Source organism: Methanomassiliicoccales archaeon (assembly GCA_026394375.1).
Classification (GTDB): Archaea; Thermoplasmatota; Thermoplasmata; order Methanomassiliicoccales; family UBA472; genus JAJRAL01.
Window position 1 is genome coordinate 1 of sequence record JAPKYJ010000026.1, and the last position, 56,434, is coordinate 56,434.

A 56,434-nucleotide genomic window follows, 5' to 3' on the forward strand; every position below is an offset into this window, starting at 1 on the left:
GTCAGCTACCCACGATTAATATCGTGGGCTTGCACTTCCAGTTTTCGTTTGGCGGTTGGTTCCGCGAAGGACGCCCATTTCTGGGAACGGAGCGCATTCGGTCGGCTGACTCCTGCCTGCAAGGCAGGGTGGCATCTGCCACGGCGGCCTACTCCATCGGGAGCGTTCCAATGCCTTTCCAGCAGACCGTTGCCAGTCCCGTGCCCGATGGAGCGATGTGTACGCCACGGTCATTCGGGCATTTGAACTTTATCGCCATTCATCCCACGACTGAAGTTCGTGGGTTTTCTGGCGACATACTTATAAAATCGTTCCCTGACGTGGTCCAGGAAGTACGAAGTGGCCGTACCAATGGCAAGTAGATGCTTAGGTCAGGTGCTTGCGCAGCGTCTCCACCAGTTTCTCTAGCGTCGGCACGCCCCCGTAGAACTCGAGCTTATTGTTCACGAAGAGCGCGGGGGCGATGGCGGCGCCGTACTTCATGAACAGCGGTGTCACTTCCTTCATCCAGGCATAGCGGTCCGGGGTCATCATGGCCTCCGTGGCGTGCACGACATCCAGCTGAGCTTCCACGCCCAGCTGCGCCAGCGCCTCCTTGATCCGTTCCAGATACTGCTTGTCGAAGGTGGCGAAGCGGGGATTGCAGCAAGCGAACGACAGCAAGGTCAACTTCAGCTTCTCAGGCATAGAGGTGCCCTCCGATCTTCCTCAGGCTGTCCACACCGTAGACGTCGCTCTCGAAAAGCGGCACCTGGCGTTTGATCAAGCTGCCGAACCTCTCGTCGATCTCTACGAGGTACATTTCCTGCGTCGCCCTCCGCCGCTCCAGGAACCAGTTGCCCTGGAGCACCTCCGGGGGAATGACCTCGTTGATGATGAGCGCTGGCACGTGGATTCCGAACTTGCCCAGGTCCTCGACCGCCCGGGCCGTTTCCTCGATAGGCATCTTCTCCGGCAGGAGCACCAGGTTGAAGGCGGAGATGCTCTGGTCCGCCAGCCCCTTGATGGCGTTGTCGTAGCGTTCCTTCTCCTTGTTCAGGTCCTGAATCATCCCCTCGTCGTATACGAAGCCCAAGGCCTCGGAGAGCTCTCGGCGGTGGGTTATCTGATTGGCCAGATATCCAGACCAATCGAAGGGCATGCTCAGCTCGCGAAGGGTGTGGCCGGTGGGAGCGGTGTCGAAGACCAGCTTGTCGTGCTCCGTGTCCTGCATGAAGCTGACGAATTGGTCGAAGGCGGCGATCTCCTCCGTGCACGGCGTGCTGAGAAGTTCGCTGCCGAAGAGGGTCGAGAATCCCTCCATCATGCCGGTCATCCTTGACTGGAACATGCCCATCGCCTTCTTGGGGTTGATGTTCAGTCCGGAAAGATTGCAGCCGCATTTGATCGGGGTTATCTCCGTTTCGCTTATCTGCTGCTGGAAGGTGACCGACAGTGATACGGTTGGATCGGTGGCCACGATGAGCGTCTTGTAACCCTGGTCCGCCAGCCAGATGGCGGTGGCGGCGGCCATGGTGGTCTTGCCCACCCCTCCCTTGCCCCCGAAGAACAGGAAGCGCTTCTCCGTGGCGATGTCTCGCATCAAGTTGTCCGTCATTCACCTCGCTCCGGAGAGGCGTATCGAATCCCCCCGCTCATAATCGTTCCCATATGCGCTTCGCTTGCCCGATGGCGTAAGCCTTATCTCGCCCACAATGCGATGGCCACGGGAGCGGTATCATGCCAGAGGACGACATCGTTTCCCTTTCCCACGTCAGCAAATCCTATCGCAGCGTGGAGGCGCTGAAGGACGTATCCTTTTCAATCAAGCGGGGTGAGATATTCGGCTACATCGGCCCTAACGGAGCGGGGAAGACCACCACCATCCGCATCATGATCGGCCTCCTGGGGCGATATCAAGGAAGCGTTTCGATAAACGGGATACCGTTGGCCGGCAACAAGGACAAGGTCAATCTGATGCTCGGCTATCTGCCGCAGAGGGCCGCCTTCCAGGAATGGAGGACGGTGGACCAAGCGCTCAGCACTTTCGGAAGGCTATCCGGCATTCCGAAGACCGAGGTCAATTCCAGGATCGCTTCCACTTTGGATCGTCTAGGCATCGCAGAATACCGCTACCGGAAAGTTACCGCTTTGTCCGGAGGAACGCTACAGAAGGTGGGCATGGCGCAAGCCATCCTGCACGACCCGGAGCTTCTGGTCCTGGATGAGCCAGTGGCCGGCCTGGACCCGGAGAGCCGCTACGCCTTCAAACAGCTGTTCCGCGACCTGAGGAAGGAAGGGCGGACCATCATCTTCTCCTCGCATATCCTCAGCGACATAGAGGACCTGGCGGATCGGATCGGCGTACTGAGCGCCGGAAGGCTGGTGCATGTGGGCACGGTGGACGAACTCAAGCGCCAAGTGATTATGGGGAAACAGGTGTTCTTGGAACTGGCTGGTGGCCCGACCTGGGAGACGGTCGCAGAGTCGCTTCCAGGCGTCCGTTCATGGGAGCATCTGCAGGGCGATCGCTACCTTCTTCGATTAGAGGAGCAGGTGGACGTGGATGCGATCATTCACGAGCTCATGACCCAGCTGATAGCCAAAGGCTTCCGCATCCGAGGCATATATCCCGTGCAGCCGTCGCTGGAACAGCTCTATGTGAGCTACCTGCAGCAGGGGGTGAGCCTGTGAGCCTGGGCATCCTTTTCCGGGATGAACTGAACGGCTTCTACCGCTCTAAGGTCATGCTGTTCCTTTGGGTGGGGCTTCCTTTGTTGGGCCTGTTCTTATACTATGCCCAACCGTCGGCCGGACAGACGCCCCTGTCATCGTTCATCGCACTGGTCGTCTCAGCCATCGGAGGAACCCTCTCCTCGGTGATGCTGGCTGTGACAATCATCAACGAGAAGGAGCGCAAGGTGTACGACCTCTTCGTCATCCGGCCAATCAAGCGCTGGGATATCATCATCTCCAAGTTCCTGGCCGTGTTCTTGTGCGTGGTGGTGGCGGCCACCATTGCCATCCTGCTCGGCCTGGCCGTGGACACGGTGAGAATGGGTGCTCTGCCCTCGAACTTCGTTGGCGACCTGCTCTCATCCTTCGCCATCACTCTGGGGATGATTGGCATCTCCTCGAGCGCGAGCGCGCTCATCGGCATCGCCTCGCCCTCGGTGCTGGTGGGTGTGATAGCGGTGCTCTATGGATCGAACCAGCTTTCTGCGGCGGTCATCCTGCCCGTGCTTCTCATGAATGCCAGCACACTGCTGACCCTCGGAGCGAGCCTCCTGATAACCGGAGTGCTGCTGGTGCTCGCCTGCGTTTATTTCGAGAGGAAGCAGCTCTAGACCGGGGCGACCAGAGCATCTTCGAAGAACGAGAAGGTGGGCGGTAGATCGCCATTCGTCAAGCCTAGATGAAGGACTTGAACGCCTCTTTCGTTGCGCCGCAGAAGGGGCATTTGTCCGGGCCCTCGCCCTCTCCGGTGTAGCCGCATACCTCGCACACGTGCACCTTCACTTGCTTCCAGTCCTTGCCCGAGTCCACCAGCTGCTTCGCCTCTTTGAACAGCTTCTGGTGTATCTTCTCGGTGTTCCAGGCGTAGGTGAAGGAGAGCTGAGCCGTCTTTTCGCCCTGCATCTTGGCCACTTCCAGGTAGGCAGGATACATCTCTTCGATCTCGAACGTCTCTCCGTCCACACCGAACTGCAGGTTTTGAGAAGTGCTCCCAACGCCCATCGGGGCCTCTCCCACGGCGGCGGCGGGCCTAAGGGGCATGCGGGTCAGGTGATTGGTGGCGTGCACCTGCTCTGCGAAGGCGATGGCCCGGAACAGCCTGCCCACCTGTTTAAAACCTTCCTTGTCTGCCACTCCAGCATAGACGTTGTAGCGCATGTGCGCCATCGATTCGCCCGAGAACGCGTTGTGCAGGTTCGCTTCCGTCATCGGATGCATGCTTCTCACTCCTCATTTGGGCCTGAGAGAACATCCCCTCTAACTAGATATCGATAGGAGCCATCGATGGTCCTGCCCTTCACCCGCTACTTGGGGCGGGTGGCGAAGGCCACCACGGCTATCGCTCCAAGGAAGATGAGGAAGACCGCGATCAGCACCGGCACGTTGTTCGGCAGCAGGTCGTTGGTGATGAGCAACATCCCCAGCACCGCCATGATGCCTCCCCAGGTGAGGGTATATATCATCCCCGAGCGAACATCGCGGCCAGGCGTGCGGGGCAGCGTGCCCAGGAAAATGACGTACGCACCCAAGGCGATCATGAAAATGGGCAGGGCGTACCAGAACTTGTTGATGGAATAGCCTATCAGGATCGAGACCGCCAATGCGATGAGCACGTAGCCGGCGGTTAGACCGGTCAGATTCCTCCTTCTCGTGGAAACGGCCAAATTCGCCACCTACGCAGGTATTTCTCTTTCCCGCTCTTAATCCTAATCCCGTCTTGGACCCCTGCAGGGTTCAAGAGGGGCGGATGCGGATGGGCATGCGTAGGCCGTTCACGCTCACCGACTCCACGAACATGTAGGCGAGGGTGAACGCGAAGTAAGGGATGAGGTAGACCCAGCCGAAGACTCCCAACAGCACCATGATCACCAATGCGATGTCGCTGAACGGCCGATAGGTGAGGAACGATTCCATCGTTCCGCGCAACTCCCATCTGTGCGCCAGTTCGTCCATCACCTCGTCCACGAATCCAGCCAGCAAGAAACCCACGATAGGGAACAGCAGCAGGATCACATCATACTGGCTGAAGAACAGCAGGAACGAGCCTACCGCCACCAGCGCACCGATGACGAAGGCCAGGTTGTCCATCTTCTTGGCCATGAACAGGCTGATGAGCATGGCGATGAAGAAGGCGGTGGAGAACGGGCTGTCCGCGGCCATGAGGAAGCCCATGACCACTCCGGCCAGGATCGCGAGCAGATTGGCGCTGCGCCGGTCGAAGCTGTGCTCATCGTAGGCTTGGTCGATGAACTTGATCGAACCGCCTAGGAATGCATACGTCACCAGAAGGAATAGCAGCTCCACTGCCTCATCCTCCGCCATGGAGGTCCTGTCCGGACTTCACCTGGATCGTGATCATGGTCTTGCCCTTGAGCCTTGACCGCATTAGGCATTGGCAGCACGCCGCACAGCGATTGCCGTTGGTGCACTCCCTGCCCGATACACGGTGCCGGTTAAAAAGTCTCCTGCTAGTTCTGTTCGGTTGGAGGTCATTGATGCGCAAGACCGCTGGATGTTCCTGGCAAACGACGGTCACCAGGGGCAATTTCATGACCTACCCAATGATGGAGGGGGGATTGACGAAGAAGTCAACGGCGAGCGCACATAGGAATACACCCTGCTCCCATCGAGTCGGTCGATAACATGAGCCGGCGGTCCTTAGCCTGGTCATCAATGGTGGTCTGTGCCCTCCTCGTCATGGGTTCGGCGATGGTGCTGGTGAAGGCGCCCGCGTCATCCGACGGCGAAGAGACTCTTCCCACTTTCTCTAGTTACAGCCAGATGAGCGGCTACGTCTCCAATTCGAACTCGCGAGGAGGATACGACGCGGCGCTCACCATGGGGGGGAACGGTCAGGCCGTCGCCTCGGAGTCAATGAAGCACTCCAACACCAATGTCCAGGTGGAAGGCGTGGACGAGGCCGACCTGGTTAAGACCGACGGCCAGTACCTATTCATCGCCTCCCTCGATAGAGTGCACATCGTCCGTGCCTATCCTCCGGCGCAGATGTCCAACGTCTCGGAGATACTGGTGCGCGATCATCTGGGGACGGATGCGAACTACAGTGTCTGGATCCATGGGATATATCTCTTCGACGGGGAGCTGGCGATAATCGCATACGTGGCCGGTCCCTATCCGGTCTACGACCCGCAGGTCATGACCCCCTGGGTCTGGAGGATGCCCGAGGAACGGACCGTGGTGCTGGTGTTCGATCTATCCGACGTGGCGCAGCCTCAGATGCTAGGCCTGTTCGGCATCTCCGGCAATCCCAGCACCACCCGACTGGCCGGTGGCATCGTATATGCGGTGGCGCAGCATTTCATCTGGACGAATGACGATTCCGTGGTCCGCCCCAAGCTTTGGATCAACAGCTCAGTTACAGAGCTGGACCCGACCCGGGTGCACTACGATCCCGATTGTAAGGACTCCGCTGCCTTCCTCAACCTGCTGGCGGTGGACCTCAAGCAGCTGAAGAGCAACTATACCTCGCTGCTCGTGGGCTACGCCTCCATCGTCTACATGTCGCAAGGCGCCCTCTACCTCACATATCAGAAATGGACAGGGGAGGCGGTATGGTCTGGAACTGGCGCCGGAGGAACGGCCGTCAGCGTCGTCAGCGCCACTGATTCCTTCTCCACCACCATCTACAAGATCGGGCTGGAAGGTCTGGTCATGCAGCCCAATGCCCGAGGGTCCGTCCCCGGCTGGCCGCTCAACCAGTTCGCTTTGGACGAGCATGGATCCCAGCTGCGAATCGCGACCACCACCTCCTGGACGAACCAGAGCAACGCCGTCTACATCCTGGACGCCGACCTTAAGCGAGTTGGCCAGCTGGAGAACATCGCCCCGGGGGAGCGCATCTATTCCGCTCGTTTCGTCGGCGAGACGCTCTATCTGGTCACCTTCAGACAGGTGGACCCGCTGTTCGTCATCGATTTGAGCGTGGCCAGCAATCCCCGGATCGTCGGTTCCCTAGCGCTTCCAGGCTTTTCCTCCTACCTGCATCCAGTGAACTCCACCCACTTGGTGGGCATCGGCATGCTGAACGGCTCGATCAAGCTGTCCCTCTTCGATGTCTCCGATCCCCTCCAGCCACGAGAGGACGCCAACCTGACCGTGCCTGGAAGGTCGTATTCCCAGGCTCTATGGGACCACCACGCGGTGCTCTTCGATGTCGAGACTGGCGCCTTGATCATCCCCATCACCACCTATGATGCTTCCACTTACAACGTAACATCGGCCGTCTTTGTGTTCCATTTGGCCGGAGACACGCTGGCGCTGACCGGAAAGTTGGCGGTGGATTCGGGAGAGTACATCGTTCGCACGCACTACATCGGTGAGTATCTGTACACGATCACCGACGTGAAGGTGCTGGCGAACTCGTTGCTGGACCTGAGCCCCGCGGGAGAGCTGGTGTACGCCGAGAGGAGTCAGTATCTCATCCCCTATATGCTGGGCGAGGGAACGGTGTCGCCTGTGGCGGCCGTGAGGTGATCTCGCGGAGCCGCAAGAGAGGTTAAGCCTCCCGGCCCCCTTTTCCTTAGGCAAGGGGCAGCAGAAGATGAAGGTGGAGCTGGACAAGAAGGCCTTGTTCGCATTAGCCTCCGACACTCGCATAGAGATCTTGAAGGCGCTCCAGCCTTCCCGCCGGACCATTACTCAGCTCGCGGAGGAGCTGAGCATCGACAAGGCTGCCATCCACCGACATCTCAAGAAGCTGGAGGAGGGCGGCTTCGTCACTCGTCAAGAGGACCATGGTTTTGTCTACTACGAGCTGTCGTGGAAGGCCAGGGACATCATCTCCCCGGGTGAGAACACCAAGATCATCATCATCTTCTCATCCTCCTGGTTGCTGATACTGGCTTCGGTATCCCTTCTCGTATTGGCTTTGAACTCGGCCGCCAAACGCGCCTTCGAAGCGTACGGGGAGACGCAGATGGCGGGAGGCAACTGGCTCAGCGAAGCAACCGGTGGCCTGGGGCTGGAGGTATTGCTGCCAGCGGTCCTGCTGGTTGCGCTCGCAGTCGTGCTGACCTACATCGGATATAGCAAGCTGCGCCGACCCAGGCAACGACCGGCGGAGAAGGACCCACCCGATGAGGCGACCTTCTGAACGCCGCCTGGTCCGATCTCCTGGTCACCAGCCAGGTCGATAGCAGGCGTTCCGGCAACAATCAATAAATACCCTGGGTGGGTTGAGCTAATCCTTCTGGGTCAAGTGACGCTGCGCATGCAGGACGACGACAAGGACGAGAGAGGGGCTCATCGCTGCAATGGCCCCCGGACGGGGTGAGGGCGGCGATGGGCACGCTGGGCATTTTCGTGGACAGACAGACATTGAGCCATTCGCGCAAGCTAGGGGCGGTGATGCGCTTCCGCGACGCTGCCGAGGCTCTGGGCCACCGTTCCTACTTCATCTTCCCGGTGGAGATGCGCAAGATCGCCAAGACCAGCGCGCTTCTCATTCGCGGCCGCACCGACCCGCTGAACGCCACCTATGTGGCCGCCCGTTGGGCCAGCCTGCACGGCATCCCGGTCATCGACGATGCCACCTCCATCCGGATATGCTCGGACAAGGTGAACATGTATATGCACTTACAGAAGGCGGGAGTGCCGATACCTGAGACCTGGTATCTGGGTAGGAGGGACGTCGAGGCCGGTGAGGAAGGGATCATCGGCCAGCTGCATTTCCCCCTGGTCCTCAAGGAGCCCTCCACCAGCTTCAGCAATCGGGTGAAGGTGGCGCACGACCGGAGGGAGCTGACGCGCATCGCCACCTCCTACCTGAAGCTCAGTCACCTCATCGTGGTCCAGGAACACGTGGAAAGCGAGGAGGACTGGCGCATTGGGATACTGGACGGCGAGGTGCTGTTCGCCTCCCGCTACGTGGAGATCGAGCCGGAAGAGGTTCGCCCAATCGAGGAAGAGGAGGTGCCCTACTATGGTGTGGAGACGCTGCCCTTGGACCGGGTTCCGGAGCGGGCGTTGCGCTTGGCGGTGAGGGCGGCGTGCGCCATCGGCGAAGGGCTGTACAGCGTGGACATCAAGGAGCGCGGAGGCAAGCTCTTCGTCATCGAGGTCAACGACAACCCCTCCCTGGAGAATGGGGAGGAGGAACACTATCCAGACGTGTACGAGCGCATCGTGGCTCGCCTGATGAAGGCATGAAGAGATAGAAGCGGGGCGCTATCTAAGCGCGGGTGGTCGCTGGGAATGGAACAAATCGATCAGCATCTGACTGCAGAAGGAGGGGTTCGAATGACCATCGGAACGGAGCACGAATATTCGATCAACGACGAGTCTTTCAACCCCCTGCCCATCTCGGACCAGATAATCAAGGAGCTGGCCGGTGAGCTCAGGAACGAGATCCCCTTCGGCCCAGTGCACCTGTCCAAGGAACTGCAGAAGCATGTGCTGGAGATCACCCCCTCCGTGCCGGCGCACGACCTCGTTTCGTTGGAAGCCTCACTGTACTCAGGCCTGCAAGGGTTCTACGCCCGCACCGAAGGCAAGTACCGCCTGCTGGGCTTGGGGATGCATCCTGCGCTGCGGCTTGAGGAGGCGCAGGTGTGGGAGCACGAGGACAGCGAGATCTACGAGATCTACGATCGCCTCTTCGACATCCGGCAGCATGGCTGGCTGAACATCCAGGCCCTGCAGGTCAACCTCCCCTTCCGGGATGGCGAGGATATGGTCAGGATGTACAACCGCCTGAGGGCGCTCATCCCCTACCTGGTGGCGGTGTCCGCTTCCTCCCCATTGGTGGAAGGGAAGGAGACCAGGGCGATGGACAACCGTCTGATCTTCTACCGCGAGAACCAGAGGCGGCTTCCCTCGATCACCCATGGCATCATCCCGGAGAAGCTGCGGAGCCCCGAGCATCAGCGCCAGATCCAGGAGGAGATGTATGCCACTCTTCGGGAGCACGGCGGAGAGCGGCTCTGTCACGAGTGGGTGGATTCCCGGGGCGTGATAGTGCGGTTCTCCCGCTGCTGCCTGGAGCTAAAAGCCATCGATGAGCAGGAGTGTCTGCGGGCCGACGTGGCCCTCGTGGCATTCATATTGGCGCTGCTGCGTTGCGACGACCTTGGGCTAGAGGAGGACGAGGAGGCGCTGAAAGAGATGACGGAGAAGGCCATCCTGGGCGGGGTTTCGCAGTTCCGACCCGAACTCAGGAAGCTGCACGCCGTTGCCAGCAGGAGGGCGAGCGCGGACGAGAGGCGCTATCTTCCTTTGATCAAGACCAAGGTCGAATATGGAAGCCTGGCCGAGGTGATGCTGCAGGAGCGGCACGAGGGGAAGGGCCTCTTGGTCATGCTGCAGGAGATGGAGGGGGCCCTGCGGACCAACGTCCCGCACCAATGCGGGGCATGCAAGCGCTCCGATCCGTTCGGCATCTGAGAGCACTTTCAGCTCGCCCCCTCGGCGATTCAAATACTCTCATCCTTGTTTCGATCCGGGATGGGATGAAGTGGCGCAACCACGTTGACGTCACCACGCAGGTGGCGGACGCTCTTGGTCTCTCGGATCACTTGACTCGCATCTTGGTAGAGGCTTCTCTGGACCCGGATCGGAACGCGACCAAGAGCGCGTCACGGGAGAAGGGGGGAACGAGGCTCCACCGGATCCCGCACCATTCGGCTGGTAGAAGGGAAATGATGAGGATGGTCTGGAAGGCCAGGAGCGCACACCTGGAAGGCAGGGAAGAGGACGCGGTGTGGTGCCTCGGGCGGGCGTTGCACTACATTCAGGATATGCACGTGCGCGTCGGCCTGGCCTATTGGAGGCACGACCGAGCGGAGAGGGAGATCGGTCATCTGCACATCGCCCCTCTGCCCGCCTGCAAAGGGGTCCAGATGTCCTTGTCCTCGCCACATTTCGTCTGGGACTGCCTGGGGGCCTGCAGACCTCGCCGCGATCCGGCGGACGCTCTCTACTTTGCCTGCCTGTATTCAGGGGCAGTAGCGGGAGCGGTGCTAGGGGATCTGCGGCCGGAGAAGGCATCGATGAGGCGATGGCAGAGCTCGAAGAGAAGGCACTGGATGCTCATCGTCCCTGTCGGAGTGGGCGTGGCATCCGCATTCGTCCTCCTTGCGTTCGCGGGCGGCTCCCCTCACCTCAGCGTGCTCGGTCTGCCTTCGGCGGCGCTCATCATTGCCTTGGACCGCCGGTACTACTTCGATGCGGAGGAAGCGAAATGGTTCGGATTACGCTGATCAGGACTCCCGAAGCTACCAAGCCTCATTACCCTCCCATGCAGACTCGAAGCCTCTTGATAGCTCAGAGATCGATCGTCGCTCCCTTGCGCGCGGGGACCAGCTCGATTTTCTCGAATCGTCGAAAAGGACCTATGTCTTCGGTGTGGACAGGCATGACCCTCTTCGGCGCGATGGCCTCGATGAGGCGTTCCAGGTCCTCCACCGAGGCATGCCCGGACGCATGGTAGTCATGATCGAATCTCGGCACCTCCTCTCCCTTCTTGCCCTCCATCCAGAATCCCTTGATCTTGAAGTGGAACATCTCCAGCCAGTGCCAGAGCCGACGGAAGTCCACGACCTGCTCTTCACTGTAAGCCTCGCTGCTCGAATAGATATACGTCCCCGCCTCGGGTTTGATGTCCAACAGCTGGCTCATGTCGAAGTACGAGAAGCAAAGGATGTGTTCGCGCGGAGCGGAATGCAGTTCACCCGGGTCCACGAACAAGCCCTCGAACCGTTGGTGGACCTTGTCATCGATGCCGGATGTGGTGCCTTTGAGCGGGAGGTAAACCCTCATGCCCCGCATGCGATCGATGCCGTCCGCGGTCCGCAGCGCCTCCAGGAAGTAGGCGTCCTTCACCGTCACCACTAAAGTGCGATCCAGTCTCTGGGCGATGTCCTTGAACGTCTCCAGTCGCTCGAAGTTGCGCGGTCCGAAATCCGCGACGATAAGCTCCTCCTCATGCCTGGCCGCCTCCATGCAGGTCCGGGCCACTTTCTCCTCGGAGCGATCGCCCGCGTCCGCGTCCCGGGAGGTTCGCGTTCCCTCGATGATGAGCAGCTCGGGTTGTAGTTCGGCGGCCTTCTCCGCGAACTTCCAGGTTTTGTTCCCGTATCGACCATGGGCTCTGAGGTCGCCGGTGTACACCACCCATCCGCTCGAGGTTTCCACGCCATAGGCCGTAGCGCCGTAGATGGAATGATCGACGTCAAAGGACTGGAACTCGAAGCCGAGGGACCCGCAGCTGAGCATCCCTCGAGCCTCCAGCTCCTTCTTCTTCGCCGGCGAGGTCGCCCAGAAGACCTCGAGGTCAGCGGAGCACGTGCTGGTAGGAACGAAGGCTCGGCCCTGGTAGGAATCGGAGCTCGACGCGACCTTCAGCACCCTTCCGTCAGCCGGAGTCCTGTCGCGGAGCGAACCATAGACGGTCTCGCCCTCGGGCGTGCTGCCGCAATCCCGAAGGGCCTTCATGATGGCCATGGTCGTGGGCGATGCCACGAACGGGATGTCCAGGTCGAACAGGCCGGCGTGTCCGATGTGGTCCATATGCGCATGGGAGATGAGCACCGCGTCCACTTGCACGTCGAGCGCCCGATTCGCGTCCATATCGGCAGGCACCAGGTCTGAACGGTACTGTTTGAGGTGGGGGACCAAGCCCATTTTCACGAGATCATGAATGCCCCTCGTAGCAGAACGGGGCTGGAGGAAATCACTGTAATACTCGCCCAGCTGGTGGTAATTCTGCCCGAAGTCAAAGAACAGACCGTGGCCATCGAAGTCCAGATGGATTTTGTTGCCGCCAATGCAATCGGCGCCATCGAAGACCGTGACCTTGACGCTCATCTTTCATCCCTCGATTCTAATCTCTCGTCGCAGCCATAATCATTCCTGTCCTTCTACGTTCTCTGCGACCGTATCTCCTTGGTTCAGACCGTTCCTCCGTCGGCGACACGATTATTAGGTCGGGCCTGGTTAGTCGGTAGCGCATGGGAGCGAGGACCTTCGCGGAAAAAGTGCTCTCCCGAGCGTCCGGCAAGGATGTCCAGGCGGGAGAAATCGTCACGGCCAAGATCGACCTGGCCATGTCTCACGAGAACTCCGCTCTGGTGCTCAAGGCCTTCAAAGAGATGGGCGCCAAGCGTATCAAGGAGCCAGATAAGCTGGTGATCCTCTTCGATCATCGCGTGCCCGCCTCCACGGTCAAGGCAGCCGAATCGCACAAGGTGGTCAGGGAGTTCGTGCGGCAGGAGGGCATCGGCACGTTCTACGATCTCAGGGAGGGGGTGTGCCATGAGGTGCTGCCCTCCAAGGGACATGTACTGCCGGGTATGCTGGTGGTAGGCACGGATTCGCATACGACGACCTATGGAGCGTTGGGCGCATTCGCCACGGGCATAGGGGCTACGGAAATGGCCGCCGTCTGGGCCCTGGGCGAGCTCTGGCTGCGGGTACCAGAGACGATGAGGCTGGTCATGGACGGTGGTCTTCCCCCTATGGTGAGCGCGAAGGACGCGATATTGCACGTCATCGGCAAAATGGGAGCCGACGGGGCAGACTACCAATGCGTCGAGTTCACGGGGGATGTGGTGGAGCGTCTATCCATCGCCGGGCGAATGGTCCTCTCGAACATGAGCGTGGAGATGGGGGCCAAGACGGGCGTCTGTTTTCCGGACGCCAAGACCGAGCAGTTCCTATCCAGTCGCACTCAAATCCCCTGGCACCCGGTGCACACGGACGATGACGCCAAGGTGAAGGCGATTAAGCATTTCGACCTGAGCGAGCTTGCCCCCCAGGTGGCCAAGCCTCACGCCGTGGACAACGTGGTGTCTGTGGGCCAGGTCCTAGGAATGAGCATCGACCAGGCTTTCATCGGCTCGTGCACCAACGGCCGGTTGGAGGACCTCACGGCCGCGGAGGGCGTCCTTCGGGGGAAGAAAGCCTCGGACAAGGTCAGGCTGATAGTCGCCCCCGCCTCGAGGGATATCTACCTTGAGGCCATAGAGCGAGGGATCATCGCCTCCCTGGTGCGCTCTGGGGCCATAGTTCTCAACCCCGGATGCGGACCTTGCCTGGGGGCGCACGAAGGTCTTCTTGCTCCCGGGGAAAGATGCATCGCCACCACCAACCGCAACTTCCGCGGGAGGATGGGTTCGCCTGAGGCGGAGATTTATCTGGCCAGTCCGGTCACGGTAGCAGCCAGCGCTATTAAGGGAGAGATAGCGGACCCTAGGGAGGTCGTTCCGTGATACGAGGCAGGGCGTGGCTTTTCGGTGACCACATCAACACCGACCTCATCATTCCCGGCCGATACTTGGACGACTACAGTCCTGAGAATCTGGTGAAGCACGTGTTGGAGGATGCCGACCCATCCTTCGCCAAGCAAGTGGCCAAGGGCGATATCATCGTGGCGGGGCGCAACTTCGGTTGCGGCTCGAGCCGGGAGCAGGCGCCTTTGGCGTTGAAGTTAGCTGGTGTATCAGGGGTGATCGCCGTCAGCTTCGCCCGCATCTTCTTCCGGAACGCGGTGAACGTAGGGCTGCCGGTCATCATCTGTCCTCAAGCGCAAGCGCTATTGAGGCAAGGAGACGAGGTGGAGGTCGACCTCGAGCGAGGCCTTGTCCGGTCGGTCGTGACAGGAAAGGAACTGCGCTTCGAGCGTTTGCCCAAGTTCTTGGTGGAGGTCCTTGACAACGGGGGGCTAGTGCCCTACGTTCGGGAACGGCTGCGCGAGGAATGAGTCCAAGCCCAAGGAAAAGGTGCTCGTAGGTTTACCCAGATGAATAATTTGGAGTGCCCGAGAGGGGCCGCCGAATTGCATAAAGCTTATAAGGGCATCGTTAATATGGGGTTACTCCCTTGTCGGTGATTGAAATTAGGAAATACACCCGTTTCGAGAAGGCGCGCATCATCGGTGCCAGGGCACTGCAGATTTCTCTCGGCGCGCCCACACTCCTGGACATCCCAGAGGGGGTTATCGATCCCATCGAGATTGCCAAGATGGAGTTCGAAAAAGAGATCATACCCATCGATGTGAAGAGGGATGAATGAGGGGTTGCAGATGAGCGAGGAAACCACTACAGACCTGCTTGTATCAGAGGACGTTTACCTGACTTCTGGCGTTCATATCGGCACGCAGCAGAAGAGCGCCGACATGAAACAGTTCATATTCAAGGTCCGATCGGACGGATTGTACGTCATGGATGTGAAGCAGACCGATGCCCGCATCCGGGCGGCCGCGAAGTTCCTGTCACGTTTCCAGCCGGACCGCATCCTGGTCGTGTCCGCTCGCCAATACGGACAGAAGCCAGTGAAGATCTTCACCAAGGCCATCGGCGCCAAGACGTTCCCCGGCAGGTTCGTGCCCGGGTCGCTCACCAATCCCCGACTATCGGACTTCGTCGAACCAGAGATACTCATGGTCACGGACCCTGCGGCCGACCAGCAGGCCATGGCGGAAGCGATGAACGTGGGCATACCCATACTGGCATTGTGCGACGCCAACAACGAAACGCGCAACGTGGACCTGGTCGTCCCTACCAACAACAAGGGCCGCCGGGCGCTAGCCTGCGTCTACTGGCTGCTGACCCGCGAGACCCTGAAGGAAAGGGGGCAGCTGTCCAGGGACGAGGACTTCAAGCTCACCATCGACGACTTCGAGGCCAGCCTCTGAGCCGTCATAAAATTCTTCTACTTCCACTTCCCTAATCATTTGTTTGATGAGCATGCGCTATCCAGCGGTGGCGGGCCGATTCTATGCGGGCAAAGACAAGGAGCTGCGCCAGGAGATCGAGGACTGCTTCAATCACCGGCTCGGGCCGGGGCGGATCCCTCATCTGGGCCAGGGTGGTGGCAAGATCGTGGGAGCGGTGGTCCCGCACGCCGGTTATATGTACTCCGGTCCGGTGGCGGCGCATGTCTACGCCGCATTGGCCAAGCAAGGATTCCCTCAGACGTTCGTCATCATCGGTCCGAACCACCACGGTCTAGGGGCGGGAGTGGCCATGAGCACCGAGGACTTCTCCACCCCCCTAGGCGTGTGCAAGGTGGACCAGGAGCTTGCCTCCCAGCTCAGGGGTCTGGTGGAGGACGATCCCTATGCCCACTTGCAGGAGCATTCCCTGGAGGTTCAGCTGCCGTTCCTCCAGTACTTCAAGTCGGACGTGCAGATACTGCCCATCGTCATGATGTTCCAGGATTACGAGACCGCACGTGAGCTGGGCGCCCGACTGAAGAAGGCCAACGAGGGCAAGGACGTGGTGGTCATCGCTTCCAGCGACTTCTCGCACTATGTCTCGCCCCAGGAGGCGAAGAAGAAGGACTCCATGGTCATCGAGAAGATACTCAAGCTCGATGCTCGGGGGGTGGAGACGGCGGTCATGACCAATGATGTCTCAATGTGCGGCTACGGCCCGGTCATGGCCATGCTGGAGGCCGTGGCAGGACGAGAGGCGGACCTGCTGAAGTATGCCACATCGGGGGACGTGTCGCCCATGAAAGAAGTGGTGGGCTACGCGGGCATCGTGGTCAAGAAGTGAGCGGCACCGCCAAGCTTTCTATAGCGAGGGCCTGATACCAAGCTCACCTTTGAACGAGGTACCGCATGAGCCAGTCTATGAAAGGGAACACTTCCGGCAAGGGAAAAGGGGATCCGGCGCTGCGTGCCGGGGCCAAGTCCCATGTCATGGAGAGCATCAAAGCCCGGGAGCGGACCGACGAGACCATCAAGGGCTGGATCACCTACCTGCCCCTGATCGGGGTGGGCGGGGGCGTGCTCGTGGGATTCATTTTCACCTACTGGCTCGGGACGTTGGAAGGTCTGGTTGTCGGCCTATTCTTCATGTTCACCGTGGCCTTCGCCTTCACCGCGTTGCTGAACTACCGACTGCTGCTGAGGTTGCGAGAGCACTTTCGTCGGGAATCGATGCTCCGGCGAGGCCTGCTCGAATACCTGCGGACCGTGGCCGAGGAGAAGGGGACGCTGGAACGGATCGGGACCGAGCTATCCAACCTGGAAAGCATCGAGCGTGAGGCGGGCTCCAAAGAGAAGGCCCCCGATCCGATGTACGCGGCCTTGGGGGCATTGCCGATCGTCGGAATTTTCATCACCCTGCTCAGCCTCCACGCGCTCACTTCGTTGCCGCCAGCGCATGAGAAGCGTTGGATGGCGTTCCTCCAGCAGGCCTCCGTCGCTGCCAAGCCCAACGGACTGGAATTGAGGTTCGCGGCGAATGCGACGCTGAAGAAAAGGGAGTTCGCTCTGTACGCCGTCCTGGCTATCGTCTTCCTACCCTTCCTGGTCTACTGGTATCGGTTGTTGGTAGGAGAGATGAACTCGCACTTCTGCTCCCAGTGGAGGGACGAGGACTACCTGCTCAGGGAGCTTGGACGATGAGTCAGAATCAATTTATCAGACCTCGCACTTGACAGAGGGAGGAGAATGAACACCGCTTCAGATTCCGAGCAGAAGGTCAGCTTCTGCATTCATTGCGGAGAATATCTTCCATCTGATGCGACTCAATGTCCGAAATGCGGGCGTGCGATCGGAGGGGGACCAGCGCGGGGTCCGGCCCCCAGACCCTCTGGTTTCTTGGCCTCCGCTTCGGTGGGAGGCTGGTTGTTCATCCTCTCTGGGCTGGACGGGATCCTGAGCACGATCTACCTCTACGCCTCGGTCGACCAACTAATAGCCAGCCTCATGACCTCTGGCCTCTATTCGTACGAGGAATGGAGGGCGGCAGCGCTGGCGGTGATCGCCCTTCTGGGGTTCTGCAGTCTCATGTCCCTGATGGCAGGCTACTTCGCTCTCAAGAGAAGGCATTTCCGCCTCGTGGCCTTAGGCGGGTTCTTCTCCCTCTTCACCCTCGGCCTATTCGTCTTCGAGGGGTCCTTCTTCGGGCTCCTCGGGCTGGTGGCGGTCTTCCGCTCTAGGCGCGAGTTCCACTGACCTCAGATGCGCTTCATCTTGCCCAGGACCGGTTCGTAGATCATGCCTTTGTCCATGAGGGAGTTGGTGATCTCCTCCAGCTCGGTCTTGTCGATACCGGCCTTCTTCACTTCGTCCACCACCTCATCCCAGGACGCTCCTTTGCCGGAGCGGTCCAGGGCGGTTATGGTGGCGAGCACCTTCTCCTCCTTGTCCTCCTCGGCCTTCGCCTCTTTTTCATCATCCTCGATCTCTTCCGCGGATTCAGCCAGCCGCTCGGGCATCTCTCCTTCTGCCTCACCCTGGTACTCCGGCAACAGGAACTTCAGCGAGTCGACCACCATGCCCCGGTACCGTCCTAGGTCCAGGTCGGTGTAATGCGACAAGGACCGAACCACCCCGTCGGCCAAAGCCCGGGGATAACCGAGTCTGACCAGTTCCTCAAGGTTCGGAGCCTCCATCTCCGTGGCGGCGCCGATGGCATCGATCCTCTTCAGAGTGGATTTGCAGGTCTCCAGCACCCAGTGGTCCCTCATCCTGGCATCCACCACCGTGACCTTCTCCGGCCTGACGGAGACGTACATCGTGCCCTCCTCCGGCGAATAGGTGCGGGTCTTGCCCACCACCGCCACGAAGGCCGGCGGGTCGATCTTGGACAAGGCCGCGGTCGCTTCTGGCTGATACTGTCCCGAGGAAACATAGAATGTGCCAGTGGGATCTGACACCCTCGCCCGCCAAAGTGGCTCCTCCTCGGTGCCGAGGTTCTCTCTATCCGTGAGGACTCCGACGATGAACACTCGATTGATCATCGCCCCTAGGGGGGAGACGACGTAGGACGGCGCCCTTTCCCCTTCCCCCTTGATCTCCAGTCGGGAGGCGTTGTACTCTCCGGCGAAAACCCGCCAAGCCACCTCGCGGGCGATCACTGGCTAGCCTCCAGTTCGGAGAGCAGGGCAGAGGCCTCGGCCCTGACCTCGGGCACGAGGATCCTGGCCTCGGTGACGATCATCATGAGCCCGTATTCGTCGCTAGTCACATTGCCTCTGACCTCGAGCGCCTTGGCGAAAAGCCTCTGCTCGATCTGCTCCCGCGCGATCTCCGGGTTCATGGCTTCCTTGGCCTCTTTGAGCGCTTCGTCCAATCGAACGCCTACGAGCGCCTCGGTGATGTCCCGGTTCATGACCGCGGTCAAGGCGCCGAAACCATCGTCCACCACCGCCTTGATGCGCAGGTCAGGTTGACCCTCCACCTTTGCATGGAGGCGGCACAACCCCTTCTGCACCAGTCGATTGCATTGGGGACACCGGAAGATGAGCCCGCTGCCTTTCTTGATGTCCACCACTATCCCGGAGACAAGCACGTCCACCGCCCCTCCCACCCGCTCCATCTCATCGAGGGATCGGAGTTTGGGCTTGGCCAGGTCCGCCTCCGCCAAAGCGAGAGCCTTGGTGCGCGCCACCTCCGCCCTCTCGCCGAAGTTCAGTTGGGGGATGCCGCGCCAGCTTTTGACGTAGGCACCGTGGATGGAGATGACATCGTCCTTCTTCAGGCCGAAATCGTGCCAGGCCGAGTACTGCACCTTCCCCGTCTCATCCGCGGCCATGCCCGAGAAGACGGTCTTCGGCCCGTTGGGCGTCTCCAGCTTCCTCTGCTCCGCTGAGAGCACCTTGATCACTATGTGCACGTTGTTCATGCCCTCCTGGAGCTCAGCCACCTTGCAGATGGATGGTCCGGAGGGAGCATCCATGCCCTCGGGCAACTTGACCGAGTCCGGCTCCTCCTGCTCGATGGTCGCCCTGGTCCCCAAGTTCAATTGCGAGGAACCGTTCCACTCCTTGGTATAGGCGTTGCGGATCAGCACCGCCTCCCCCCGGTTCATCTGGAACCGTTCCGCGTCCCAGGCCGTGTAGGGCATGGTGCCCGTTTCGTCCGCCACAATGCCATAGAGGATCTGTCTGGTCTCACCGCTGGTCTCGATCTCCTTTCGGTTCACGGACAGGACCTTTACCAGCACGTCCACGCTCTGTTCCGCCGGCGTCAGGTCGTTCAGCTGCTTCCGGACCCCCCTGGTCAAAGCGTTGGGATCCCCGCCAAGCTTGCGCACCACGCTTCTCTTCGCCGTTTCCAGCGACACGCGGTACAGGTTCAGGTACGTCTCCATCTCCTTCCAAATGTCCTTCTCGTCGACCTTGTTCCCGAGCACCCGAGAGATCTCTGCGACGTGGGGTGCGAGTTCTTCCTTTTCCATAGGTACACCTCGAGGTGATTCACTGTGGGAAAGCTATCCGGCTTGGCTTTAAAGGTATTCTTACGGGCTCAGCGAAAGTGCTCCCGCCTGTTTGAAGGAGCGAACGCCTGGCCTCGAACCTAGAAAAATGCTAAGGGCCGGGGATGCTCACTCGGTGAAGGTCTCTCCCCGCTCGCAGTTCTCTTTCAGGTGCTTGACGATGAGTTCTCGGTTCTTGCGCAGGTGCGATTCGTACCAGGCCTTGACCACGTCGCCGAGCCTCTTGTGCAGGTCGTTCATGTCCAGCTTGGCAAGCGGCGCATCGAACACCACGAACTGAGCGAAGATGCGCTTCCATCCCGCGTACTTGTAGTAGTGCTCACCCTCGCAGTATTCGAAGATCGCCCTCAGGTGCGGGGTGGAGTCGACCGAGTAGTACCAGATTTTGATGGAGTCTCCCATCCTCCCCTGGTCCTGGGTCCGGTCCACTAGCTGCAGCCCATTGACGGCGGCGAAGTTGAAGCCATCTTTGAAATGCCACGCCTCAGGATAGGACTCGTAGTTGGCGAAGACCTCGGTGGTCGGTTCCATGGTCATGTGCACGTTGGCCTTCTCGAACCGATACCATATCTTCCAGAGGTCCTCGATGAGCGCCTTGTTGATCGTGCGCTTCTGATCATTGAGCTCGGACAGGTCTTTGTGAATCTGTTCGGTCTCCCTCTCCAGTTGCGCATCGAGCTGCGCGAACCAGTCCTCGTCCTTGACTCCTTCCTTCTTAGGCGCCATGCTGTTCCCTGATTGGGGACTATTCCAATCCGGGCATAAAAAGATTGCTTCATGAGGATATTCCAGCATTTCCCGAGATTGCTTGCGGGACGAGGCGCTCGGGCGGTCCGAGGGGCGAGTAGACCGGCGCAGCCATGATTATATTGGCCATTAGGCTATACCAGTCCGAGGTCGCGTTCTCATGGAGACCAAGAAAGCCCTCATCACGGGCATCACTGGTCAGGACGGTTCATACCTGGCTGAACTCCTGCTCTCAAAAGGCTATGAGGTGCATGGCATCATTCGCCGAGCGAGCACTTTCAACACCTCCCGCATCGATCATATCTATGAGGGGCCGCAAGAGCCGCACCGTCATCTGGACCTGCACTACGGAGACCTATCCGACTCCGAGCAGCTATCCAACATAATCTACAACATCAAGCCAGAGGAGATCTACAACCTCGGAGCGCAGAGCCATGTGCGGGTGAGCTTCGATATGCCTGAGTACACAGCGAACGTCGTCGCCACCGGCACGGTCCGCATCTTGGACGCGGTCAGACGCAGCGGCAACAAGGTCCGCTTCTATCAGGCGTCGAGCAGCGAGATGTTCGGCTCGTCCCCCCCTCCACAAGGCGAGAGCACGCCTTTCGCTCCTCGCAGTCCCTACGCCTGTGCCAAGGTGTATGCATACTGGATGACGCGCAACTATCGCGAAGGCTACCACATGTTCGCGTCCAACGGCATACTCTTCAACCACGAGTCCCCCCGCAGGGGCGAGACCTTCGTCACCCGCAAGATCACCCGGGCGATAGCGGCCATACTGGCCAAGAAGCAGGACTCGCTCTATCTGGGCAACCTCAAGGCCCGCCGGGACTGGGGGTACGCCCCGGAGTACGTGGAATGCATGTGGCGCATCCTGCAGCATGATGAGCCAGGGGACTTCGCCATCGGCACCGGAGAGGCACATTCCGTTCAGGATTTCGTGGACGCGTCCTTCGCCTATGCCGGTCTGGACTCGAAGAAGGTCATCAAGGTCGATCCCCGCTACTTCCGGCCCACGGAGGTGGAGGTGCTTATCGCCGATCCATCCAAATCCAGGAAGGTTCTGGGCTGGAAGCCGAAGGTGAGCTTCGAGGACCTGGTGAAGATCATGGTGGACGCGGACATGCGCGCTGGCGGCCTGGAGGCCATCGGCGAAGGGGACAAGGTCCTTCGACGCAAATTCGCTCGGAAATGGTGGGGGAAGGACTAGATGTCCTACTTCGAAGGAAAGAGGATCGTGGTGACTGGAGGCGCGGGCTTCCTCGGCCGCCACGTAGTGACCCAGCTGAAGAGCAGAGGGGTCAAGGAGAAGGACATCCTGGTACCACGCAGCTCCCGTCTGGACCTGCGTCGGTGGGAAGATTGCACCAAGGTATGCCAGGAAGCGGACGTGGTCATCCACCTGGCCGCCCGGGTGGGGGGGATAGGTTTCAACCGCCGCAATCCGGCCACCCTCTTCTACGACAACGCCATCATGGGCATCCAGCTGATGGAAGCGGCCAGGCAGGCCAAGGTGCTCAAGTACATCGCCGTGGCCACGGTCTGCTCGTATCCCAAGTTCACCCCCATCCCTTTCAAAGAAGAGGATATCTGGAACGGCTATCCAGAGGAGACGAACGCCCCTTATGGCATCGCTAAGAAGAATCAGTTCGTGCAGGCCGACACCTACAGAAGGCAGTACGGTCTGAACGCCGTCGTTCTGGTCCCGGTCAATCTCTACGGCCCCTGGGACAATTTCGACCTGGAGGATTCGCACGTCATCCCCGCCCTGGTACGGAAGATGGTCGAGGCCCGCCAGGCGAAGGCGCCGACGGTCGAGCTCTGGGGCACCGGCAGCGCCTCGCGGGAGTTCCTCTACGTGGAGGATGCTGCGGAAGGCATCGTGCTGGCTGCGGAGAGATACAACTCTTCCGAGCCGGTCAACCTGGGAACGGGGAAGGAGATCAAGATCCGTGAGCTGGCGGAGCTCATCCAGCATCTCACAGGGTACGAGGGTAAGATCGTGTGGGACCCTACCAAGCCGGACGGACAACCGCGCCGCTGCCTGGACGTGAGCAAGGCCCGGGAGCGCTTCGGCTTCGAGGCCAGGACGCCCTTCGAGGACGGTCTGAGGAGCACCATAGCTTGGTTCGAAGAGCATTATCCAGGCCGTTAGGTTCAGGGGGATTCAGCCGGCAAAGGGCAAATCATTTTAGGCCTCGCTCGGCATCGGGAGGGGCATATGGACCTCATCAGCGAGCTGATGAACTTTCTCACCCAGATATCAGCCAATCCGCTGGAGTACTCCATAGTCCTCTATGTCTACAGCATCCTGGCGGCCGTCATCCTGCCCATCCCGGTGGAGTTCGGGCTGTTCCTGAGCGCTTCGGTGAGCATCATCATCAAAGCGCTCATTCTAGGAGCGGGGAAAGCCACCGGCAGCATACTGGTCTTCTATCTGGGTGTCAAGGTCGAGGGTCCAGTCCGTTCCTGGTCCAGGCGATTCCGCTGGTTCAAGTGGCTGGTGGACAAGATGGAGTGGCTGGTGAACAAGCTGAGTTATGTGGGGCTCTACATCATCCTCAGCATACCGCTGATGGTGGACACGGTACCGGTGTACCTGTTCTCCATATTCAACAAGGAGGGCAAGACCCTGCAGCTGCGCTACTTCGCCCTGGCCAATTTCCTGGCCGGGTTCACCCGGGCCATGATAGTGTTCACCGTCTTCGAGATCATGGGCATCAAGCTGCTGTAAGCCCTGGCTCAGCATGGCACTGGGGCGGTATCCAGGCGTACCGTAGAAAAATATTTATGCGACATGCGAATACAACGCTATGGTTCAGAAGAAAACCATTCTCAAGATTCTCTCGGAGTACGACCCCGATGAGATAACTATCGCCACCCTCTGCTCCCACTCGTCCCTGCAGATCTTCAACGGGGCCAGGAAGGAGGGTTTCCACACTCTAGGAATAGCCATCTCGCAGAACACCCGCTTCTACGAAGCCTTCCCCTTGGGCAAGCCGGACGAGATCATGGTGCTTGCCAACTTCCAGGAGATGCTGGACAAGGCCGACGAGCTCATTTCCAAGAACGTCATCGTCATCCCCCACGGCTCTTTCGTCGAGTATCTGGGAGCGAAGAACTTCGAGAAGATGGCCGTGCCCACTTTCGGGAACCGGTCCGTGCTTTCCTGGGAATCGGACCGGGAGAAGATGCGGGATTGGCTGATCTCCGCAGGCATTGACATGCCGGACAAGATCGACGATGCCAAGAAGATCGATCGGCCAGTGCTCGTGAAATACCACGGTGCCAAAGGCGGTCGAGGCTTCTTCATCGCCAAGGACTATCCCGAGTTCAAGATGGGGATCGATGCGTCCCAACCATACACCATACAGGAATACATCCTGGGCACCAGGTACTACCTGCATTTCTTCTATTCGCCCATCAAGGATTCAGGCTACAAGGTGCTGGACGGTTCTCTCGAGCTGCTCTCCATGGACCGCCGGGACGAGAGCAACATCGATGAGCTGTATAAGTTGGGCTCCTCGGAGGAGCTCAAGCGCCTGGGCTATTTCCCCACGTTCGTGGTCACAGGCAACGTGCCCGTGGTCCTGCGCGAATCCCTCCTCCCGAAGGTGTTCGAGATGGGTGAGCGGGTGGTGAAGCGTTCCGAGGAGCTCTTCGGCGGCATGATCGGGCCGTTCTGCCTGGAGTCCATCGTCACCGACAAGCTGCAGTTCAAGGTGTTCGAGATCTCCTCGCGCATCGTGGCCGGCTCAAACCCATTCGTTTCAGGATCGCCCTACTCCGACCTGATCGAGCCAGAGATGTCGACCGGACGGCGCATCTCGCGCGAGATCAAGCTCGGTCTGGAGCAGGACAAACTGGACCGGATCATTTCATGATCCATGTGATCCTGGCTGAGGCCGAGGTCGAGCTTCTTCCTTCAACCGTTAAGGGGAGGCTACCGGGCGTCCACATCTTGGACTCCTTTCTGGACAGAGATCTGGTCCGCTCTTTTCCCGATCCAGAAAGAAGAGGACGAGCCGACGTCGCGCACAGTGCCCTGGTGCTGCTCCTCAGTTCAGAGCAGTTCGAGCACGGCCACCTGCGGGTCTGGTTGCACACTCGTGGGGACGAGGTCATAGAGATCGGACCGAGGGCGCAGGTCCAGCCGAACTACCTCGATTTCCTGGTCTCATTGAGCGCTCTCTACGATAAGGGTGCGCTGGGGGAAGGAGAGGCCAAGTGGAGCATTGAAAGGCATACGACCTTGGACCATTTGCTTTCTCGCTTGGCCGTGGACGCGGTCCTGCTCCTCTCCCCGCGCGGCGAGCGGATTCCATTGGAGGCGCTTCTGAACGAGTTGCACCATATGGACCTAGCGATTGTCGTAGGTGCATTTCCAGAGGGAGATTTCCCAAAGGACACCTACTCATTGGCAGACCACGTTGTTTCGTTGTCGGAGAAGGAGATGACCGTGCCCAGTGTGATCTGCGAACTGCTGAGCAGCCTGCGCCACTGACCTCTACCAGCCGCGCTCTTGCAGACGCTGCTCCGGTTTGATGGTGGAGATATCGATGCCTCGCATCGCTTCCCCCAGGCCGCGAGACACCTCGGCCAGGACGCTCGGGTCGTCGAAGTTCGTGACCGCCTCTACTATGGCTCGAGCCCTTGGCCCCGGATCGTCGGACTTGAATATCGCCGAACCGACGAAGACGCCGTCGGACCCGAGCTGCATCATCATGGCCGCGTCGGCCGGGGTGGCTATGCCACCAGCAGCGAAGTTGATGACCGGCAGGCGCTGCAATTCCGCCACCTCTCTGACCAGATGGACTGGGGCTTCGATCTTCCGGGCGATGGCGTTCATCTCCTCTTGGTCCTTGCCCTTGAGCTCGCGCACCTGGGACATGATGGCACGCTGGTGCCTTACCGCCTCCACCACGTTGCCAGTGCCCGCCTCGCCTTTGGTGCGGATCATGGCCGCACCCTCCTCGATTCGCCGCAGCGCCTCGCCCAGATCGCGCGCCCCGCAAACGAAGGGCACCTTGAACTTGGTCTTGTCCACGTGATAGAAGGGGTCCGCAGGAGTGAGAACCTCGGACTCGTCGATCATATCCGCTCCGAGAGCTTGCAGTATCTGCGCCTCCACGAAGTGGCCGATGCGGCACTTGGCCATGACCGGGATGGTGACCGCTTCCATGATCTCCTGGATCTTGACCGGGTCGGCCATTCGGGCCACGCCACCCTGTGCTCTGATATCCGCAGGCACGCGTTCCAGAGCCATGACGGCCACCGCGCCAGCATCCTCCGCGATGCCTGCCTGTTCCGCGTTGGTGACGTCCATGACCACCCCTCCTTGTTGCATCTTGGCGAATCCACGCTTCACCAGTTCGGTCCCGAAACGAAGCTTGGTCATGTCCAACTCGAATGGCACTTAACTCACCGACACGCTCTAATGGCCACCTCTTATATGAATTTTGACATGAAATGACCATAAAGCGACTACAATGCACCATAAAGTACAGTAGGTGCGGTCCATGACATTATCTTGAACGAGCCCAAAACGGTAAAATAACCTTCGCCCTTATCGTGGCCTGATGGTCGCCAAGCGCATGATGAACGTGCCCGAGTCCGGGACTATGAGGATCGCCAACATCGTCAGCAAGCTCAAGGGCGAGGGCGTGGACGTCATCTCCTTCTCGGTTGGAGAGCCAGACTTCCACACTCCGGAAAACATCACGCAAGCGGCGGTCAAGGCGCTCAACGAGCACTTCACCCATTACACTCCTTCCGCGGGCATCCCGGAGCTGCGTAAGGCGGTGGCGGAGAGATCGAAGAGGGAGAATGGCATTCCTTGCGAGGACAAGCACGTCATCATCACCCCTACCAAGCAGGCCATCTTCATGGCCTTCCTGGCCATGCTGGATGAAGGGGACGAGGTCATCCTGCCCGATCCTTCCTGGGGCACGTTCGAGGCCTGTGTGCGGGTCCCCGGCGGCATCCCCAAGTTCGTGGTCGTGAGGCCGGCGGACGATTATCGATTAATGCCAGAGGCGGTGGCTGAGGCCATTACGTCCAAGACCAAGATGGTGCTTATCAACACCCCATCCAACCCGCTCGGCTCGGTAATGGAGAAGGAGGACGTGAAGGGCATCGCTGACCTGGCGAGGGACCATGACCTGACGGTGCTCTCGGACGAGACATATGATAAAATAATCTTCGATGGCAAGCATCACTCCATTTCTTCCCTGCCAGGCATGTTCGAGCGCACCATCACGGTCAATGGTTTCAGCAAGACCTATGCCATGACCGGCTGGAGGGTGGGTTGGTGCATCGCTCCCCCTTCCATAACCAGAGAGATCAACAAGATCCAAACGCAGTCCATCACCTGCTGCACCTCCTTTGCCCAGGTCGCTTGCATCGAGGCATTGAAAGGTCCGCAAGACTCGGTCAAGGGCATGGTGGCGGAGTTCAAGGCCAGGCGGGACCTGGTCTACGGGCTCATGTCCGAGATCCCGCAGTTGAGGTGCCCCCGGCCAAAAGGGGCCTTCTACATGTTCCCCTCCTATGAAGCGAAGATGAACTCCGAGGACATGGCCGCCTATCTACTGGAAAAGGCGCACGTCGCCGTTACCCCTGGTTCAGCCTTCGGTCCGTCGGGCGAGGGGCATCTGCGGATATCATACGCCGCCAGCCGCAAGAACCTGAGCGAGGGCATGAAGCGCATCAAGGACGCCTTGGCAACGCTCTGATCAGACGCGGTCCTCGGGGATGAGCAGGTTCGGAATGCCATCCTCGATCGGATAATCTATGCGGCATTTTGCACAAGTGAGGACGCCTTCCAGTATCTCTCCTTTCTCCTCCTTGGTAACCTTGAGCTCGAGAGGGTGCGACTTGCACTTCGGGCAGGCGAGGATGTCAAGCAGCCGGCGCTTCATATTCCCAGCCGGGGTAGCACTTGGCCGGATAAGTCATTTGCTCACCATCGCCTTAAAATGCGGCGAAGCCAATCACACGAACGCCGCAGGTGTATCGTTTGGTCAGGGTGAGCGTCGTCATTCCCACGCACGGCCGCATCGCCGAGGTCCAGGTGGCGGTAGCGTCGGTGCTCTCCCAGGGCGTCGAAGGGCTCGAGATCATCGTGGTCAACGACCGGCCGCAGGACCGGGAGGAGCTGGACCGTCGGCTCGTATCCCTCGACAATAGGGTAAGGCTGATCCACAACGAGCGCAACATCGGTGCTCCCGCAGCCCGGAACAGAGGCATCGCGGCGGCGAAAGGGGAGTTCATCGCCCTCTTGGATGACGACGATCGTTGGCTCCCGGGGAAGCTTCCGAAGCAATTGGCGCTGATGGAGCAGAACAGAGAGCTCGGCTTCGTCAGCTGTGGCTACCACGATGAATGGCTGGGGAAGGACCGATTTCCTGAGATCAGAGGTAAGATAGACCGTCAGTTGCTGCATACCTTCTCCAACATCGAGACGTCGACCATCCTCATGCGGGCGGAGCTGGTCCGTCGGACCGGAGAGATCGACGTCAGCTTGCCCAGCGAGCAGAACCATGACTTCTTCTACCGCATGGCGAAGCTGGCTCGGTTCGACTATGTGCCGGAGGTGTTAATGTTCAAGAGCGCGCCCCCGGCGCAGATCTCCCGCAGCCCCCGTAAAAAGATCGTCGGGTACGTTCGTTTCCACCGCAAGCATCGCTTGGACATCCGATCTCTGGGGATCAAGGGATCAAGCTTCATCATGGTCAAGTTCCTCGTCACCCTGGTCGCTTTCTTGATCTTCGCTGGCAACGAGAAGCACGTGGACACTCTGTATGAGGATGTTCTGCGCAAGCTCTCTGGCAAGTCGTGATGCGCAGCTTTTTATCGAGACACGCGAGTCCCTGGCCTCGGTGAGAGAATGAATGTCCTAGACCTCAGGAGCGACACGGTCACACTACCATCGAAGGAGATGCTGGACAGTATCACGAGCGCCGAGCTGGGCGATGACGTATTCGGGGAGGACCCCACGGTCAACCAACTGCAGCGCCTGGCGGCCGAGCGATTCGGGGCGGAAGCCTCCCTTCTCGTGCCCTCGGGCACCATGGCGAATCTGGTATCGGTCATGACCCATTGCCGCCGAGGCGATGAAGTGATCGTGGAGCAAGATGCGCATATCTACTACTACGAGGTGGGAGGGTTGTCAGCGATCGCCGGCACCATTCCCCGCTGGATCAAGGGGGACATGGGCATCTACACCGCCCAGCAGCTCCGTGACACCGTCAGAGCGCCGGATTTGCATCTGCCCCCGACAACGCTGGTGAGCATCGAGAATACGCACAATCGAGCCGGAGGTACAGTGTGGACGCCGAAGCAGGTGGAAGAAGTGGCCGAGACCGCTCACGACCTTGGGGCGAAGGTGCACATCGACGGCGCGCGCATCTTCAACGCCTGCGTCGCTCTGGACGTCTCACCGAGAGAATATATGCGCCACGTCGACTCTATATCGTTCTGCCTCTCCAAGGGTCTGAGTTGCCCCGTCGGCTCGCTCATCGTTTCCAATGCGGACTTCATATCCAAGGCAAGGAAGAACCGCAAGATCCTGGGTGGAGGGATGAGGCAGGCAGGGGTGATCGCGGCACCCGGCATCGTGGCGCTTAACACCATGGTCGACCGCCTGAAGGAGGACCACGAGAACGCCAAGCGCCTGGCCAAAGGGCTGTCCGGCATCGATGGAGTGCGGATCGACATGATGACGGTGCAGACGAACATCGTCTTGGCCGACGTTTCTGGCACAGGAATGACCTCCGAGGAGGTGAGCGATCGGCTCGAGAAAGAAGGGGTGCTGGTGGTGACCTTCGGACCGAAGACGATACGTTTCGTCACGCACCACGGCATCGTGGCCAATGACATCGAGAACGCGCTCGCCCGGGCTGAGAAGGCCCTCGAATCGAGGTCGCGCTAGGGATTCAGGGCCTCATTCCAGAACTGCGCGCTCACCTTGGCCGACGAGTGCTTCTCCTTGACCTTCTCCGCCGTGGCTAGTGCGATCTTGGAGTATCTTTCCCTGTCGTCAAGAATGGTAGAGAGCATTTCCGCCACTTCCTCCGGTTGCCGGTATCGGAGACAGTCCCTATCCGTATCGATCTGGATGTTCTCGAAGGTGAAATTCGAGCCGATGCAGAGAAGCCCGCATCCGAGGGCGGTGAGGACCTTTCCCTTGGTCCCGGTGCCGACGGCGATGGGGAAGATGTGCACCTGACCAGTGGCGAGTTCCTCCTCATAGCTATCCACCCAATTTGCCATAGAGGTGGCGAATCCAGAATTCTCGAGCCTGCGGGCATACTCCTCGTAGCCCTTGCCCACGAAGCGGAACTCCACCCGGTCCGACAAGTCTTTCCTCATGGAGATCGAGTCGATAGCCCGCCTAAGATGGCTGCCGACGAAGACCGTGCCTCCCCCTCCGGAGAAGAACACTCTCAGCTTGCCCGGCCTATGCGCGATACTAGTCTTAATCGGGACGACGTCGTAGAGGGGGTGCGGGACGTAGAATGCCTTTGCGTTCCCGTTGTTCAGCTCGAGATATCGCCTGACGTCCTCCTGGCCGACCATGTGCATGCGGGCGCTCGTCTTGCCCCAGGCCTTCTCCAGCCTGAGGTTGCAGCGGAGGAGCCTCTTCTCCCTTCTGATTCCTGCAGCGTCCAGGTCCCCGTAGCCAAGCGCCCTCTCGTTGTGCAGGACGGCGGAATCGGGACCGGAGACCATCACGTTGGAACACTTCAGCTTGGGCATCCAATCGATCAGCCAGTGAGGGTACATCCAAACCAGGTCCGGCTTTGACTCATTGATCCTTTCCGCGATTTCGGCCGCCGGCGGAAACATGCCCACGCTGCCCGGGAATCCTCTTGCTCGCGCCAGGGACAGGTGCCAAAGCCGACGCGCCTTCTCGGGGCGGGGCAGTTCCCGCGCGCTCGCCAAGCGAAGGAGGTTGATGCATGCCTCGCTCGACGCCCTGTGCTCCGATGCTCCTGAGAAATAGTAGAGGTCGATCTCCAAATCCATGGGCGCATGCTTGAGCAACTGGAACGGGTTCGCGGTGGGCGCTTGCAGGTTGTACTTGTGCGGGGGGAAGGCTTGCATGACTGCGCAGCGCATCATCTCGACCTCGATCCTTGGATGTCAAGGGAGCGAACCGGATATCCTTCCTTCAATTGATGTAGGTTCCGTCCTTTTGATTAGAAACGGATATGTTGTCTTACCGACATGGGGAAAGGCGACGGGGTGGAGAGTTGAACGATCTGCGCGTTCTGACCTTGGTCAGGACCTCCGCCATGGGAGGTATCGAGACCTACGTGCTCGATTTCGGGAGCTACCTGAGACAGAGGAACGTCCGCCTGACGGTGGCTTCCGAGCATCGACCGTTGCTGGCCGCCGCTATGGATCGGGGGTTGGGCGCAGTGCCCCTTCCCCCATTCGCATTCGCTGACAAGGCGACGCAAGCAGGTCAGATCGGGGGATTCCTCAAGGCGATGAATGCGCTGGTGAAGCACGTCCGCAGCGAGAAGATCCAATTGATCCACGTGAACGCCTCATCGACCTCGGCGCTGCTCTTGGGGCTATGCCTCTCCCGCCGGGTCGGTTTGCCGTTCGTCCTAACCTTCCATGGATCGAGGACCCTTGATTGGCCCCTGTTCCGTCTGGTGGCCGGCGTCGTCTCCCGTTTCTCCATGGCCACGGTGAGCGTTTCGCACGCCGTCGCGGCCTCTTTGAAGGAGGCATTGGGAGAGCACGTGCAACCGACGGTGATATACGGCGGGGTTCCGAGCGTCCCAGTTCCGATGGTGGATAGGGAATGGAAGAGGATTGGCTTCGTAGGTCGATTGAGCGAGGAGAAAGGCCCGCTGCAGCTTGTCAGGGCTATGCCATTGGCCCTCAAGGAGGATCCCGGGATACGTCTCTCGATTATCGGGGAAGGACCGGAGCGGGAGAAGATACTCGAGGCGGTGAGCGCCCTGGGGATCGGCCATGCCGTGACCGTCGAAGGATGGGTGGATCATGCCGCGCTCCCTGCGAGGCTCGCTCAGCTAGGGCTCCTGGTCATGCCATCCCATAGCGAAGGTATGGGGAGCGTGATGCTCGAGGCGATGCTCTGCCAGACCCCGGTCCTGGCGACCGCGGTCGGCGGCATACCGGAGGCGGTGACAGATGGAGAGACCGGCTATCTGATTCCAGATCCAGAGCCATCGACGATAGCCCAAGGCATACTGCGGGCACTCGGATCATCGGCCGCCGATCGCGTCGGCGAGCGGGCGAGGGAGAGGGTCCTGAGCGAGTTCTCCTATGATAGGGCGCTCGCGAATTGGTGCGGCATCATCTCCAGGATCGTACCCCGGAGGGGCGAGCCTGCGGAATAGGACCCCCATTCGCCTCTTCGTTCAAGGTCCATTGCGTTTCCCAACCAATCGCCCCGCAGCGCCATCAAAGAGCATTTCTATGATGCAGCTCATCCATTCAATCGAGAGTGGGAGACGCAAAGCATGCCAGTCGTGAAGCTATCCTCTCAGTCCCGTGAATGGCCCTGGTTCAGACAGACGCCTGGATCGAAAGGGGCCTGGGGAGAATGCCAGTTCACCGTGGATCCATCCGTTCAGGAGTGCGACTTCTGGGTCGTCTATGAAGGGTTGGCCGAGAGGGAGTCGGCGAACTGCCCCAAGGAGAACACGGTCCTGATAGCGGGCGAACCGGCCTCGATACGGAGCTACGATCGCGATTTCCTTTCTCAATTCGGCAGAGTGATCACCGTCCAGCGCAGGCTCAAGCACGACAACGCGGTGCGTTCGCAGGTGGCATTGCCCTGGTGGGTCGGTATGCGGCTGATTCCCACCTCCAACCGGCTTCACAAATGGGAGAACGGCAGCAATCTGGACTATGACAGGCTCAAGACGATGGAGAGGCCCAGCAAGAGCAAGATGATCTCGGTCCTGACCTCGGATAAGACCCGGACGAAAGGCCATAGGAAGAGGCTGGAATTCGCAAGAAGGCTGGAGTCAGAGTTCGGAGCAGAGGTGGACGTCTTCATCTATGGCAAGAACGGGCCCGCCGACAAGTGGGATGCAATCGCAGACTACCGATATCACATCGCCATCGAGAACTGTCGATGTCCGGACTATTTCACCGAGAAGCTATCGGACACGTTTCTCGGGTTCTCGCATCCCCTGTACTATGGCTGCACCAATATTGGCGAATACTTCCCGAGGGGGTCGTTCACCGAGATCGACATCAATGATTGGGAATCGTCCATCCAGACCATCCGAAAGGCTATTGACGATGACAGGTTCGCCCACTTTAGGGAGGAGCTGATGATGGCTAGAGAGCTGATTCTGGACCAATACAACCTCTTTCCCACAGTCGCTGAGATGGTCAAGTCTTCCAATGCTAGTGCACGTTCAGGCCGCACCGTCTTGGATCCCGAGGTAAAGAAGCCAAGAAGACCGTGGGAATCGCTGCAGACGATCTTCTCCAAATGCTAGTTGAGCTCCACGGAAGTGTGATATCAACTGACACCGTGAAGGGTTGAGGCGCGTGAGCGCCTAGACTTCTTCGCGAATGTTAGAAGAGTGGATACTCCGTTGGTGTTTGTTAGAGAACATAACATGCCAGACAAGGTGTCCTGTTGGTATACTGAGGAGCAGATAGATAAACGCAAGGTCTGGGAATGGTTCAAGGTGCGTAAGTACGCCGTGAACCGTGTCCGACAGGGCGAGAGCCAGGCGAATGCCGCTCGACTGGCCGGGGTGCGCAAGCCGACGACAATCGGCAAGGTGGAGCGATGGCACCGAACGCCGGAGGACGAGATCCTCCAGCAGCTGCAGGGCGACCCGCAGCTGTTCCGGCGTCTGCTGCCTGGCTTCATGGAATGGTACAACTGCGGGCGTCCTCACTTATCGCTTGACAAGAGGACGCCATTGGAGGTCTTCCTCGTAGATTTCATGAATCCGGAGGAGATTACTGGTCTCGCAAGCATCCACGAGGTCGCTTGATAGCACACCCATTGATGAGGATGGGGTGATCGGCGTGGTCCCGCAATTACTCAGCAAGCCCTGATGCTCCACGGCGCCTTCGGGCGGCCCCTCGGAGAAGAGAGCCTCGGCTGCTCACAGAAACGATAATAGTCAACCTAACAAATGAAGTGGGGCCTAAGGATATGATTGGAAGTGGCTGGTAGTGCAGTGGTCGATTCTGTACGAAATAACGGCGGTGGCGGTCCCGAGACGGACGTCTTCATTCTCTCCTACTGCCGTCCTGAATACCTTAGGGAGGCGGTGTTGTCAGTACTCAGGCAATCGGACCGGCCACGACAGATCTGCGTTCTCGACAACGGCAGCCCTCCTGCTGTCTATGAGTCGGTCGAAGACCTCATCAATGGAGGCGTCAAGTGGGTGGGCGCGGAACGGACCCAATCTCCCTTCTGGAACATCCGTCGCGCCCTCCAACTGTCCGCGGGGAGGTATCTGGTCATTATGCACGATGATGACCGGCTTCATCCAGATTACGTTCGTAAGATGTCAAGGTACTTGGATTATGACCCCGGAGCTGTTGCTTTAGGCTGCAACGCTCTGAAGATAGATCACAGCGGCTCTGCGCTGCAGACCTACTTCAAACCGGAGAATGGGTCTGTGAAGCGGATTGCGAATTCCGCGGAGTTTGCTCTCCAATGCGCCCTTGGACATTGCATCTTCCCTAGCATGATATATCGCACGGACATGGCGAGAAAGGTCGATTTCAGGGAGAGCGAGTTCGGCAAATATGCCGATGCCATATACCTCTGCGAGCTTGCTGGATTCGGTCCCATCGCCTATAGCCAGGATGCCCTGTACGAGTACCGGGTCCATCCAGGTCAGGACGTGAAGGTCCGGGACAGCGAGTATCTAAGGAGGCACGACCGCGAGCTGTTGAGGATCGCCGAGGCGGAAGCCAGGATCGGGAGAAAAGTCCGCAGAGCGATAGCAGCTTCTCAGACCAAGCGAGCATATGGCCTCTGGGCGGACCGGTTCAAGAAGGAGCGCACATTAAGATCGATATTCGCCCAGGCTGGGCAGGACCGGCCCGATATATTCTCGTATGCAGGTTTCCTCCAGGGGACATTCGAGTACGTGGCGATGTCGGTCATGAATCGGAGGATTGGCCTGCCTCGCCTCCCAGACAAAGGAGGGGCCTAGGCCCCTCTTCAAAAGAGATCACAGTATCCTTGCGGCCATCGAGCCAACGAAGAACACGCCAAGAGCGAGAAAGGCTCTTTTCCAGATCGCCTTTCTGACGAACGGTATCAGCTCAACATGCTCTTGATCGAACCCCGCCATCACCGAAGAAGGTTCGACCCCACTGTTCTCCAGACCTCTTCTTATCCGGCCATGACGCACGTACTTGCGAAGGAGCTTGATCGGATCGGTCGAATAATCGTGATAGATCAGTGGCGCAGGGTCGTAGATTGACAGTCCGCCATTGTTCTGCTTGATGATCCGCGACAAGAGCTCGGTGCCTTCGAAGCCCCCCTGGACGGGGATGTTCATGTTGAATCCCCCCACCATTATCAGAGCGCCCCGCTTGAACGATGAATTGCCCTCGAGGTTGATCGGGGACGGCTTGGCCACGGGTCCGAGGTCATAATGGAAGGCGAGGATGTTGAGCTGGTTCTCGGTCCTTCCAAGGCAACGCCCTCTCACGGCCACCACCCCTGGACGCTTGTGCGCGTCCAGGTGCCCCCTCACGAAGCCAGGCGCGGGGATCGCATCATCGTCCAGAAAGATGCAGATGGCGCCCCTAGCAAGCATTGCGCCAATATTCCTGCCGATCTGCAGCCCGAAGTTCTTCTGCAGCCGGACATACTCGCAGGTGAACATGCGGGCGGTGGAAGATGCATCCTTTGCATCGCTGTTGTCGATGATGAGCACCTCGAAGCTTCCATTCTGCTGGGCTTTGAGGGCTTCCAGGTTCTCCTGGAGCAGGGCCAGGTCGACGTTGTAGGTGACTATGATGACGCTTGCCTCAACAGGTGTTGGCAAGACCCCGAAGACCTGATGGTCCACAATGGTCGATTCAAGCCTCCTCGTCGTCTCGGGATCGAATCTCGGCGCCGGATCGCTCACGTCCCGTATTCAAGAGTGTCTCAACATAAGCTTTCTGTCCCTAGGCCCTTCCCGCCATCCGCAAGCTCCCCAAGCATAAGGTTTATCTATGGCTCCCCTTGATACGGGTGGGTCATGCCACGATATGACACGCCTGACTGCGCATTCGATTCTGACGTTGCCGCAGCTGGCATGCCGGGCATAGACGATTCGATCCCGGAGTTGGATGACATCCAGAGCTGCAGTGGAAGTGGATCCGGAAGCGGAAGTGGAGGAGCATCGCAGATACTCCTCCGGCGCTCCGGGCGGTTCTGAATCTCCCGCTTGGGGTCCTTGGGGGGTGTATCTGTGAGCAATAGACTATTCACTGTAGGCCCTGTCGAGGTCTTTCCGGACACGCTGCAAGCCATGGCCAAGCCGATGATCATCCATCGTGGGGAGGACTACAAGCGATTGCAGCGCGGAATAGTGGAGAGATTGCACAAGGTGCTGGACACGGATATGCACATCATGATGGCGCCCGCTTCGGCGACGGGTTTCTTGGAGAGCTGCGTGCGCTGCGGCGTCGACGAGAGGACGATGGGCTTGAGCAACGGCTCGTTCGGCGATCGCTGGGCCTCCATAGGTAGCGCCAACGGAAAGAAGGTGAAGAAGGTCGAGGTGCCCTGGGGCAAGGCCATCCGCTGCCTGGACGTGGCGGACAAGATGGAGCCAGGGATCGAGGCTGTAACCCTGGTCTCCAACGAGAGCAGCACCGGCGTGCTCAATCCGACCGCGGAGATAGTGAAGACGCTGAGGGCGGAGTACGATCCTCTGATATTCGTCGATGGCGTCACCTCGGTAGGCGCCGTCGACCTCAAGCTCCGAGAAATGGACATCGACGCCCTGGTGTTCGGCACGCAGAAGGCCTTCGCCCTGCCTCCTGGCTTGGCGATCATCTGCGTCTCCGACCGCCTGCTGAAGAAGGCAGAAAAGGTGAAGAACCGCGGCTATTACTTCGACCTCATCGAGATCAAGAAGATGGCGGACAAAGACCTGCCCTTGACCACCCCGCCCGTCAGCATCATGTACGGCCTCGACCACCAGTTGGACAAGATGCTCCGAGAGGGCATGGCGCGGCGATATGCCCGACACCACGAGATGGCGGAGGCGGTCAGGAAGTGGGCCACGAAGCGTTTCAAGCTCTATGCCGAGGAAGGCTATCGCTCGGAAACCATCACCGTGGTGGAATCCGGCAAGCTTCCGTTCGAGATGCTGGACAAGAAGCTCAAGGAGCGGGGGTTCGAGGTCTCGCCCGGGTATGGCAAGATCAAGGACGACACCTTCCGCATCGGGCATATGGGCGACCTCACCATGAAGGACATCAACGACCTTACAGGAACATTGGACGGGATACTGGAGGAGATGAAATGAAGCTGCTAGTGACGGACGAGCTCTCTAAGGATGGATTGGAGATACTGACCAAAGGCTCGGGGGTGCAGGTGGACGTCAAACCAGGTATCCCGCAGGACGAGTTGATCCGCATCATCCCAGAGTACGAAGGGCTGATCATACGCAGCGGGACCAAGGTCACTAAGGAGGTGGTCGCCGCCGGCAAGAAGCTGAAGGTCATCGGCCGGGCGGGCGTGGGCGTCGATAACGTGGACGTCGAGGCAGCGACCCGGAGAGGCATTCTGGTCATGAACACGCCCATGGGCAACATCGTCTCCGCGGCCGAGCACACCATGGCCATGATGCTGACGCTGACGCGGAAGATCGTCTGGGCCGACGCTTCCCTCAAGTCTGGCAAGTGGGAGCGAGGTAAGTTCATCGGCACGGAGCTCAACGGCAAGACCCTGGGCATCGTCGGGGTAGGTAGGGTCGGGAGTGAGGTGGCCAAGCGCGCCAAGTCCTTCCAGATGAAGATGGTGGGTTTCGATCCCTTCCTCCCTCCCGAGGTCGCCGTCAAGCTCGGCGTCCGCCTATTGCCCCTGGAGAAGGTGATCGAGGAAGCCGACGTCATCACCATCCACGCTCCTCTGACGCCTTCGACGAAACACATCATTGGCAAAGCCCAGTTCGAAATGATGAAGCCGAACGTCATGCTTATCAATTGCGCCCGGGGTGGCATCGTGGACGAGGAAGCGCTTTACGATGTTCTGAAGAGCAAGAAGATCGCCGGTGCGGCGCTGGACGTCTTCGAGAACGAGCCGCCAAAGGGCTCGAAGTTGCTGGAACTGGACAACATCGTCGTCACTCCGCATCTGGGTGCCAGCACCAAGGAGGCGCAGGACAAGGTCTCTCTAGAGATGGCGGAATGCGTGAAAGCGTTCCTCAGCGAAGGGCGCATCTCCAACGCCGTCAACGCTCCCGTGGGCAAGATCGATCCCAAGGTGCTGCCCTTCATGCCCGTGGCCGAGATGCTCGCCAGTTTCGCATTCCAGATGGTGGATGGGCCAGTGAAGAGGGTGGAGGTGAGCTGCTACGGTGAGATCGCCACCCTGGACACCAGGATGGTGACAACCTCCGCATTGATCGGCGTATTGTCGAACATCATCGGCGAGCAGGTGAACATCATCAACGCCGGCTCCATCGCCAAAGAGAAGGGCATCCAGGTGGTGGAGAGCAAGGTCGAGGAGTCCACCCGATACCAGAACATGGTCTCGGTCAATGTGCATTCGGACGGCATCAAGCACGAGGTCCGAGGGACAGCCTTCCCCTCCTCTCAGCCCAGGCTCCTGGGCGTGGACGAATACGATATCGACATGCCCATCGAGGGTGATTTCCTGCTCACCATGCACAACGACGTGCCGGGTATGATCGGGCGCGTAGGCACCATACTGGGCGAGAAGCACATCAACATCGCTCGCATGGGCGTAGGGCGTGAGTCCAAAGGCGGCAAGGCGGTCATGCTGGTGGCGGTCGACAACATCGTGCCCAAGGAGCTCCTGGATAAACTGAAAGGACTCAAGGACTTCAGCGAGGCACGCTTCATCCGCATGAGCCAGCGGCCAAAGGAGTACATGGTGGTCTGAGGAGGCGCATTCTCGCCAATCTCATCCGGCCGGCAAGGCAGCGCGCTCACTTCGAGCGCAGCTTACCCTCCACACTTCTCACCTTGAAGGTCATGGCGTCCTCAGAGCCACCTCGATCATCTATCTCGATGCTGGTCACCACTCGGTTGCTCATCTCTCGCATCTTCTTGTGGCAGCGCAAGATGACCTCCATAACCTCGTCCAGGTCTCCTTCCACTATGGTCGACATGGGAGTGAGCTGATGCTTCAGGCCGCTCTCTTTCACCATCCGCACGCATTCCGCCACGTACTCGCTCAAGCTTTCTCCCTTGCCAACTGGCAACACTTTGAACTGTGCGATCAGATCGCTCCCTCCTTGCATTCCGCTAGACCGTGGTACGATGACCAAATCTTTCGAGGTCATGGTCCAGAGGTCGGCCGGAAAGTCAGCCAGCATTGAGCCAGCCATTCCAGGATGTAGCCGCCTCAGGTCTTGCTAGTCAAGGAATGTATATATAGTCGTTTCCAAATCATCAATTTCTAATATGTTCCAAAGGCGCTATCCGCGCCGGTTATGAGGGGGGCTACGCAGAGTGATGGCAAAGAACGCGAGCGTGAAGGGCGTCTCTCCCGCAAAGGCTGCCAAAGGAAACGGGAAGGCGGCCAGATTGGAGTTCGCCCGGGAAGAAAAAGTGGATGAAGAGAGCATTGTTGTCACGGCCAACGGCAAGGTCATGACCCTGACGTTGGACGATCTGACGCAGGCCATCAAGACCACCATAGACCGCCAGGGCATGCCCGAGGACCAGGCGCGGGCCATGGCCCAGCACGTGATGAACTTCTTTGGTTACTCCGAGCGGATCATCGACAACATTCTGGAGCCCGAGGACCGGGATGCCTTCTACATGTTGGAGGACACCGGGATATTGACCACGGAGCGAGAAGAGACCACCCTGTACGATGGGCGGGAGTGGCGAATCCATTATTGGCTTTTTAGGAAAGAAAGGATCTTTGAGATTATAAACGGCGGCGGCAACGGCGTCGGAGAACTGGCCGGAGCGGACTCCGTCTACGACGAGGTCCCGGACGAGGTTTGGCAGCGCACCGAATGATCTTCTGACATCGACCTATCTCGGCAAGGCGCAGTTTCGGCAGACCCCCCGAAAGCCTATTCACCGCCAGGCGGCTTGTCCAGCGGATGGACCTTTTCCCTTACGCACCGAGAGAGCACCAACAGGATTTCATCGAGGCCGTGTCCAACGTTCTGGAGAAGGAAAGGCACATCGTTCTGGAGAGCGGCACCGGGACCGGCAAGACCATCTGTGCGCTCACTGCAGCGTTGCAGGTGGCTCTCAAGCAGGGCAAGAAGGTGGTGTATCTGACCAGAACGAACTCGCAGCAACGCCAGGTGCTGCTCGAGCTGAGGAAGATCAACCAGCTCAGCCCCGTCTTCGGCATGGGCGTCCAGGGGAGGCAGAGCACCTGCCCCCTGTTGATGCGCGACCAGGAGCTCAAGCAAGGCAACGCAGAGGAACTCTCGAGGCTCTGTTCGGAGAAGAAGCGCCGCACGCTCGCGGACCGCAATGACGGCTGCGTCTTCTACCGCAACCTCCTGGAGACCGATTTCGAGGAGGTGGAAGCGTACTGCAAGCAGCGCCTGCCCACCGTGGAGGAGTTCGTGGAGTACTGCGATGGACGTAGCATCTGTCCATACGAGCTGTCCAAGGAGCTGCTCTCCGACGCCACGGTGGTCATCGCCCCCTATGCCTACTTCTTCATGCCCTTCGTTCGCAGCGCCTTCCTGGAGAGGATGAACGTGGTCATGGCGGAGCTGATCATCGTGGTGGACGAGGCGCACAACCTGCCGGACTACGCCCGGGAGACGAGGAGCGCGCAGCTTTCCAGGCGCTCCCTGGACCTGGTGCGAAAGGAGGTCGATGAATACGGAGATCCGGAACTGCTCAACGGCATCAGCCTGCTGGATTTCGTCAACGTGCTGGAGAAGCTCATGGACGATGCGCTGGACGAGTATCTCATCGATGACGACGGTCTCATTCCCCCGGATCTCATCGATAGCGGCCTGCTCTCGGCCTTCTCCACTACCTCCCGTTCGTTGTCCATAGCCGCCAAGGCCATGATGACCCACGGCGAGATAGTCCGGGAGAACAAGAAGGAGCAAGGCCGCCTTCCCCGATCGTACATCTACTCTTTCGGCGCATTCATCAGCTTCTGGCTCAACATGGACGAAGAGTACTACGTCAAGCTAATCGTGGGAGGAGAGAACCCTTGCTTCGAAGGCTCATGCCTCGATCCTTCCTTGGCCTGCTCGTTCTTCGAGGAGAGCGCCGGCTCTCTGCACATGTCCGGCACGCTGGCCCCGCTCTACGAATACCGCGATTCCATCGGATTGCCGAAGGACAGCGCCATGCGCACCTTCCCCTCGCACTTCCCGCCCGAGAACCGGGCGGTGCTCTTCGCTGAGGACGTGACCACCAAGTTCGAGGAGATTGCCCAGGACGAGGGCATCATCCCTCGATTGGAAGACCACGTGGTCACCCTGTGCAACGCCGTGGACCGCAACACGGTGGTCTTCTTTCCTTCCTACGCGCTGATGGAGCGCTTCCTCCAGGACAGGGTGTTGCTGCGCATCCGAAAGAACGTTCACCTGGAGGAGAGGGGCATGGCCCAGTCGGAGCTCATGGAAACCGTGGCGCAGTTCAAGCGCCCCAGTGAGAAAGGGGCGGTGCTCTTCGCCGTCATGGGTGGGCGGATCAGCGAGGGCATCGACTTCCCGGACCGGGAGTTGCAGATGGCGCTTTTGGCCGGTGTGCCCTATCCCAAACCAACGGCCAAGCAGAGGGCGCTCCTGCACTACTATGAAATGAAGTTCGGCAAGGGCTGGGAATACACCGTCAAAGTGCCCGCCTCGCGCAAGATGCAGCAGGCCATGGGGCGCTTGATCAGGAACGAGAACGACATCGGGGCGGCGGTCATTCTGGACAAGCGGGCAAAGCAGTTCGCCGACCGCTTCGAGTCGAGGGCGAGCGAGGATCTCCTGAAGGACGTCCTGGCGTTCTTCGCTGAACGGGAGAGGGGTGCGAAAAGTTCTTAATCACTGGTCGGAATCAGCGAGCGATGGACCTCCTCCTGGCGGCAGGTATTGGCATCTGGGTCATGCTGCCCGCCCTGATACCCAACTCTGCCGCGGTGCTTTTGGGAGGCGGCAGACCGGTGGACCTAGGCCGCTCCTGGAAAGGCAAGCGGATACTGGGAGATGGGAAGACCTGGTGGGGACTTCTGGGGGGAGTGATATTCGGCACCCTCGCCGGTCTGCTGCAGATACTGGCTGCTCTGGCCTATCCGGCCGATGTCTGGATGCCAGAAGCACCGGTGAACTATGGCTTCGGACCGATGCCCTCGGCGGCCCTCATCGTATTCCTGCTCGCACTGGGAGCGATGCTGGGGGACATGGGCGGGGCCTTCGTCAAGAGAAGGAGGGGAATGGGAAGGGGGGAGAAGGCGCCACTGCTCGACCGACTGGATTTCGTGGTGGGAGCCTGGGTCTTGGCCTTGATCTTCTTTCCCAATTGGTTCCTCAAGACGTTCATTTATGACACGGGACTGGTATCCCTAGTGACGGTGCTCATCTTGGTCCCGGTGCTTCACCGACTGATCAACATCGCCGGTCATAGACTCGGCATGAAGAATGAGCCGTGGTGAGGATATGGACGCGGAATTGAAGCGATTGCTCAAAGAGTGCGGCGCCCTGCTGTATGGCGATTTCACGCTGGCATCGGGGAAGAAGAGCAGGTATTACATCGACATCAAGAAAGCGAGCACTGATCCCAAGGTCCTGGCGCGGATCGCGGATTCCATGGCCAGGGAGATGACAACATGGGATTCCAAGCCGGATAGGATCGCGGGCGTGGTGCTCGGTTCCATCCCTCTGGCGGTGGCGCTCTCTCTTCGTACTGGCATACCTTTCATCATGGTGCGCAAGGAGAAGAAGGAGCATGGCACGGGTAAGCAGATCGAGGGCGTCCTGTCTCATGGTGAGAACGTGCTGATAGTGGAGGATGTAATCACATCTGCAGGCTCGTCCGTGGAGGCGGTGAACATTATCAGGGCCGCCGGGGGCAAGGTGGTGGAGGTCATCACGGTCATCGACCGCCAAGAAGGGGGCGAAGCGAAGTTAGGGGGGCTGGGGGTTCGTTTGCACGCGCTGCTCACGGCGGAGGACGTGCTGAGGGACTGAGATGCGTCTGGACCTGCAGTGCACCCGCTGCCGTTTGTTCGAGAAGAGAACGCAGGTTGTGCCTCCCGACGGACCACTGGGCGCTCGAATCGTTTTCGTAGGCGAGGGTCCAGGCGAGAAGGAGGACATCCAAGGTCGGCCGTTCATCGGTCGGGCGGGCAAGATGCTGGACCGTTTACTGTCCGAGCAAGGAGTGCCCCGCTCGGAGATCATGATCACCAATACGGTGAAATGCCGTCCGCCAGAGAATCGCCGCCCGAGAGAGGATGAGATGCGCGCTTGCCTTCCTTACCTGGAGCAGGAGCTGGAAGGAAGAACGCTGATCATAGCCCTGGGAAAGACCAGTTCCGAGAACCTTTTGGCCAGAAAGGTCAACCTCGCTAGGGAGGCGAATGTCGAGCTTCTGATCCAGATCATGGGGAAGGGGATCCGGGTCATCCCGGCCTACCATCCATCAGCGTGTCTGTATAACTTGAAAGCGCGGCAATCGCTCGGGCAGACCATGCATCTGGTGCGCGAGGAGCTCGACCGGCTCAGAAGCGCTTCTTCCACAGGAACTTGAGGTTCCTCCAACCGTCCTTCCAGGAGGAGAGCTTCACCTCTCCCACCCGCTTCCGGTAGGTTATCGGCACTTCCTTGGCCCGAAGCTTGCGGAAGGCCTCGATCTTGATCTCCTCGGAGAAGGGCATTCCGTCGTTCTGGACGTCGAGCTTGGCATAGGCATCCTTGCGGAACACCCACATCCCGCTCTGCGAGTCCTTGATCCTCACGTTGAAGAGCAAGCGGGTGGTGAAGTTCAGGATGCCATTGCCGAAGCGATGCTTGGCGGACATCGCCCCCTCCTCCAGGTCGGCGAAGCGGTTGGTGGTGATGAACTGCAGGTCCTCTCTGACCAGGAGATCGATGAGCTTGGGGATGTCCTCGGCCGGGTAGGTGCAGTCGGCGTCCAGAGTAGCAATTACCTCGCCACCGACCTTATCGAAGCCGGTCTTGTATGCTCGACCGTAGCCACGGCGTGGTTCCTCGATGACCAGAGCACCTTTCTCTCTGGCTATGTCCCTGGTCCGGTCCTTGGAGCTCGTGTCAACGATTGATATATCATAGGGCAGGCCAGTGGGCCTCATGACCGAACGTACGACGTCAATGACCCGGCCGACGGACTGCTCCTCGTTCATGGTGGGGATGACTATGCTGACCTTCAGCAGGAACACCGTGGGCGGAATGGACAGGGGCGATATTAGGTTGTCCCTTGTGCCTTTCCACGAGATCGGGGACATGACTCCTACTGAGCCACGTTCTAGCATTTGCGCTGGATGATCACCTGGAAGGCGTTAGCGAAGCACCATAGAGGGGGAGCATTGGCCACTAGTCGGTTGCCTATGCGATACAACCTACGTTGTGGATTGGGTTGTGTCTTCAAGACGTATCGTATCGGAAGGGAATCCAGGAGTGCGCGGAACTGGCCATAGCTCAGGAGGTGATAATTCTCGTATGAACCTTTGCCGAAGGCCTTGGTGTAGTGGTTTGCCACGCCCTTCGGCAGGTAAGAGAGGAAGGGCAATCGAAGGTGCGGCTCCAACGGGAACCATTTGTTGGGGGTGTTCAGGTACATGACCCCGCCGGGCACCATCATCTCGACGCACCGCTCCAGGAGGAGCCTCTGGTCCTGCACGTGCTCCAGCACATCGCTGAGGATGACGACATCATAGCGCTCAATTGGCCGTAGGTCGTAAGCGGAGAGTCTTCTGAAACGGACGTTGGTGATGCCCAAATGTTCCGCTTCCCTTCGGGCGAGTTCCAGGTTCGCTTCATGGATGTCCACTCCTAGGACGCATTTCGAATAGGGAGCCAGGCTCAGGGACACCACACCCTCACCGCAGCCCACGTCCAGCACCGAGCAATCGCGGAAATCCTTCTTCAGTTCGGGAGAGAACATGGAGATGTAGTCTAGCACTTGGCGGGTGCGGTACTGATCGCGGTCGTAGCTCATCGGAAATCAGCGGTCCTGACCTTTCCTAGGTCAAGCGAACGGCGAAACGGTAATAAAACATGCTCGATGACGACCATCCTGCGATCTTCTCAAGGTCCGGTCCTTGGCCTGCGCTCCCCGAACAGCTTGTATCCCACATAGCCGGTCATGGCCACCGCCAGCCTGGTTAGGGACCAGACGGTCACCTTCTGCCGGAACATCCTCAGGGGGTCATACTTCGTCCACAATGAACCGTGCTTCATGGTCAGCTGCTTCCTCCCCGCCCCGTTCCAGAAAGCCTGCTTGAAGAAGCCGTAGAGGGTGGACTTCAACCGATGGTAGACAATGGCCTTGGGATTGTAGGTGAGCTTGTAGCCCTCCTTCACCGCCCGGAAGTTGAGATCGATGTCCTCGGCGGTGATGAACCAGTCGTCGAACCCTCCGATCTGGTCCAGGATCTCCTTCCTGAAGGCGAGATTGCAGCTGGGGAATGACAGGTCGAAGCCTTTGTAGTTGAGCTCTACCCGGTCCAGCTCTTCCCATGCCCGCAGCCCCATGGAAATGGTCTTGCCTGCCACGATATCCGCCCCCGCCTGCATGGCCTCCCGCATCTCTTTGAGCCAGAAGGGATTGGCGATGCAGTCGCCGTCGATGAAGGCCACCACATCCCCCGCCGCCATGGCTATGCCGTGGTTACGGCTACGTCCTCTTTTCCCAGCTTTTATCAGCGGCTTGACCGTCTGGTATCTCTTGGCATATTCCTGAAGAATGGCCCAGGTGCGGTCCTTGGACCGGGCATCGACGGCGATGATCTCCAAGGGACCTTCTTGGGTCACCAGACCGTCCAGTAGGTCGGCGATGTTGCGCTCTTCGTTGAATACGGTCAGGACCACACTAACTTTCATTCCCACCTTTGAAGGATTGTTCGCATAAAGCGTTTTTGTTCCGGGAAACCCCCATGCATCCACATCCGCATCAATGGAGCGCAGATTCGGAGAGGCAGGAGCCAGGCGGCGGGGCTTCATTATTCTTCGGATTGCGAAAGGATTGCTGGGAAGAGGTTAAGGGGTTCGATGAGGGTTACCGCATCATGCTCTCTCGGTGGTATATCTCCACCTGCATCTCCGCCGAAGTGGACCACGATTGCCATACCACCCAACGACACCGCAACGAACTGAGGGAGTTCAGCGGCCTGGACCATTTCAAGGAGTTGTGGCCGAAGGAGCGGATCAAGCAGGTGCTGAAGGCAGGGAAGGCGGGGAAGTTCCGGATCTACGACGAGTAGCTCTGCTACGCTGATTCGGCATGATTGGACATCAGATTGTCACCTATGGTCCTCCTGGCTTCTAAGGACGGGTCGAAGCGCAAGATGATATCGACCCAGCGCTCGTCACCAAGCTTGGTCGAATACCCCGGTCGCTGATGGAGTGGTGGCACGTCGGACAGCATATGGCTAGCGGTCTTTGGTCTAGCTTCTCTTAGCCAGCAACATATATATATCTACACCCCAATACTCAGCACCGTCTGACAGCTGTCGGACTTGAGGGATGGGATGCAGCTAGGGGTCTCTCTCCACCCAGGGAGCCCGATCCGTCGCCTCTCCCCAAGGGAGGTCGTTCATGTATCTTAAGCAGCTGGAACTAGAGAACTTCAAGTCTTTTGGCAAGAAGATGACGATACCGTTCCTGGAGGGCTTCACCGCCGTCACCGGACCGAACGGCTCGGGCAAGAGCAACATCTCGGACGCCATACTCTTCGTTCTAGGGCCGAAGAGCTCGAAGGCACTCCGAGCGGCCAAGCTTACTGACCTCATCTTCAATGGCGGGCCATCGAAGCAACCGGCTGATCACTGCAAGGTATCCCTGATATTCGAGAACAAGGACCGGGCCATCCCTTACGACGCCGATGTGGTCAAGCTCACCCGCCTGGTCAAGCTCTCGGAGAGCAACGAAGGCTACAATTCCTATTTCTACGTCAACGACCGCAAGTCCTCCTTGGGCGAGTTCGATTCATTGTTGGCCAACTCCCGCATCAGCGCCGAGGGCTACAACGTGGTGCAGCAGGGCGACGTTACCCGCATAGTCACCATGTCCAACGTGGACCGGAGGCGCATCCTGGACGATATCTCGGGTATCAGCAAGTACGACGAGGAGATCGTCAAAGCGGAAGCGGAGCGCAAGGCGGCCGAGGAGAACATCGACCGCATCGGCATCATCCTCACCGAGCTGGACAGGCAGATCAAGCAGCTGGAGGAGGAGCGTACCTCGGCCCTCAAATACCTGGAGGCGCGGGACCGTTTGACGCTTTCCAAGGCGCAGCTGGCGCACAAGAAGAAGGAGTCTGCCCTGACAGAGATCGAGCAGGTCAAGCGCCAGATGTCCGAATATGCCAGGCAGATCGAGAACCTCAAACTGAGGAAACAGGAGCTGTCAGACAAGGTCAAGGGCGTGGAAGAGAAGGTGGCGCAGCTGGAGCGGGATATCGACGCCAAGAGCGGCGGCGAGTTCAAGCTGCTGAAGGAGAAGACGGACTCGGCCAAGATCGACATCGCCCGAGCGCAGGAGCAGGCCTCTCAGGCCAAGACCGGCATGGAGGAGCTGCAGGAAGCCCTGAAGGAGAAGCTCCAGGAGAAGGGCGGGCTGGAGAAGCAGCTCGGCTCGCTGGAGAAGAAATTGGAGGAAGCGGAGAAAAGCTATCTCCAGGACCTCAACCTACTGGACAAGAGGAAGGCCGAGCTGAACGAAATCAATCAGGAAGTGGTGGAATCGGACAGCGAGATTGGGACCCTGGGCAAGCGGGTGGAGGAGCTGGACGCCGATCTGAAGAAGAAAGAGGAGGAGCGCCACGCCCTCGTCCTCGGGAAGGAGCGGGCGGAGGACCACCGAGATCGATTGAAGACTGATCTAGCCAACCTCGAGGAAGGGAAGAAGGGCCTAGATTTCGAGCTGAGCGATACAGAGTTCCAGATCAAGGAGCTGCGTTCACAGGATAAGGATTCATCCAAGGAGTTGAAGTCCCTACAGGAGGAGCTCTTCCAGAAGAAGAACCTGGAAACGAAATTGAGCCGCACAGCTGAAGAGCTGGAGCAAGCCATCAGGCGCCTGACGAGGGAATACAGCCAGCTGAAGGCGGATCAGGAGGCGGCGGAGAACGTGGCCAAGGGCTACAACCGTGCCGTTCGCGCTCTGCTGGAGGCGAGAGACCGTCGCGAGATCAAAGGCATCCATGGCACCATCGCCCAGCTGGCCGAGGTCGACCCCCAGCATGAGGTCGCCCTCAACGTGGCAGCGGGCAACAGGATGCAGTCGATCGTGGTGGATGACGATGAAGTGGCGGCCACTGCGATACAATTCCTCAAGAAGAACAGCCTGGGCCGGGCAACGTTCCTGCCGCTCAACAAGATGCTGGACGGAAAGCCGAGAGGCAAGGCCCTCCTGGCGGAGAAAGAGGCGGTGGGGTTCGCCATCGATCTCATCCGCTTCAAGGAAGAGTACCGGGCGGCATTCTGGTACGTTTTCGGGGACACGGTGGTCGTGGACTCATTGGACAAGGCGCGAAGGCTCATGGGCGGCGTGAGATTGGTCACCCAGAGCGGCGAGCTCATCGAGTCCTCGGGCGCCATGGTAGGGGGCACTCTGGAAGGGGTGCAGGTCAAATTCGGATCATCGGCCAAGAGCAAGCTGGAAGAGGTCGCCGAGGAATTGCGCCGCTCCAACGAGCACTCGGAGAAGGTGCAGGCCGAACTGGTGACCGTGAGGGCCGCCCTCAAGGACATCGAGAACGTGCTGCGGGAAGCGAACTCCTCCGGAACCACGAACGGGGTTAAGGTCGGCGCCTTGGACTCGAGACGGAAGGAGATGCGCGAGCGGCAGACCCAAGCGGAGGCGGAGATCAAGAAACTGGCCGGGGAACTGGCTGAGGTGGAGCGCTCCATCGCCGCCACGGTCATCAAGGTAGAGGCGCTGGCTAAGGAGACGGACGGCATCCGCACCGAGCGCGACGGCGGACGCAAGCGCATCAACGAGATCGCGCCTCAAGAGCTATCATCCAAATTGAAGAAGCTGCAGGGCGAGATCGCCGAGCTGACCGGGACGGTCGCCAAGGAGAAGTCGGAGAAGGAGACGACCGAGGCGCAGCTGCAGCTGCTGAAGCAGCGCTTCCAGGACGTTGAGGGTCTGGACCGGGACGCCAAGGGCAAGATCGCCAAGATGAAGAGGACCTTGGGCGAGGCAACGGAGAAGGAGAAGCGGCTCACCACCGAGCTCAACGCCCTGAAGAAGATCGAGGAGTCGATGGGCAATGAGGTCAGCGGTCTGCGCGGCAAGCGCGACGCCGCCTTCCGGGAGAAGACCAAGCTAGAAGCCGATCGCGATCAGGTGGCGATCAAGATCGAGACCTCGGGCGACTTCACCATCGGGCTGCAGACCAAGGTCGTGGCAGCAGAGGAAAGGCTCAAGGAGCTGGAGTCGGAGATCCTCTCCTACAATGTGCCAGTCACCTATCCCCTGCCCCCGTTGGAGGATATCAAGGAGACCATCAACAGATGCGAGTCCATGCTCAACTCCATGGGCGCGGTCAACCTGCGTTCCATTGAGGACTACAATTCCAAGCTCACCAGGCACGATGAACTGAAGGAGGAGGCCGGGCGACTGGACAAGCAGCGCAAGGACCTCATCAAGCTCATGGACGAGCTCAACGACAAGAAGAAGGAGGCGTTGGGCAAGGTCTTCGTGGCCATCAACGAGAACCTCAAAGGCACTTACGCTGAGCTCTCGGGAGGCGGGGAGGCGGAGCTGGTATTGGAGAACCCCGGATCACCGTTCGAAGGTGGACTGGTGATGAAGGTCAGGCCCCGCAACGGCAAGGTGCTGCGCCTGGATGCCCTGAGCGGTGGAGAGAAATCGCTCGCCGCCCTGGCGTTCGTCTTCGCCATCCAGCAGTTCCAACCATCGCCATTCTATCTCCTCGACGAGATCGACATGTTCCTGGACGCGGTGAACGCGGACATGGTCGCTCATCGCGTGGCGAAATGCTCCAAGACGGCTCAGTTCGTGCAGATATCCTTGCGCAAAGTGACCCTGGGCAAGGCCGATCATCTGATCGGGGTGACGAAGGGCGAGGGCGGCATCAGCCAGGTGATTATGAAGGCCAACGTGGGCGACATCAAGGACCTGCAGGAGCAGCTGCATTTGCCCGAGGAGAAGGCGGAGGGAGCGGCATGAGCGAAGGACCGGGACTGGAAGGCGTGCTGGACCATATCATGTTCCACCAGGCCATCATTGGAGAGGACGATGGACATCTGAAGTTCGACCGCTACCTGGACATGGCCCGGGGAGCGAGCCTGGGCTCGGACTATGCGCCAAAGGACCCACTTGACCGCTCGCTGCAATTGGTCTTCGACCTGGTGCTCAACCAGAACTTCGACCCCTGGGACATAGACCTGGTCTCCTTCACGGACATCTATTTGAAGCGAATGCAGGAGACCGCGGTGAACTTCATCGTCGCCGGCAAACTGGTCTTCATGGCCTGGAGCATACTCAAGCTGCAGAGCGAGGAGGTGCTCGCCGCCAACGACGAGCAGCGCGAGCTTTTCTGCTCCGACTGGGACTTCGATTCACTAGGGGAGTTCTATTCCGATGAGAAAGAATGCGACCTGAATTTCGACGTGCCGGAGAGCGTGGACCTGTGCGAGGCGGTTCGACATCAGGCCCAGCGGCCGGTTTCATTGATCGAGTTGCTGGACGCCTTCGAGGATGCCCGCGACGAAGCGCAGAGGCAAGAGGAAAGAGAGCGTCTTCGCGAGCGGTTGAAGCTCAACCCGGACAAGTTCGATGCCAAGTCCCACTCCGAGGACCTGGAGCGGGAAGTGGAGATGGTCTGGACGCGCATAATGAAATGCGGACCGGGGCCGGTGGCCATTGACGACCTGTTCTCTGGAGGAAAGGAGGATAGGGTGACGGTGTTCGTCTCTCTCCTCTTCCTGGCCCGGAACGGCAAGATATCGCTCTGGCAGGAGGACCTTCCTTTCGGACAGATCTTCATGGAGATCAAGATCCCCTGGCACATCGCCACCATGGAGGAAGCCAGGCAGCCGGCCGAAGTGCCGCAGCGGGCCATGGTGATGTGATTTGGAGCCGGTGCGGGCCGTGGAAGCGGTGCTCTTCGCATCCTCTCGGCCATTGCGCATGGCGGAGATCGAGGCTGCTACCCAGTTGACCCCAGACGCCATCCGAAGGGCTCTGGGAAAGCTGAAGAAGGAATATGATGAGCGCGCCTCCTCCATCGAAGTGGTCAAGATCGGTATCCGCTACGCCATGCAGCTGAGGAAGGAGTACACCCCTTACGGCCTACCGTTCGCGGAGAAGGAACTGCCCCGGGAGGTGCTGAAGACCGCGGCGTACATAGCCTACAACCAACCTCTCCGCCAGAGCGACCTGGCAAAGTCATTGGGAGGGGAGGTATACGAGCACGTGCGGGCGCTGCGCGAGGCGGGACTGGTATCCGCTCACCGGCAAGGGCAGACGTTCCTTCTGACCACCTCCAAGCGCTTCGCCGAATACTTCGGCATCGCCTCCTCCCGGAAGGAGGACATCAAGCGCTGGATGGAGGCTCAGTTGGTGAAAGGCGGAGCGACCTGATCGTGCTCTTGCGGATATGCCTCGTCCCGTTCTTTTCTGTTGCTCTGGTGTGGCTCTTAGGTCGATGACTAATACCCAAACGGTTATTGCCGGCATCGCATCTACCAAGTCACCAATATTGAGAGGAAGTCAAACGTCGAACCAGAGTGTCGTGCAGGATCAACCCTGCATTCTAACCATAGGGGTGCCCACATACAACGGGGCGGAGACCATTGGACAGACCATCGAAAGCGTGCTGTCGCAGGTGGGACCGGATAAGGCGGGTCTGGTGGAAGTGATCGTCTCTGACAACGCCTCCGATGATAAGACGGAGTCGACGGTCCTCGGACTGATGTCGAGGTACCCAGGGAGGGTGGTGTATCACAAGAACGAGACCAACATCGGCTTCGATGCCAATGTTGATACTATCGTGCACATGGCAAAGGGCCGTTTTGTCTGGCCTCTCGCCGATGATGACTATTTGAAGGATGGCGCGATAGATGAGGTCCTCGAAGCCATACACGAACATCCCGACGTGGCATTGATATTCGCGAACTTCGAAGGAGGCTCGGCCAGCTTGACCTTGGAGGAGGGGGAGCTGTGTCCGGACGGCAACGCCTTCTTCAGCCGGATCAACTTCAAGAACGGATTGCTATCGAGCAACATCGTCAACCGGAGCATCTGGTTGGCCCTCAATCTCAAGCGATACCACGGCCGCTATTGGATACACTTCGCTTACGCGATGGAAGCCCTTTCCCCCAACTCCCATCGGCAGGCCTTCATTTTGAAGGGAACCCCCTTGGGCCTCTGCATTGCCAAGGGACGGTGGGGAGGTGGAGGCTCCTTCATACACATCGGTCTCTGTTTGGTGGACATCTTCCAGGAGATGCCGAACCTTGGCTATTCCAGGGGTGTGAAGAAGAGAGCGGACTTCGTGATCAAGGGCGGCTATCCGAAGTATATTCCCATGGCGAAGGCTCAGGGCCTTTGTCTGGATGGTAATCTTCTCAATAGCTTCTGCTCCCATTATTGGCAGTACCCGACCTTTTGGGTGGTGGACCTGCCTTTACTGCTCATTCCAGGAAGTGTCTATCGACTTTGGTTCGATCTTCGCGGCCGCGGGAGGAACAGACGGCGGACGAATGGATCCCGTCCAAGATGATTGAAGGTCGAATCATCATCCAAGAACCCTCGGCAGGGATTAATGAGAACGCAAGTGCGATGATCCGCGCGCAGTGCTCTCTCGCGTCGGAGCTTAATCCGTACAGGTCTGAAGATTCGCTCGACCCGAACCAGAAGGATACCCTATGTGCCATCCTTACCTCTGAGCACGGAAACGATGCCGAGCCACGCTGGTCCCTTTCGAACATGGGGAAGCGTGTTGCATTAATGCCAGTGAAAGGAGGGTGTGGCATTCGCCTTATCGCCTGGGATGGCGATAAGGCACTTGGGATAACAAATGCCACAGAGGATGGGATGCACCTTAGTGGATAAAAGGAATTGGCCGGTGTACAACGAACAACTGGTCAGGCGGAGCGAGGCTCTCCTGGGCATGAACGTCCTGGAGGGCTGGGAGGACGAACTGGAACAGATGAACCGGAGGAAGCGGGGAAGGCCTTACTCCTTTCCAGCCTCGCTCTTCCGCTTCCTGGCGTTCCTGCGTCAGGCGCAGCGGTTGCCGCTGCGGCAGATGGAGGGGCGCTGCTGCGCTCCCGATCACTCGACGATCTGGCGCAGGTTCCTGGCGCAGCCGTTGCGGCTGCGCAAGCCCCGCCCGCGCCGGGGCGGGGTACGCGGTGGCGATCGATTCGCCCGGGCTGAAGGTGTCGAACCGGGGCGAGTGGCTCCGGGACAAGTGGCACGTGCACCGGGGTTGGATCAAGGCGCACGTGGCGGTCGAGGTGGGCAGTGGCAGCGTGGTCGGGGTGGTGGTGACGGACGAACGAGCGCCAGACCACCGCTTCCTGCCGCAGCTGGTGCGGCAGGCGGAGCGCCGCCTGCCTGGACCGGTCAAGCGGGTCCTGGCGGACGCGGCCTACGACATCCGGGACAACTTCGCCTTCCTGCGCCAGCGCGGGATCGACGCGGCGATCCCGGTGCGGGCCGGCGCCTCGCGCAGGTCGCTGGGCAAGGGGCTGGCCCGCTCCCTGGCCGTGGGCGAGAGGCGCAGGGTCGGGGAGACTGGGTGGCGCCTGCGCCACCAGTATCGCATGCGGTGGAAGGTGGAGACGACCTTCTCCGCGGTGAAGCGGGTGATTGGAGAGAGCGTGATGTCCAGGCGGCGGGACATCATGCTCCGCGAGGCGGAGCAGATGTTCGCCGCTTACAACCAGCTCATGGGGGTATAAAAGAGTAATTCAACACAGTTACATGGGGCAAAGGTTTAAAACACCCGGCCAATATTCCGAGACCAGTGATTTGAAATGGTAATGCCACTGGCGCTCCTGGAGAAGTCGACGAACAAGAAGATATCCCTGTTGCTCAAGGACAACCGGGTGCTGGAGGGCAAGCTCACCGGCTACGACGAGTACATGAATATGGTGCTCGAGGAGACGGAGGAGCGCACCGCCGAGCAGACCCGCCGTCTGGGCGTGGTCATCCTGCGCGGCAACAACGTGGTCAGCATAACTCCTCTGTGATATCCACCCTTTATTGATATGAACCATAACTGACGATGCCATGAAAGCGGTCATACTCGCTGGTGGATTGGGCACGCGTCTGCGCCCCCTCACTTACTCCGTTCCAAAGTCGCTCGTACCGGTGGCCGGAAAGCCCTTGGTGGTGCGCATCATGGACTCGCTGCCTCCGGTCGTGGACACTATCATCCTGGCCGTCAGCTACATGCGCGATGCCTTGGAGGAGTATTTCGCCACCAACCCCTGCGGCCGGAAGTTGGTGCTGGTGAACGAGACCAGTCCGCTGGGGACGGGGGGCGCGTTGAAGAACGTCAGCGATCATTTGGACGAGTGCTTCATCGCTATGAACGGCGATTGCATCGCCTCTCTCAACCTGAAGCACATGCTCAAGCAGCATCGCGAGCAAGGGGGCATAGGCACCATCGCTTTGTGGCCGGTGGAAGACCCGAGCGCCTTCGGGGTGGTGGAGCTGGACCGTTCCAGTAGAGTGCTGGACTTCCAGGAGAAGCCGAAGCGCGAGGAAGCGCGGTCGAACCTCATCAATGCAGGCATTTACATCTTCGAGCCGGAGATCCTCGATTACATTGGTAAAGGCGTGGTGTCTTTGGAAAGGGAGGTGTTCCCGGCCATTTTGGACTATGGCCTCTTCGGCCACAAGTTCACCGGGCATTGGATGGACTGCGGCACCAGGGAGAATCTCCTGGCCGCCCAGAGAAAATTATTGGAGATCGAGCCGCAGCCGGCGCCCACTATGAAACCGGACTCTGGCTGCACCTTCTTGTCTCCCAGCTTAATGAGGAGCGTGGCCACGAAAGGGGCCAGGATAGGGCCGTACGCCTGCATCGAGCCCTGCGTCAGCATTGGAGAGGGAGCGGAGGTGGTGAACTCCTTGATAATGAAGGGCGTTGTCCTAGGGCCAGGTTCGAAGGTCGTCAACTCGATCATAGGGCCCGGATTCAAGGTGGGAGAGGGCGAGAGAGTCGCGGATGCCATAATGGCCACCAAGTAGGTGCCCGCGGGAAACTGAAATTGTTATCTATTGCGCCACTCTTTCCCCTAGACATAAGCATCCGGTGTGCCGATGAGTTGGCTTGAAAAAGCGACGGAGCTGATCAGTAGGAGGCGATTCCGCAAGGGCTGGCTCGCCTTCATCATCTTTTTCTTCCTCGTTTTCGTCATCATTCCCACAGTTTTCGTGCTCTCCTATGCCTTCACCAACTGGGGCGACATCCAAAGTACGGTCCTCAACGACCCGGCGGAGATGCAAAAGATCTGGACGGCGATCGCCAATTCCTTCGAGATCGCTGGCATCGTGACATTGGTGGACTTCCTGGTCGGATTGCCGATGGCTTGGATGCTGGTCAGGAAGAAGTTCCGGGGCAAGGAGTTCCTGGACACGCTCATCGACATGCCCCTGGCGGTGCCAACGGCCGCCCTGGGCTTCTCCGCGGCCATCTTCTGGGGCATCACCCCGGCAGACCTGACGAACCCCCTGGGGTTGAACATCATCGGGTCGCCATTCCTCCTCATCATATTGTTGCATATTGTCTTCTCCTATCCGTACATGGTACGCTCCCTAGCGGCGATCTTGGAGCAGATCGACCAAACCTACGAGACCGCTGGCCGGACGTTAGGGGCCAGTAAGCTGACAGCGGCTCGGACGATCACCCTCCCGCTGTTCCGGGCGGGCTTGGTTACCGGCATAATCCTCTGCTTCGCTAGGAGCCTGAGCGAGACCGGAGGAACGGTGGTGGCGCTGACCACGGTCGGGGCTCAGAAGCTGTTCTACACCGCGCCGACGCTCATCGACGAGGTGAAGAAGAACTCGATCACCAACCCTGCGCTGATTCCCGAGCTGTCGTTCATCAGCATCATACTCATAGTATTGGCGCTCGCCCTGCTGGCGGTCATGGCGATCATAGTGAAGAGGGCGCACCTGCCGATACGCAAGATATGGCCACGACCGGAGAAGATACTGTCAAGGGGCTTGGCGCCGAAGGCCAAGGACTTCTCCTCCATACTGTTCCTGAGTTTCATCGTCCTCATCCCCTCCTTCTTCATCTTCACCTATGTGCTGACGGCCACGCCCAGCCAGCCGATGAACTGGGGCATGTTCGGGGAGGCGCTGCTCTACTCGTTCATCGTGGCTGGTGTGGTCACGGTCATCGACCTGGCGTTGGGGGTGCCGCTGGCTTTGTACATCGCCCGGGGGCGGTCGAAA

Annotated in this window: 60 protein-coding genes (1 of these 60 cut by a window edge); 42 read left to right on the top strand and 18 right to left on the bottom strand. The window is 59.3% G+C overall.

Annotation, left to right across the window (positions count from 1 at the left end; genetic code table 11):
• Positions 1–366 precede the first annotated feature (366 nt).
• The gene (locus NT137_07350) at positions 367–687 is read right to left on the bottom strand and encodes a thioredoxin family protein (protein ID MCX6653146.1); all 321 of its coding nucleotides are present in this window, start codon (positions 685–687) and stop codon (positions 367–369) included.
• Positions 680–1,597: an ArsA family ATPase gene (locus tag NT137_07355; GenBank protein MCX6653147.1), complete on the bottom strand. Its 918-nt coding sequence runs from the start codon at positions 1,595–1,597 to the stop codon at positions 680–682. Before NT137_07355 ends, NT137_07350 begins: the two co-directional genes overlap by 8 nt.
• Before the next feature lie 122 nt (positions 1,598–1,719).
• On the opposite strand from NT137_07355, the gene NT137_07360 reads away from it, so the two are divergent.
• Positions 1,720–2,673, top strand: coding sequence for an ABC transporter ATP-binding protein (locus tag NT137_07360; GenBank protein MCX6653148.1), 954 nt, complete (start codon positions 1,720–1,722; stop codon positions 2,671–2,673).
• Positions 2,670–3,326 carry a hypothetical protein gene (locus tag NT137_07365; protein ID MCX6653149.1) on the top strand — a complete coding sequence of 219 codons (657 nt, stop codon included), beginning with the start codon at positions 2,670–2,672 and terminating at the stop codon, positions 3,324–3,326. Before NT137_07360 ends, NT137_07365 begins: the two co-directional genes overlap by 4 nt.
• 64 nt (positions 3,327–3,390) lie before the next feature.
• On the opposite strand, the gene NT137_07370 is transcribed toward NT137_07365, so the two are convergent.
• The 3 genes from NT137_07370 to NT137_07380 all read right to left on the bottom strand — a co-directional run bounded on the left by NT137_07370 (position 3,391) and on the right by NT137_07380 (position 5,037).
• On the bottom strand, positions 3,391–3,933 hold the full coding sequence (locus NT137_07370) for a rubrerythrin family protein (GenBank protein MCX6653150.1): 543 nt from the start codon (positions 3,931–3,933) through the stop codon (positions 3,391–3,393).
• A gap of 86 nt (positions 3,934–4,019) precedes the next feature.
• Complete coding sequence (locus tag NT137_07375; GenBank protein MCX6653151.1) at positions 4,020–4,388, bottom strand: hypothetical protein; 369 nt, start codon at positions 4,386–4,388, stop codon at positions 4,020–4,022.
• Positions 4,389–4,449: 61 nt separating this feature from the next.
• Positions 4,450–5,037 carry a hypothetical protein gene (locus NT137_07380; GenBank protein ID MCX6653152.1) on the bottom strand — a complete coding sequence of 196 codons (588 nt, stop codon included), beginning with the start codon at positions 5,035–5,037 and terminating at the stop codon, positions 4,450–4,452.
• A 351-nt stretch (positions 5,038–5,388) separates the two neighbouring features.
• On the opposite strand from NT137_07380, the gene NT137_07385 reads away from it, so the two are divergent.
• The 5 genes from NT137_07385 to NT137_07405 all read left to right on the top strand — a co-directional run bounded on the left by NT137_07385 (position 5,389) and on the right by NT137_07405 (position 10,931).
• On the top strand, positions 5,389–7,209 hold the full coding sequence (locus NT137_07385; GenBank protein MCX6653153.1) for a beta-propeller domain-containing protein: 1,821 nt from the start codon (positions 5,389–5,391) through the stop codon (positions 7,207–7,209).
• 67 nt (positions 7,210–7,276) lie between these two features.
• Positions 7,277–7,828: a winged helix-turn-helix domain-containing protein gene (locus NT137_07390; protein MCX6653154.1), complete on the top strand. Its 552-nt coding sequence runs from the start codon at positions 7,277–7,279 to the stop codon at positions 7,826–7,828.
• Between the two features lie 188 nt (positions 7,829–8,016).
• Positions 8,017–8,883 (top strand): RimK family alpha-L-glutamate ligase, encoded by an 867-nt coding sequence (locus tag NT137_07395; GenBank protein ID MCX6653155.1) that lies wholly within the window; start codon positions 8,017–8,019, stop codon positions 8,881–8,883.
• A 90-nt stretch (positions 8,884–8,973) separates the two neighbouring features.
• On the top strand, positions 8,974–10,116 hold the full coding sequence (locus tag NT137_07400) for a glutamate-cysteine ligase family protein (GenBank protein ID MCX6653156.1): 1,143 nt from the start codon (positions 8,974–8,976) through the stop codon (positions 10,114–10,116).
• A 65-nt stretch (positions 10,117–10,181) separates the two neighbouring features.
• Positions 10,182–10,931 carry a hypothetical protein gene (locus NT137_07405; protein MCX6653157.1) on the top strand — a complete coding sequence of 250 codons (750 nt, stop codon included), beginning with the start codon at positions 10,182–10,184 and terminating at the stop codon, positions 10,929–10,931.
• A 64-nt stretch (positions 10,932–10,995) separates the two neighbouring features.
• On the opposite strand, the gene NT137_07410 is transcribed toward NT137_07405, so the two are convergent.
• Positions 10,996–12,537, bottom strand: coding sequence for a hypothetical protein (locus NT137_07410; GenBank protein MCX6653158.1), 1,542 nt, complete (start codon positions 12,535–12,537; stop codon positions 10,996–10,998).
• Between the two features lie 143 nt (positions 12,538–12,680).
• On the opposite strand from NT137_07410, the gene NT137_07415 reads away from it, so the two are divergent.
• The 7 genes from NT137_07415 to NT137_07445 all read left to right on the top strand — a co-directional run bounded on the left by NT137_07415 (position 12,681) and on the right by NT137_07445 (position 17,638).
• A complete protein-coding gene (locus NT137_07415; protein MCX6653159.1) occupies positions 12,681–13,940 on the top strand; it encodes a 3-isopropylmalate dehydratase large subunit in 1,260 nt (419 codons plus the stop codon).
• Positions 13,937–14,431, top strand: coding sequence for a 3-isopropylmalate dehydratase small subunit (locus tag NT137_07420; GenBank protein ID MCX6653160.1), 495 nt, complete (start codon positions 13,937–13,939; stop codon positions 14,429–14,431). The genes NT137_07415 and NT137_07420 overlap by 4 nt, the downstream gene beginning before the upstream one ends.
• 125 nt (positions 14,432–14,556) lie before the next feature.
• A complete protein-coding gene (locus NT137_07425) occupies positions 14,557–14,742 on the top strand; it encodes a DNA-directed RNA polymerase subunit K (protein MCX6653161.1) in 186 nt (61 codons plus the stop codon).
• 10 nt (positions 14,743–14,752) lie between these two features.
• The gene (gene rpsB / locus NT137_07430) at positions 14,753–15,364 is read left to right on the top strand and encodes a 30S ribosomal protein S2 (protein ID MCX6653162.1); all 612 of its coding nucleotides are present in this window, start codon (positions 14,753–14,755) and stop codon (positions 15,362–15,364) included.
• 46 nt (positions 15,365–15,410) lie between these two features.
• On the top strand, positions 15,411–16,229 hold the full coding sequence (gene amrB, locus NT137_07435; GenBank protein MCX6653163.1) for an AmmeMemoRadiSam system protein B: 819 nt from the start codon (positions 15,411–15,413) through the stop codon (positions 16,227–16,229).
• 65 nt (positions 16,230–16,294) lie between these two features.
• Entirely contained in the window at positions 16,295–17,086 is a 792-nt protein-coding gene (locus NT137_07440; protein ID MCX6653164.1) for a hypothetical protein, read from the top strand.
• Between the two features lie 222 nt (positions 17,087–17,308).
• Positions 17,309–17,638: a hypothetical protein gene (locus NT137_07445; protein ID MCX6653165.1), complete on the top strand. Its 330-nt coding sequence runs from the start codon at positions 17,309–17,311 to the stop codon at positions 17,636–17,638.
• 2 nt (positions 17,639–17,640) lie between these two features.
• On the opposite strand, the gene NT137_07450 is transcribed toward NT137_07445, so the two are convergent.
• The 3 genes from NT137_07450 to NT137_07460 form a co-directional block, all read right to left on the bottom strand.
• A complete protein-coding gene (locus tag NT137_07450; GenBank protein ID MCX6653166.1) occupies positions 17,641–18,543 on the bottom strand; it encodes a glycerol dehydrogenase in 903 nt (300 codons plus the stop codon).
• Entirely contained in the window at positions 18,540–19,865 is a 1,326-nt protein-coding gene (locus NT137_07455; protein MCX6653167.1) for a hypothetical protein, read from the bottom strand. The genes NT137_07450 and NT137_07455 overlap by 4 nt, the downstream gene beginning before the upstream one ends.
• Positions 19,866–20,012: 147 nt before the next feature.
• Positions 20,013–20,630: a hypothetical protein gene (locus NT137_07460; protein MCX6653168.1), complete on the bottom strand. Its 618-nt coding sequence runs from the start codon at positions 20,628–20,630 to the stop codon at positions 20,013–20,015.
• 181 nt (positions 20,631–20,811) lie between these two features.
• On the opposite strand from NT137_07460, the gene gmd reads away from it, so the two are divergent.
• The 5 genes from gmd to NT137_07485 all read left to right on the top strand — a co-directional run bounded on the left by gmd (position 20,812) and on the right by NT137_07485 (position 25,155).
• Positions 20,812–21,861, top strand: coding sequence for a GDP-mannose 4,6-dehydratase (gmd, locus tag NT137_07465; protein ID MCX6653169.1), 1,050 nt, complete (start codon positions 20,812–20,814; stop codon positions 21,859–21,861).
• The gene (locus NT137_07470) at positions 21,862–22,806 is read left to right on the top strand and encodes a GDP-L-fucose synthase (GenBank protein MCX6653170.1); all 945 of its coding nucleotides are present in this window, start codon (positions 21,862–21,864) and stop codon (positions 22,804–22,806) included.
• A 66-nt stretch (positions 22,807–22,872) separates the two neighbouring features.
• Positions 22,873–23,385, top strand: a complete 513-nt coding sequence (locus tag NT137_07475; protein ID MCX6653171.1) for a hypothetical protein — start codon at positions 22,873–22,875, stop codon at positions 23,383–23,385.
• Positions 23,386–23,464: 79 nt separating this feature from the next.
• The gene (locus tag NT137_07480; protein ID MCX6653172.1) at positions 23,465–24,535 is read left to right on the top strand and encodes a formate--phosphoribosylaminoimidazolecarboxamide ligase; all 1,071 of its coding nucleotides are present in this window, start codon (positions 23,465–23,467) and stop codon (positions 24,533–24,535) included.
• Complete coding sequence (locus NT137_07485; GenBank protein MCX6653173.1) at positions 24,532–25,155, top strand: hypothetical protein; 624 nt, start codon at positions 24,532–24,534, stop codon at positions 25,153–25,155. Before NT137_07480 ends, NT137_07485 begins: the two co-directional genes overlap by 4 nt.
• Positions 25,156–25,158: 3 nt before the next feature.
• Here the strand turns inward: NT137_07485 and pdxS are convergent, their stop codons facing one another.
• Entirely contained in the window at positions 25,159–26,049 is an 891-nt protein-coding gene (gene pdxS / locus NT137_07490; GenBank protein MCX6653174.1) for a pyridoxal 5'-phosphate synthase lyase subunit PdxS, read from the bottom strand.
• Positions 26,050–26,230: 181 nt separating this feature from the next.
• On the opposite strand from pdxS, the gene NT137_07495 reads away from it, so the two are divergent.
• Positions 26,231–27,385, top strand: a complete 1,155-nt coding sequence (locus tag NT137_07495) for a pyridoxal phosphate-dependent aminotransferase (protein ID MCX6653175.1) — start codon at positions 26,231–26,233, stop codon at positions 27,383–27,385.
• On the opposite strand, the gene NT137_07500 is transcribed toward NT137_07495, so the two are convergent.
• Positions 27,386–27,571 carry a methytransferase partner Trm112 gene (locus NT137_07500; protein ID MCX6653176.1) on the bottom strand — a complete coding sequence of 62 codons (186 nt, stop codon included), beginning with the start codon at positions 27,569–27,571 and terminating at the stop codon, positions 27,386–27,388.
• 89 nt (positions 27,572–27,660) lie between these two features.
• Between NT137_07500 and NT137_07505 the strand changes: the two genes are divergently transcribed.
• Both NT137_07505 and NT137_07510 read left to right on the top strand, forming a co-directional pair.
• Complete coding sequence (locus NT137_07505) at positions 27,661–28,491, top strand: glycosyltransferase family 2 protein (GenBank protein MCX6653177.1); 831 nt, start codon at positions 27,661–27,663, stop codon at positions 28,489–28,491.
• Positions 28,492–28,539: 48 nt separating this feature from the next.
• Positions 28,540–29,583 (top strand): aminotransferase class I/II-fold pyridoxal phosphate-dependent enzyme, encoded by a 1,044-nt coding sequence (locus NT137_07510; protein MCX6653178.1) that lies wholly within the window; start codon positions 28,540–28,542, stop codon positions 29,581–29,583.
• Here the strand turns inward: NT137_07510 and NT137_07515 are convergent.
• Positions 29,580–30,776 (bottom strand): glycosyltransferase, encoded by a 1,197-nt coding sequence (locus NT137_07515; protein MCX6653179.1) that lies wholly within the window; start codon positions 30,774–30,776, stop codon positions 29,580–29,582. The genes NT137_07510 and NT137_07515 overlap by 4 nt on opposite strands.
• A gap of 131 nt (positions 30,777–30,907) precedes the next feature.
• Between NT137_07515 and NT137_07520 the strand changes: the two genes are divergently transcribed.
• The 3 genes from NT137_07520 (at position 30,908) to NT137_07530 (ending at position 33,658) form a co-directional block, all read left to right on the top strand.
• A complete protein-coding gene (locus NT137_07520; GenBank protein MCX6653180.1) occupies positions 30,908–32,032 on the top strand; it encodes a glycosyltransferase in 1,125 nt (374 codons plus the stop codon).
• Between the two features lie 123 nt (positions 32,033–32,155).
• On the top strand, positions 32,156–33,148 hold the full coding sequence (locus tag NT137_07525) for a glycosyltransferase family 10 (GenBank protein ID MCX6653181.1): 993 nt from the start codon (positions 32,156–32,158) through the stop codon (positions 33,146–33,148).
• A gap of 123 nt (positions 33,149–33,271) precedes the next feature.
• Positions 33,272–33,658: an integrase core domain-containing protein gene (locus NT137_07530; protein MCX6653182.1), complete on the top strand. Its 387-nt coding sequence runs from the start codon at positions 33,272–33,274 to the stop codon at positions 33,656–33,658.
• Positions 33,659–33,946: 288 nt separating this feature from the next.
• Here the strand turns inward: NT137_07530 and NT137_07535 are convergent, their stop codons facing one another.
• Complete coding sequence (locus NT137_07535) at positions 33,947–34,162, bottom strand: hypothetical protein (GenBank protein ID MCX6653183.1); 216 nt, start codon at positions 34,160–34,162, stop codon at positions 33,947–33,949.
• Positions 34,163–34,381: 219 nt separating this feature from the next.
• Between NT137_07535 and NT137_07540 the strand changes: the two genes are divergently transcribed.
• A complete protein-coding gene (locus NT137_07540; protein MCX6653184.1) occupies positions 34,382–34,837 on the top strand; it encodes a hypothetical protein in 456 nt (151 codons plus the stop codon).
• Between the two features lie 18 nt (positions 34,838–34,855).
• Here NT137_07540 and NT137_07545 read toward each other — a convergent pair whose 3' ends face one another.
• Positions 34,856–35,704 (bottom strand): glycosyltransferase family 2 protein, encoded by an 849-nt coding sequence (locus tag NT137_07545; protein ID MCX6653185.1) that lies wholly within the window; start codon positions 35,702–35,704, stop codon positions 34,856–34,858.
• 387 nt (positions 35,705–36,091) lie between these two features.
• Between NT137_07545 and NT137_07550 the strand changes: the two genes are divergently transcribed.
• Both NT137_07550 and serA read left to right on the top strand, forming a co-directional pair.
• Positions 36,092–37,156, top strand: coding sequence for an alanine--glyoxylate aminotransferase family protein (locus NT137_07550; protein MCX6653186.1), 1,065 nt, complete (start codon positions 36,092–36,094; stop codon positions 37,154–37,156).
• Entirely contained in the window at positions 37,153–38,757 is a 1,605-nt protein-coding gene (gene serA, locus NT137_07555; GenBank protein ID MCX6653187.1) for a phosphoglycerate dehydrogenase, read from the top strand. Before NT137_07550 ends, serA begins: the two co-directional genes overlap by 4 nt.
• Before the next feature lie 46 nt (positions 38,758–38,803).
• Here the strand turns inward: serA and NT137_07560 are convergent, their stop codons facing one another.
• The gene (locus NT137_07560; GenBank protein MCX6653188.1) at positions 38,804–39,205 is read right to left on the bottom strand and encodes an MTH1187 family thiamine-binding protein; all 402 of its coding nucleotides are present in this window, start codon (positions 39,203–39,205) and stop codon (positions 38,804–38,806) included.
• 127 nt (positions 39,206–39,332) lie between these two features.
• Between NT137_07560 and NT137_07565 the strand changes: the two genes are divergently transcribed.
• The 5 genes from NT137_07565 (at position 39,333) to NT137_07585 (ending at position 43,553) form a co-directional block, all read left to right on the top strand.
• The gene (locus tag NT137_07565) at positions 39,333–39,848 is read left to right on the top strand and encodes a hypothetical protein (GenBank protein MCX6653189.1); all 516 of its coding nucleotides are present in this window, start codon (positions 39,333–39,335) and stop codon (positions 39,846–39,848) included.
• 86 nt (positions 39,849–39,934) lie between these two features.
• Entirely contained in the window at positions 39,935–41,848 is a 1,914-nt protein-coding gene (locus tag NT137_07570) for an ATP-dependent DNA helicase (protein ID MCX6653190.1), read from the top strand.
• Between the two features lie 23 nt (positions 41,849–41,871).
• Positions 41,872–42,456: a CDP-2,3-bis-(O-geranylgeranyl)-sn-glycerol synthase gene (locus NT137_07575; protein MCX6653191.1), complete on the top strand. Its 585-nt coding sequence runs from the start codon at positions 41,872–41,874 to the stop codon at positions 42,454–42,456.
• 4 nt (positions 42,457–42,460) lie between these two features.
• Positions 42,461–42,991, top strand: coding sequence for an orotate phosphoribosyltransferase (gene pyrE / locus NT137_07580; protein ID MCX6653192.1), 531 nt, complete (start codon positions 42,461–42,463; stop codon positions 42,989–42,991).
• Between the two features lies 1 nt (position 42,992).
• A complete protein-coding gene (locus tag NT137_07585; protein ID MCX6653193.1) occupies positions 42,993–43,553 on the top strand; it encodes a uracil-DNA glycosylase in 561 nt (186 codons plus the stop codon).
• Here NT137_07585 and NT137_07590 read toward each other — a convergent pair.
• The 3 genes from NT137_07590 to NT137_07600 all read right to left on the bottom strand — a co-directional run bounded on the left by NT137_07590 (position 43,525) and on the right by NT137_07600 (position 45,865).
• Positions 43,525–44,202, bottom strand: coding sequence for a glycosyltransferase family 2 protein (locus tag NT137_07590; GenBank protein MCX6653194.1), 678 nt, complete (start codon positions 44,200–44,202; stop codon positions 43,525–43,527). The genes NT137_07585 and NT137_07590 overlap by 29 nt on opposite strands.
• A gap of 86 nt (positions 44,203–44,288) precedes the next feature.
• Complete coding sequence (locus NT137_07595; protein ID MCX6653195.1) at positions 44,289–44,981, bottom strand: methyltransferase domain-containing protein; 693 nt, start codon at positions 44,979–44,981, stop codon at positions 44,289–44,291.
• Between the two features lie 89 nt (positions 44,982–45,070).
• Entirely contained in the window at positions 45,071–45,865 is a 795-nt protein-coding gene (locus NT137_07600; GenBank protein ID MCX6653196.1) for a glycosyltransferase, read from the bottom strand.
• Positions 45,866–45,996: 131 nt separating this feature from the next.
• On the opposite strand from NT137_07600, the gene NT137_07605 reads away from it, so the two are divergent.
• The 9 genes from NT137_07605 to NT137_07645 all read left to right on the top strand — a co-directional run.
• Complete coding sequence (locus tag NT137_07605; GenBank protein MCX6653197.1) at positions 45,997–46,245, top strand: hypothetical protein; 249 nt, start codon at positions 45,997–45,999, stop codon at positions 46,243–46,245.
• 334 nt (positions 46,246–46,579) lie between these two features.
• Positions 46,580–50,182 (top strand): chromosome segregation protein SMC, encoded by a 3,603-nt coding sequence (smc, locus tag NT137_07610; protein ID MCX6653198.1) that lies wholly within the window; start codon positions 46,580–46,582, stop codon positions 50,180–50,182.
• Complete coding sequence (locus NT137_07615; protein ID MCX6653199.1) at positions 50,179–51,087, top strand: hypothetical protein; 909 nt, start codon at positions 50,179–50,181, stop codon at positions 51,085–51,087. Before smc ends, NT137_07615 begins: the two co-directional genes overlap by 4 nt.
• Positions 51,088–51,097: 10 nt before the next feature.
• Positions 51,098–51,598: an SMC-Scp complex subunit ScpB gene (locus NT137_07620; GenBank protein MCX6653200.1), complete on the top strand. Its 501-nt coding sequence runs from the start codon at positions 51,098–51,100 to the stop codon at positions 51,596–51,598.
• A 151-nt stretch (positions 51,599–51,749) separates the two neighbouring features.
• Complete coding sequence (locus tag NT137_07625) at positions 51,750–52,739, top strand: glycosyltransferase family 2 protein (GenBank protein ID MCX6653201.1); 990 nt, start codon at positions 51,750–51,752, stop codon at positions 52,737–52,739.
• Between the two features lie 553 nt (positions 52,740–53,292).
• Positions 53,293–53,925 (top strand): IS5 family transposase, encoded by a 633-nt coding sequence (locus NT137_07630; protein ID MCX6653202.1) that lies wholly within the window; start codon positions 53,293–53,295, stop codon positions 53,923–53,925.
• Between the two features lie 75 nt (positions 53,926–54,000).
• Complete coding sequence (locus NT137_07635) at positions 54,001–54,216, top strand: LSM domain-containing protein (protein MCX6653203.1); 216 nt, start codon at positions 54,001–54,003, stop codon at positions 54,214–54,216.
• Positions 54,217–54,256: 40 nt separating this feature from the next.
• Positions 54,257–55,222: an NDP-sugar synthase gene (locus NT137_07640; protein ID MCX6653204.1), complete on the top strand. Its 966-nt coding sequence runs from the start codon at positions 54,257–54,259 to the stop codon at positions 55,220–55,222.
• A gap of 72 nt (positions 55,223–55,294) precedes the next feature.
• Positions 55,295–56,434, top strand: the 5' portion of a protein-coding gene (locus NT137_07645; protein MCX6653205.1) for an ABC transporter permease subunit. Its footprint extends 513 nt past the window's final position; 1,140 of the gene's 1,653 nt are visible here — the first part of the coding sequence; its start codon is at positions 55,295–55,297; its stop codon lies off the right edge, out of view.

What these genes read in the sequence shown, in the direction of transcription:
- NT137_07565 (MCX6653189.1), top strand. Translation starts at nt 39,333, where the DNA reads ATGGCAAAGAACGCGAGCGTGAAGGGCGTCTCTCCCGCAAAGGCTGCC.
- NT137_07455 (MCX6653167.1), bottom strand. Translation starts at nt 19,865, where the DNA reads ATGGAAAAGGAAGAACTCGCACCCCACGTCGCAGAGATCTCTCGGGTG.
- NT137_07485 (MCX6653173.1), top strand. Translation starts at nt 24,532, where the DNA reads ATGATCCATGTGATCCTGGCTGAGGCCGAGGTCGAGCTTCTTCCTTCA.
- NT137_07400 (MCX6653156.1), top strand. Translation starts at nt 8,974, where the DNA reads ATGACCATCGGAACGGAGCACGAATATTCGATCAACGACGAGTCTTTC.
- gmd (MCX6653169.1), top strand. Translation starts at nt 20,812, where the DNA reads ATGGAGACCAAGAAAGCCCTCATCACGGGCATCACTGGTCAGGACGGT.
- NT137_07355 (MCX6653147.1), bottom strand. Translation starts at nt 1,597, where the DNA reads ATGACGGACAACTTGATGCGAGACATCGCCACGGAGAAGCGCTTCCTG.
- NT137_07600 (MCX6653196.1), bottom strand. Translation starts at nt 45,865, where the DNA reads ATGAAAGTTAGTGTGGTCCTGACCGTATTCAACGAAGAGCGCAACATC.
- NT137_07480 (MCX6653172.1), top strand. Translation starts at nt 23,465, where the DNA reads ATGGTTCAGAAGAAAACCATTCTCAAGATTCTCTCGGAGTACGACCCC.
- NT137_07615 (MCX6653199.1), top strand. Translation starts at nt 50,179, where the DNA reads ATGAGCGAAGGACCGGGACTGGAAGGCGTGCTGGACCATATCATGTTC.
- NT137_07570 (MCX6653190.1), top strand. Translation starts at nt 39,935, where the DNA reads ATGGACCTTTTCCCTTACGCACCGAGAGAGCACCAACAGGATTTCATC.
- NT137_07540 (MCX6653184.1), top strand. Translation starts at nt 34,382, where the DNA reads ATGGCGAGAAAGGTCGATTTCAGGGAGAGCGAGTTCGGCAAATATGCC.
- pdxS (MCX6653174.1), bottom strand. Translation starts at nt 26,049, where the DNA reads ATGACCAAGCTTCGTTTCGGGACCGAACTGGTGAAGCGTGGATTCGCC.
- NT137_07530 (MCX6653182.1), top strand. Translation starts at nt 33,272, where the DNA reads ATGCCAGACAAGGTGTCCTGTTGGTATACTGAGGAGCAGATAGATAAA.
- NT137_07405 (MCX6653157.1), top strand. Translation starts at nt 10,182, where the DNA reads ATGAAGTGGCGCAACCACGTTGACGTCACCACGCAGGTGGCGGACGCT.
- smc (MCX6653198.1), top strand. Translation starts at nt 46,580, where the DNA reads ATGTATCTTAAGCAGCTGGAACTAGAGAACTTCAAGTCTTTTGGCAAG.
- NT137_07575 (MCX6653191.1), top strand. Translation starts at nt 41,872, where the DNA reads ATGGACCTCCTCCTGGCGGCAGGTATTGGCATCTGGGTCATGCTGCCC.
- NT137_07515 (MCX6653179.1), bottom strand. Translation starts at nt 30,776, where the DNA reads ATGATGCGCTGCGCAGTCATGCAAGCCTTCCCCCCGCACAAGTACAAC.
- pyrE (MCX6653192.1), top strand. Translation starts at nt 42,461, where the DNA reads ATGGACGCGGAATTGAAGCGATTGCTCAAAGAGTGCGGCGCCCTGCTG.
- NT137_07585 (MCX6653193.1), top strand. Translation starts at nt 42,993, where the DNA reads ATGCGTCTGGACCTGCAGTGCACCCGCTGCCGTTTGTTCGAGAAGAGA.
- NT137_07635 (MCX6653203.1), top strand. Translation starts at nt 54,001, where the DNA reads ATGGTAATGCCACTGGCGCTCCTGGAGAAGTCGACGAACAAGAAGATA.
- NT137_07350 (MCX6653146.1), bottom strand. Translation starts at nt 687, where the DNA reads ATGCCTGAGAAGCTGAAGTTGACCTTGCTGTCGTTCGCTTGCTGCAAT.
- NT137_07500 (MCX6653176.1), bottom strand. Translation starts at nt 27,571, where the DNA reads ATGAAGCGCCGGCTGCTTGACATCCTCGCCTGCCCGAAGTGCAAGTCG.
- NT137_07495 (MCX6653175.1), top strand. Translation starts at nt 26,231, where the DNA reads ATGGTCGCCAAGCGCATGATGAACGTGCCCGAGTCCGGGACTATGAGG.
- NT137_07395 (MCX6653155.1), top strand. Translation starts at nt 8,017, where the DNA reads ATGGGCACGCTGGGCATTTTCGTGGACAGACAGACATTGAGCCATTCG.
- serA (MCX6653187.1), top strand. Translation starts at nt 37,153, where the DNA reads ATGAAGCTGCTAGTGACGGACGAGCTCTCTAAGGATGGATTGGAGATA.
- NT137_07560 (MCX6653188.1), bottom strand. Translation starts at nt 39,205, where the DNA reads ATGGCTGGCTCAATGCTGGCTGACTTTCCGGCCGACCTCTGGACCATG.
- NT137_07390 (MCX6653154.1), top strand. Translation starts at nt 7,277, where the DNA reads ATGAAGGTGGAGCTGGACAAGAAGGCCTTGTTCGCATTAGCCTCCGAC.
- NT137_07385 (MCX6653153.1), top strand. Translation starts at nt 5,389, where the DNA reads ATGGTGGTCTGTGCCCTCCTCGTCATGGGTTCGGCGATGGTGCTGGTG.
- NT137_07475 (MCX6653171.1), top strand. Translation starts at nt 22,873, where the DNA reads ATGGACCTCATCAGCGAGCTGATGAACTTTCTCACCCAGATATCAGCC.
- NT137_07360 (MCX6653148.1), top strand. Translation starts at nt 1,720, where the DNA reads ATGCCAGAGGACGACATCGTTTCCCTTTCCCACGTCAGCAAATCCTAT.
- NT137_07525 (MCX6653181.1), top strand. Translation starts at nt 32,156, where the DNA reads ATGCCAGTCGTGAAGCTATCCTCTCAGTCCCGTGAATGGCCCTGGTTC.
- NT137_07510 (MCX6653178.1), top strand. Translation starts at nt 28,540, where the DNA reads ATGAATGTCCTAGACCTCAGGAGCGACACGGTCACACTACCATCGAAG.
- NT137_07380 (MCX6653152.1), bottom strand. Translation starts at nt 5,037, where the DNA reads ATGGCGGAGGATGAGGCAGTGGAGCTGCTATTCCTTCTGGTGACGTAT.
- NT137_07640 (MCX6653204.1), top strand. Translation starts at nt 54,257, where the DNA reads ATGAAAGCGGTCATACTCGCTGGTGGATTGGGCACGCGTCTGCGCCCC.
- NT137_07370 (MCX6653150.1), bottom strand. Translation starts at nt 3,933, where the DNA reads ATGCATCCGATGACGGAAGCGAACCTGCACAACGCGTTCTCGGGCGAA.
- amrB (MCX6653163.1), top strand. Translation starts at nt 15,411, where the DNA reads ATGAGCATGCGCTATCCAGCGGTGGCGGGCCGATTCTATGCGGGCAAA.
- NT137_07440 (MCX6653164.1), top strand. Translation starts at nt 16,295, where the DNA reads ATGAGCCAGTCTATGAAAGGGAACACTTCCGGCAAGGGAAAAGGGGAT.
- NT137_07415 (MCX6653159.1), top strand. Translation starts at nt 12,681, where the DNA reads ATGGGAGCGAGGACCTTCGCGGAAAAAGTGCTCTCCCGAGCGTCCGGC.
- NT137_07460 (MCX6653168.1), bottom strand. Translation starts at nt 20,630, where the DNA reads ATGGCGCCTAAGAAGGAAGGAGTCAAGGACGAGGACTGGTTCGCGCAG.
- rpsB (MCX6653162.1), top strand. Translation starts at nt 14,753, where the DNA reads ATGAGCGAGGAAACCACTACAGACCTGCTTGTATCAGAGGACGTTTAC.
- NT137_07595 (MCX6653195.1), bottom strand. Translation starts at nt 44,981, where the DNA reads ATGAGCTACGACCGCGATCAGTACCGCACCCGCCAAGTGCTAGACTAC.
- NT137_07470 (MCX6653170.1), top strand. Translation starts at nt 21,862, where the DNA reads ATGTCCTACTTCGAAGGAAAGAGGATCGTGGTGACTGGAGGCGCGGGC.
- NT137_07535 (MCX6653183.1), bottom strand. Translation starts at nt 34,162, where the DNA reads ATGAAGCCGGTCATCATCGTGCATAATGACCAGATACCTCCCCGCGGA.
- NT137_07410 (MCX6653158.1), bottom strand. Translation starts at nt 12,537, where the DNA reads ATGAGCGTCAAGGTCACGGTCTTCGATGGCGCCGATTGCATTGGCGGC.